The 43,143-nt window shown below is 59.9% G+C and carries 37 protein-coding genes, 2 tRNA genes and 4 pseudogenes (1 of these 43 only partly in view); 15 read left to right on the top strand and 28 right to left on the bottom strand.

The genetic code is table 11. From position 1 onward, the window contains the following. The 3 genes from IWX85_RS16080 to IWX85_RS16090 form a co-directional block, all read left to right on the top strand. Positions 1-1,158: the final stretch of a YgiQ family radical SAM protein gene (locus tag IWX85_RS16080; RefSeq protein ID WP_036811960.1), read on the top strand. 1,230 nt of this gene lie to the left of the window's left edge; 1,158 of the gene's 2,388 nt are visible here — the last part of the coding sequence; its start codon lies beyond the left edge, outside the window; its stop codon occupies positions 1,156-1,158. Between the two features lie 491 nt (positions 1,159-1,649). Further along, a complete protein-coding gene (locus tag IWX85_RS16085) occupies positions 1,650-3,935 on the top strand; it encodes an ATP-binding protein (RefSeq protein ID WP_196870393.1) in 2,286 nt (761 codons plus the stop codon). A gap of 23 nt (positions 3,936-3,958) precedes the next feature. After that, complete coding sequence (locus tag IWX85_RS16090; protein ID WP_196870394.1) at positions 3,959-6,190, top strand: ATP-binding protein; 2,232 nt, start codon at positions 3,959-3,961, stop codon at positions 6,188-6,190. Between the two features lie 81 nt (positions 6,191-6,271). On the opposite strand, the gene IWX85_RS16095 is transcribed toward IWX85_RS16090, so the two are convergent. Both IWX85_RS16095 and IWX85_RS16100 read right to left on the bottom strand, forming a co-directional pair. Then, positions 6,272-7,168: a CoA transferase gene (locus IWX85_RS16095; protein ID WP_196870395.1), complete on the bottom strand. Its 897-nt coding sequence runs from the start codon at positions 7,166-7,168 to the stop codon at positions 6,272-6,274. Positions 7,169-7,315: 147 nt separating this feature from the next. Further along, positions 7,316-8,231: pseudogene (locus tag IWX85_RS16100) on the bottom strand (4-hydroxybenzoate 3-monooxygenase); the annotation flags it as partial. A 6-nt stretch (positions 8,232-8,237) separates the two neighbouring features. Here IWX85_RS16100 and IWX85_RS16105 point away from each other — a divergent pair. Then, positions 8,238-8,825, top strand: a pseudogene (locus IWX85_RS16105) (IclR family transcriptional regulator C-terminal domain-containing protein); the annotation flags it as partial. A 90-nt stretch (positions 8,826-8,915) separates the two neighbouring features. Next, positions 8,916-11,102: an ATP-dependent DNA helicase DinG gene (gene dinG, locus IWX85_RS16110; RefSeq protein ID WP_196870397.1), complete on the top strand. Its 2,187-nt coding sequence runs from the start codon at positions 8,916-8,918 to the stop codon at positions 11,100-11,102. A gap of 263 nt (positions 11,103-11,365) precedes the next feature. Here the strand turns inward: dinG and IWX85_RS16115 are convergent, their stop codons facing one another. The 6 genes from IWX85_RS16115 to IWX85_RS16140 form a co-directional block, all read right to left on the bottom strand. Beyond that, the gene (locus IWX85_RS16115) at positions 11,366-12,100 is read right to left on the bottom strand and encodes an ABC transporter ATP-binding protein (protein WP_196870398.1); all 735 of its coding nucleotides are present in this window, start codon (positions 12,098-12,100) and stop codon (positions 11,366-11,368) included. Further along, positions 12,097-12,861 carry an ABC transporter ATP-binding protein gene (locus IWX85_RS16120; RefSeq protein ID WP_036804132.1) on the bottom strand — a complete coding sequence of 255 codons (765 nt, stop codon included), beginning with the start codon at positions 12,859-12,861 and terminating at the stop codon, positions 12,097-12,099. The genes IWX85_RS16115 and IWX85_RS16120 overlap by 4 nt, the downstream gene beginning before the upstream one ends. Next, on the bottom strand, positions 12,858-13,895 hold the full coding sequence (locus IWX85_RS16125) for a branched-chain amino acid ABC transporter permease (protein ID WP_196870399.1): 1,038 nt from the start codon (positions 13,893-13,895) through the stop codon (positions 12,858-12,860). The genes IWX85_RS16120 and IWX85_RS16125 overlap by 4 nt, the downstream gene beginning before the upstream one ends. Further along, on the bottom strand, positions 13,892-14,755 hold the full coding sequence (locus IWX85_RS16130; RefSeq protein WP_036804127.1) for a branched-chain amino acid ABC transporter permease: 864 nt from the start codon (positions 14,753-14,755) through the stop codon (positions 13,892-13,894). The genes IWX85_RS16125 and IWX85_RS16130 overlap by 4 nt, the downstream gene beginning before the upstream one ends. Positions 14,756-14,871: 116 nt before the next feature. Then, positions 14,872-16,059, bottom strand: coding sequence for an ABC transporter substrate-binding protein (locus IWX85_RS16135; protein ID WP_196870400.1), 1,188 nt, complete (start codon positions 16,057-16,059; stop codon positions 14,872-14,874). A gap of 297 nt (positions 16,060-16,356) precedes the next feature. Next, the gene (locus IWX85_RS16140) at positions 16,357-16,824 is read right to left on the bottom strand and encodes a flavodoxin domain-containing protein (protein ID WP_036804121.1); all 468 of its coding nucleotides are present in this window, start codon (positions 16,822-16,824) and stop codon (positions 16,357-16,359) included. A 188-nt stretch (positions 16,825-17,012) separates the two neighbouring features. Between IWX85_RS16140 and IWX85_RS16145 the strand changes: the two genes are divergently transcribed. Next, a tRNA-Pro gene (locus tag IWX85_RS16145) sits at positions 17,013-17,089 on the top strand. A gap of 41 nt (positions 17,090-17,130) precedes the next feature. Then, a tRNA-Arg gene (locus IWX85_RS16150) sits at positions 17,131-17,207 on the top strand. Between the two features lie 68 nt (positions 17,208-17,275). On the opposite strand, the gene IWX85_RS16155 is transcribed toward IWX85_RS16150, so the two are convergent. The 6 genes and pseudogenes from IWX85_RS16155 to IWX85_RS16180 form a co-directional block, all read right to left on the bottom strand. Then, positions 17,276-18,130 (bottom strand): fused MFS/spermidine synthase, encoded by an 855-nt coding sequence (locus tag IWX85_RS16155; RefSeq protein WP_196870401.1) that lies wholly within the window; start codon positions 18,128-18,130, stop codon positions 17,276-17,278. 40 nt (positions 18,131-18,170) lie between these two features. Beyond that, positions 18,171-18,731 (bottom strand): fused MFS/spermidine synthase, encoded by a 561-nt coding sequence (locus tag IWX85_RS16160; RefSeq protein ID WP_196870402.1) that lies wholly within the window; start codon positions 18,729-18,731, stop codon positions 18,171-18,173. A gap of 250 nt (positions 18,732-18,981) precedes the next feature. Continuing rightward, positions 18,982-19,641, bottom strand: a pseudogene (locus IWX85_RS16165) (glutathione S-transferase N-terminal domain-containing protein). 190 nt (positions 19,642-19,831) lie between these two features. After that, positions 19,832-21,091: an acyl-CoA dehydrogenase family protein gene (locus tag IWX85_RS16170; RefSeq protein WP_196870403.1), complete on the bottom strand. Its 1,260-nt coding sequence runs from the start codon at positions 21,089-21,091 to the stop codon at positions 19,832-19,834. 98 nt (positions 21,092-21,189) lie between these two features. Beyond that, positions 21,190-22,281, bottom strand: a complete 1,092-nt coding sequence (locus tag IWX85_RS16175) for a phosphotransferase family protein (RefSeq protein WP_196870404.1) — start codon at positions 22,279-22,281, stop codon at positions 21,190-21,192. Between the two features lie 28 nt (positions 22,282-22,309). Further along, positions 22,310-23,035 carry a Crp/Fnr family transcriptional regulator gene (locus IWX85_RS16180; RefSeq protein ID WP_036811875.1) on the bottom strand — a complete coding sequence of 242 codons (726 nt, stop codon included), beginning with the start codon at positions 23,033-23,035 and terminating at the stop codon, positions 22,310-22,312. Positions 23,036-23,110: 75 nt separating this feature from the next. Here IWX85_RS16180 and IWX85_RS16185 point away from each other — a divergent pair, with 75 nt between their 5' ends. Then, positions 23,111-23,347, top strand: a complete 237-nt coding sequence (locus tag IWX85_RS16185; RefSeq protein ID WP_036811873.1) for a hypothetical protein — start codon at positions 23,111-23,113, stop codon at positions 23,345-23,347. 2 nt (positions 23,348-23,349) lie between these two features. Here the strand turns inward: IWX85_RS16185 and IWX85_RS16190 are convergent, their stop codons facing one another. The 5 genes from IWX85_RS16190 to lexA form a co-directional block, all read right to left on the bottom strand. Next, positions 23,350-24,129 carry an oxepin-CoA hydrolase, alternative type gene (locus IWX85_RS16190; RefSeq protein ID WP_196870405.1) on the bottom strand — a complete coding sequence of 260 codons (780 nt, stop codon included), beginning with the start codon at positions 24,127-24,129 and terminating at the stop codon, positions 23,350-23,352. A gap of 1 nt (position 24,130) precedes the next feature. Beyond that, the gene (locus IWX85_RS16195) at positions 24,131-25,654 is read right to left on the bottom strand and encodes a 3-hydroxyacyl-CoA dehydrogenase (protein WP_196870406.1); all 1,524 of its coding nucleotides are present in this window, start codon (positions 25,652-25,654) and stop codon (positions 24,131-24,133) included. 53 nt (positions 25,655-25,707) lie between these two features. Continuing rightward, positions 25,708-26,715 carry a D-2-hydroxyacid dehydrogenase family protein gene (locus tag IWX85_RS16200; RefSeq protein WP_036811867.1) on the bottom strand — a complete coding sequence of 336 codons (1,008 nt, stop codon included), beginning with the start codon at positions 26,713-26,715 and terminating at the stop codon, positions 25,708-25,710. A gap of 169 nt (positions 26,716-26,884) precedes the next feature. Beyond that, entirely contained in the window at positions 26,885-27,409 is a 525-nt protein-coding gene (locus IWX85_RS16205; protein WP_196870407.1) for a hypothetical protein, read from the bottom strand. 27 nt (positions 27,410-27,436) lie between these two features. Next, on the bottom strand, positions 27,437-28,141 hold the full coding sequence (lexA, locus tag IWX85_RS16210) for a transcriptional repressor LexA (RefSeq protein ID WP_196870408.1): 705 nt from the start codon (positions 28,139-28,141) through the stop codon (positions 27,437-27,439). 127 nt (positions 28,142-28,268) lie between these two features. Here lexA and IWX85_RS16215 point away from each other — a divergent pair, with 127 nt between their 5' ends. Continuing rightward, positions 28,269-29,234, top strand: a complete 966-nt coding sequence (locus IWX85_RS16215; protein ID WP_196870418.1) for an asparaginase — start codon at positions 28,269-28,271, stop codon at positions 29,232-29,234. 44 nt (positions 29,235-29,278) lie between these two features. Here IWX85_RS16215 and adk read toward each other — a convergent pair whose 3' ends face one another. The 6 genes from adk to IWX85_RS16245 form a co-directional block, all read right to left on the bottom strand. After that, on the bottom strand, positions 29,279-29,935 hold the full coding sequence (adk, locus tag IWX85_RS16220) for an adenylate kinase (protein WP_036811863.1): 657 nt from the start codon (positions 29,933-29,935) through the stop codon (positions 29,279-29,281). Between the two features lie 155 nt (positions 29,936-30,090). After that, entirely contained in the window at positions 30,091-30,873 is a 783-nt protein-coding gene (kdsB, locus tag IWX85_RS16225; protein ID WP_036811860.1) for a 3-deoxy-manno-octulosonate cytidylyltransferase, read from the bottom strand. A 6-nt stretch (positions 30,874-30,879) separates the two neighbouring features. Continuing rightward, positions 30,880-31,062, bottom strand: coding sequence for a Trm112 family protein (locus IWX85_RS16230; RefSeq protein WP_036811858.1), 183 nt, complete (start codon positions 31,060-31,062; stop codon positions 30,880-30,882). Further along, positions 31,043-32,074, bottom strand: a complete 1,032-nt coding sequence (gene lpxK, locus IWX85_RS16235) for a tetraacyldisaccharide 4'-kinase (RefSeq protein WP_196870409.1) — start codon at positions 32,072-32,074, stop codon at positions 31,043-31,045. Before lpxK ends, IWX85_RS16230 begins: the two co-directional genes overlap by 20 nt. Before the next feature lie 40 nt (positions 32,075-32,114). Continuing rightward, the gene (locus IWX85_RS16240) at positions 32,115-32,543 is read right to left on the bottom strand and encodes a biopolymer transporter ExbD (protein WP_196870410.1); all 429 of its coding nucleotides are present in this window, start codon (positions 32,541-32,543) and stop codon (positions 32,115-32,117) included. Continuing rightward, positions 32,540-33,172 (bottom strand): MotA/TolQ/ExbB proton channel family protein, encoded by a 633-nt coding sequence (locus IWX85_RS16245; RefSeq protein WP_036811853.1) that lies wholly within the window; start codon positions 33,170-33,172, stop codon positions 32,540-32,542. The genes IWX85_RS16240 and IWX85_RS16245 overlap by 4 nt, the downstream gene beginning before the upstream one ends. Positions 33,173-33,509: 337 nt before the next feature. Here IWX85_RS16245 and xseA point away from each other — a divergent pair, with 337 nt between their 5' ends. Both xseA and IWX85_RS16255 read left to right on the top strand, forming a co-directional pair. Next, the gene (xseA, locus tag IWX85_RS16250) at positions 33,510-34,829 is read left to right on the top strand and encodes an exodeoxyribonuclease VII large subunit (RefSeq protein ID WP_196870411.1); all 1,320 of its coding nucleotides are present in this window, start codon (positions 33,510-33,512) and stop codon (positions 34,827-34,829) included. Positions 34,830-34,886: 57 nt separating this feature from the next. After that, the gene (locus IWX85_RS16255) at positions 34,887-35,468 is read left to right on the top strand and encodes a superoxide dismutase (RefSeq protein WP_036811852.1); all 582 of its coding nucleotides are present in this window, start codon (positions 34,887-34,889) and stop codon (positions 35,466-35,468) included. 84 nt (positions 35,469-35,552) lie between these two features. On the opposite strand, the gene IWX85_RS16260 is transcribed toward IWX85_RS16255, so the two are convergent. After that, positions 35,553-35,990, bottom strand: coding sequence for a DUF192 domain-containing protein (locus tag IWX85_RS16260; RefSeq protein WP_036814122.1), 438 nt, complete (start codon positions 35,988-35,990; stop codon positions 35,553-35,555). A gap of 164 nt (positions 35,991-36,154) precedes the next feature. After that, the gene (locus IWX85_RS16265) at positions 36,155-36,454 is read right to left on the bottom strand and encodes a hypothetical protein (protein ID WP_036811851.1); all 300 of its coding nucleotides are present in this window, start codon (positions 36,452-36,454) and stop codon (positions 36,155-36,157) included. Positions 36,455-36,676: 222 nt separating this feature from the next. Here IWX85_RS16265 and icd point away from each other — a divergent pair, with 222 nt between their 5' ends. The 4 genes from icd (at position 36,677) to sbcB (ending at position 42,493) form a co-directional block, all read left to right on the top strand. Beyond that, positions 36,677-37,930 carry an NADP-dependent isocitrate dehydrogenase gene (icd, locus tag IWX85_RS16270; protein WP_196870412.1) on the top strand — a complete coding sequence of 418 codons (1,254 nt, stop codon included), beginning with the start codon at positions 36,677-36,679 and terminating at the stop codon, positions 37,928-37,930. Between the two features lie 175 nt (positions 37,931-38,105). Continuing rightward, positions 38,106-38,477, top strand: coding sequence for an ATP-dependent Clp protease adapter ClpS (gene clpS, locus IWX85_RS16275; protein ID WP_036814119.1), 372 nt, complete (start codon positions 38,106-38,108; stop codon positions 38,475-38,477). A gap of 79 nt (positions 38,478-38,556) precedes the next feature. Further along, positions 38,557-40,893 carry an ATP-dependent Clp protease ATP-binding subunit ClpA gene (gene clpA / locus IWX85_RS16280; RefSeq protein WP_036811845.1) on the top strand — a complete coding sequence of 779 codons (2,337 nt, stop codon included), beginning with the start codon at positions 38,557-38,559 and terminating at the stop codon, positions 40,891-40,893. A 157-nt stretch (positions 40,894-41,050) separates the two neighbouring features. After that, the gene (gene sbcB / locus IWX85_RS16285) at positions 41,051-42,493 is read left to right on the top strand and encodes an exodeoxyribonuclease I (RefSeq protein WP_196870413.1); all 1,443 of its coding nucleotides are present in this window, start codon (positions 41,051-41,053) and stop codon (positions 42,491-42,493) included. Between the two features lie 159 nt (positions 42,494-42,652). Here the strand turns inward: sbcB and IWX85_RS16290 are convergent. After that, positions 42,653-42,940 (bottom strand): annotated as a pseudogene (locus IWX85_RS16290) (transposase); the annotation flags it as partial. Positions 42,941-43,143 lie beyond the last annotated feature (203 nt).

Consider the following 43,143-nt stretch of genomic DNA (forward strand, 5'->3'; position numbering starts at 1 on the left):
GGCCCGCACCCCAGCTATGCCGACGACAATGGCGGCCACGATGGCGTGACCAAGATCCCAGCCTGGGAAATGATCCGCTTTTCGATCAACATCATGCGCGGCTGCTTTGGCGGCTGCACTTTTTGCTCCATCACGGAGCACGAAGGCCGCATCATCCAGAGCCGTTCCGAGGAATCGGTGATTCGCGAGATCGAGGACATCCGCGACAAGGTTGAAGGATTCACCGGCACCATTTCCGACCTGGGCGGCCCCACCGCCAACATGTACCGGCTGGGCTGCAAGAGCCCCGAAATCGAAGCCGCCTGCCGCAAGCCGAGCTGCGTCTACCCCGGCATCTGCCAGAACCTGACCACCGACCACGGCCCGCTCATCAAGATCTACAAGCGCGGCCGCGCGCTCAGGGGCATCAAGAAAATCCTGATCGGCTCGGGCCTGCGCTACGACCTGGCCGTGAAAAGTCCTGAATACGTGAAGGAACTGGTCACGCACCATGTCGGCGGCTACCTGAAAATTGCGCCCGAGCACACCGAGCAGGGGCCGCTGACCAAGATGATGAAGCCCGGCATCGGCAGCTACGACAAGTTCAAGACGCTGTTCGAAAAGTTCAGCCTGGAAGCGGGCAAGAAGCAGTTCCTGATTCCCTACTTCATCGCCGCCCACCCCGGCACCAGTGACGAAGACATGATGAACCTGGCGATCTGGCTGAAGAAAAACGGTTTTCGCGCCGACCAGGTGCAGACCTTTTACCCCAGCCCGATGGCCACGGCCACGGCGATGTACCACAGCAACAAGAACCCGCTGCGCAAAATCACCCGCGACAGTGAAACCGTCGACATCGTTCGCGGCGACAAGCGCCGCCGCCTGCACAAGGCGTTCTTGCGCTACCACGATGCCAACAACTGGCCGGTGCTGCGCGAGGCGCTGAAAACCATGGGCCGCGCCGACCTGATCGGCAACGGCAAGCACCACCTGATTCCGACCTTCCAGCCAATGACCGACGGCACGTACACCAGTGCGCGGCGCAAGAACTCAACCGCCACCGTGACCAAGGCATCAGCAGTCGTCAAGGGCCGGATGCTGACGCAGCACACCGGGCTGCCGCCAAGGGACAACGGCTCGGGCAAGGTTGCGGGCAAGCTGGTCCGCAAGCCCCGTTAAAACCTGGGTAGATTTTTCCTAACCACTCAGGTCGATCACAGGCCGGAATCGGGTGATTCCCTGTCTGATTCCGTTTCTCAATCAACCAGAGATTAGGCGCGAAGCCGCAGACAGCGCCGAGGCACGCCAAGGCCAAGCAACGACATATCGGATTGGTTGGGAAATGGAATGACGCCCCGGACCGCAGCGCAGGCCCCATGAATTTCAAGCCTTCGTCAATGCTGCAAAAATCCCCATCCCAACTGCTCCACTAAAGGCGGGAAGAAGAAATTCAGACACGGGGCAAGGTGCCACCCGATGGCGTGAGTCGTCACGATTTTTAAGGTATTTAGGGTGCTAGCGCATGTTCCATATGCGTTGGAAGCTATTAAAATAATAGCGAAATAGCCCCAGCCTGAAACAACAGTCCCGCAGCGGCGCGCAATGGACGGTTACAGTGGCAGGGTAATAATCAGCCGTCCTGAAACCGGCCCGGCGCCGGCTATAAAAACATGATTCAAAACCTGTCTGATGATGTGTCCGCGCCGGCTATGCCAGGCTTTCTCGTGAACGGTGGCGAGATGGGCGCGCTCATCAGCGCCCATGACTGGAATGCAAGCCCCCTTGGTGCGCCCGAGGGCTGGCCGCCACTTTTGAAAGGCACGCTCGCGTCGATCCTGGCTTGTCCGCAGCCGATGTTACTGGCATGGGGGCCGGCGCTCCTTTCGTTTTTCAATGACGCCTATCGTGCGACGCTCGGGGAACGCCTGGGTGGTGCGGTGGGCCGGCCATTTGCCGAGTTGTGGTCCGATGCCTGGCCCGAACTCCAGCCCATCGTGCGCAGGGCACTCGGCGGAGAAGGTTCACTTCATGAAAACATGCCGCTCACCCTGACCCGCAACGGCTATGACGAAGCCACCTGGTGGTCGTTTTCCTATATGCCCCTGCGCGACGCCAGTGGCGCAGTCGCTGGCATGTATTGCATCACCACCGAGAAAACTGAACACATGCTGCTGGCACGGCAGGTGGCGGTCGAGCAAAAACGTCAGGCGTTGCGGATTGAACTCGGGGACGCCCTGCGCGATGCCAGTACGCCGGAGGCCTTGATGATGATCGCCGCCGAAAAGCTGGGCCGGCACTTGCACGTGGGTGGCGTCGGCTATGCAGAAGTTGATGCGTTGGGCGAGTCGGTAAAAATTCACCAGGACTGGATTGCCGAGGGTTCTCCCAGCCGGGTCGGAACCCTTTGGCTCGACGACTTCGGACCCGCAATGATTAAAGAGTTGCGGGAAGGGCGAACCGTGGTGGTGAACGACACAGCCACCGACCTGCTGACTGCCGGAGCGGCTTGTGGAGCCGCTTGCGAGTCAACCCATGTCAAGGCTTTCATTGATTTTCCGTTGATCAGAAATGGCCGACTTGCCGTGATCCTGTTCGTGATTAATTCGCGGCCACGCGTCTGGACGCTTGACGAAAAAGCGCTCGTCGAGGAAGTCGCCGAGCGGACCTGGGCGTCGCTGCAGCGGCTGCAGACAGAACTTGACCTGCGCGAGGTGAACCGGGCGCTCCAGCAACGCACGACTGAACTGATGCTTACCGAAACCGCGCTGCGGCAGTCGCAAAAACTCAAAGCGCTGGGTCAGCTCACCGGCGGCGTCGCGCATGATTTCAACAACCTGCTGGCTGTCATCAGCTCTTCGGTTGAACTGCTGCGCAGCGACAAACTTCCTGGCGAGCGGCGTGGCCGGTATCTAGACATGATTTTCGACACGGTGGGGCGCGCCGTCAAACTTACCAGCCAGTTGCTGGCGTTCGCCCGCCAGCAGCCGCTCAATCCCGAGGTGTTTGATGTGGACCTGCAGGTGCAAGGCGTGGTTGATCTGGTTCGTCCGCTGATGGGCTCGCAGGTGCTCGTCGATCTTCAACCCCGCAGTAAAACCGCCTGTTTTGCCAGGGCGGACATCAGCCAGTTTGAAACCGCGCTGGTGAACCTTGCCGTCAACGCACGCGACGCCATGAACGCAAAAGGCCTTCTCACCCTCAAAGTGCATGCGGTGAACAGCATCCCCGCTGGCCCAGGCCATGACCGCCGCATGGGCGATTTCATCGCCATTTCAATGACCGACACGGGCTGCGGCATTGCGCATGACAAACTGGAGGCGATCTTCGAGCCCTTCTACACCACCAAGGAAGTGGGCAAGGGCACAGGCCTGGGCTTGAGCCAGGTGTTTGGTTTTACCAAGCAATCGGGCGGTGAAGTCGAGGTCAGCAGCACGCTGGGCAGCGGCTCTGTGTTTACCCTGTACCTGGCACGCGCCATGCCATTGCCACCGCCACAAAGACCAACAGCGTTCTTCAAACCGGGCGTTCTGGGCCACGTCACCAGCGTGCTCGTCGTCGAGGACAACAAAACCCTGGCGCACATGACGTGCGAAATTCTGGACAGCCTGGATTACCGCACGACCTGGGCTGCCAGTGCGGAGGCCGCACTGGCCTTGTTGGCCAAGGATGAAGGCCGCTTTGACCTGGTGTTTTCCGACGTGATCATGCCTGGAATGGGCGGGATCGAGCTTGGGCTTGTGGTGCGCCAACGCTATCCCGGCCTGCCAGTCGTATTGACCAGCGGCTACAGCGCCGTCATGGCTGGAAAGGGACGGCACGGATTCGAGCTGATTCAAAAACCTTATGCGTCTGAAGCACTGGTGCGGGTTTTTTCCAAAGTGATCGCCGGGCAGGCGTCTGCTTCAGGCAGGGCGTCGCAGCACAGCAGCGCGCCTTTCGGAACCGAAAAACTTTGATTCGAGAGTTGGAGAATTCAGCCATGAAAATCCGCTCCCAACTGCTGCTGATGGCCGCGGCCATACTGATTCCAGTCATTGTGGCGTCCGGGCTGGCGCTTGAAAACATCAGGGAAGCCGGGCGACAGGCGGCATTGCGCGGATTACGCGAGTCAGCGCGTGCCACTGCCCTCATCGTTGACCGCGAGGTGCAAGGCTCTTTGTCCGCGCTGAAGGCATTGGGCGGCTCGCCACATCTTGAGAACCGCGACTTCAAGGCGTTCTACGAGCAGGCGGCGGCGTTTTATCAGAAGGGTGACTCGTGGACCGTGCTGTTCGACGACAAGGGCGCCCAGGTTGTCAATACCGCCGTTCCCTACGGCACCCTGTTGGCGTCGCCGCCTATAAGCCGAGTCGAGGTGGTCAGGAAAGTTCTTTCCAGCCAGAAACCCGTGACCACTGACCTGGGGGTCGGCTCCGTTACCGGCAAGATGATCACCACCGTCAATATTCCAGCAGTTGCGGCGGGCGGCAGGTCGTTTGTCGTTGCTCAGACGTTTGCGGTTGATTACTGGAAGAAAAAGGTCTTTCAGACAAATTTGCCTTCTGACTGGATTACGGGCGTGATCGACCGTAAGGGACTGTTTATTGCCCGCAGCTTCAGAGCTGACGAGCTGGTCGGTAAGCCGGCCCGACCCAGTCTGGTTGCCGCTGCCGCGGCTTCTCACGAGGGCATTCTCCGTTATACGACTCTGGAAGGCGTTGATTCCTATAACGCCTACACCCACTCTGACCTGACGGGGTGGACAATTGGCATTGCCGCGCCAGTCAGCTCTATCAGTGCGGCTGCGAATAGCGCTGTCTGGCTGGCCGTGCTCGGCATGTTGGCGGCTATTGCCGTGGCTGCTCTCGCCGTAGCGGCGTTTGGCCAGCGGTGTATCAAGGCGATAGAAAGCGCCAGCAGGTCAGCCATGGCCCTCGGGCGCGGCCAGCAGCCTGGCGTTGAACGCACTGGCATCGAGGAAGTCAATGCCTTGAATCACGAACTGGTCAGTGCGGGCGCTTTGCTGGACGCAGAGCGCAAGTCACGCCAGGCAGCAGAATGCGAGCGGGAGCGCCTGCTCCGCAATGAGGTGCTGGCGCGGGAGAATGCCCAGGCGCAGAACGAAGCCAAGGACGAGTTCCTGGCCATGCTGGGGCATGAGCTCCGAAATCCTTTGGCTGCCATCGCAGGCGCGACGGAATTGCTGCAGCGAACCGGTCTGGGCACGGCCGGCGCCGAGCGCTGCATCAGGATCATTAGCCGCCAGAATCATCACCTCAACCATATCGTCAGCGACTTGCTGGACGTCAGCCGGCTGATGGCCGGCAAGATTGAGCTGAAACAAGAGCCGCTGGACATGGCCGATTGCGTCAGCCAATGCGTCGAAGCACTTCGCGCAACCAAGCAGGCAAGGGGCCAAAAAATCACCGTGCATGCCAGCAGCGCATGGTTCAGTGGGGACGCCGTGCGAATGGACCAGATCCTGAACAACCTGCTAGCCAACGCGCTGAAGTTTTCCGATCCCGGCTGCGAAGTCAAGGTCACGGTTTGGGAGGGCACGGGAAAGGCCTTCGTGACGGTTCAGGATACGGGCGCCGGCATCGTGCCCGAATTGCTTGCCCATGTGTTTGAACCTTTCGTGCAGGGGCCGGCGCCCGCCAACCGCTTGCAGAGCGGGCTGGGCATTGGCCTGGCGCTGGTCAGGCAACTGGTGCGCCTGCATGACGGCGACGTTCAAGCCGCGAGCGCGGGAACCCGGCAGGGCAGCACTTTTTCATTATGGGTTCCCGCCATTGCCATTGCCGGGCAGCTTCCTGAAATCACTCGCCAGGCTGCTGGTGCTCCCCGGCAACGCAAGCTTGTTTATGTAGAAGACAACGCTGACGCCAGGACGATGATGGCCGAACTGCTGCGAATGCTCGGTTACGAGGTGATTGAAGTGGTGGATGGTACGAGTACGCTTCCTGCGGTCTTGGCCGCGCAGCCCGATGCAGTGATCATTGACATCGGGCTGCCTGACATCGATGGCTACGAAGTCGCCAGGCGACTGCGGGCGGATCCCTTGACGCGGTCCATTCCCCTGCTTGCCCTGACAGGCTACGGGCAGCTTTGCGACAGGCAGGCTGCGACACTGGCCGGCTTCAACGCCCACCTTGCCAAGCCGACCAACTCGACCGCGATCGTTAAAACCCTTGAAGAAGTGATCACTGCCGCCGAAGTTTTCGAAGGCTGAAGGCTTGGCTCTGGCCTGGGTTGACTACTGCCTCTTTTCTGCTGCCAGTCACGCCCTGCACAGCCTGGTCAATGGCTGGGTTCAGGCCATCGTGTGCAGTGGAATGTCTTTTTCCACTGCCAGCGTGTCCAGTTCCTGACGCGTTTTTGTCAGCAGAAAATCGGCGATGACCCGGCGCGTGGCGGGGGCGAGCAGGGTACCGATATCGCAAGCAGCCATGCCGGCCGCCGCGCACAGGGCGGCGGCAAAGTGCGGCTCCAGCGCAGCGAGTGCCACGCGGCCATCCTTGCATGCATAGACCCGATAACCGGCATGGGCGCCTCCAATCCATCCGTCCGGCTGCGTCAAACCCCATTGACGGGGCAGTGCAAGGTGGCCGGCAGCCACGGACAGCGCCACTTCGATGAACACGCCATGGGCAGCATTCGCCGCGTCTTCTGCACTGCGCCGCATCAGGCAAGCCTGCAGCACGGCTTCGGTGGCCATCAGGGAGCCGCCCATGTCGGCATACAGCGTGGCGGGTAATTCCAGGCCTGGCACCAAACCGTTTTCGGCCAGGTAGGTCAGGTCGTGGCCCGGCGCTTCGGCGCGTTCGCCGGGGCTGCCGACGATGGCAACTTGCGACAGGGCCGGGTAGCGCTGGTGCAGGGTGTCCCAGGCAATGCCCAGCTTCTTGAAGGCCGAGGGACGAAATGAGGTCAGCAGCACATCGGTTTGGGCCAGTTCACGGTGCAGAACTTCCTGCCCTTCAGCGGTTTTCAAATCGGCTTTCAGCACCGCGATGCCTTCGTGCAGCCGGGCATAGGCCGGCCGGCTGTAGTGGTCCATCGGGTCGCCGCCCGGCGGTTCAAGCTTGAGGCAGGCGGCCCCCATCTGGCGGCATCGCATCAGCGCGGCAGGGCCCGGCAGATTGAGCGCCAGGCTCAGGATACGGACGCCCCGAAGGGACTGGAGGGGCAGGGCGGGGTGGTTAGTCATCTGCTATTGAATTGCTAGCTGCTTGCGCAATATGCATAAGCGCCAGAGGTTGAAATGACCCCAATTTACCGCAAAAACAGGCTCGCCATTGAAAACCGGTGACAGCGTCGCCTGCAGGGAACTTGCCGCAAGCTGTCGTGTGCCGGTTCATGCGCCGAAGTTCAGCGGCAGTCCGACATAGTTCTCGGCCACAGATCGCGAACCGGCTTCGGAGTTGACGAGGTAGCCGAGTTCGGCTTCGTGGAACTTCTGGCCCATCTCGCCGTTCTCGGGGAAGCGGTGCATCAGGCTGGTGAACCACCACGAAAACCGCTCGGCGCGCCAGATGCGGCGCAGGCAGCGTTCGGAGTAGTTGTCGATGCCGGCTTCGCTCTTGTCTTGGTAGAACCCAGTCAGCGCGCTGGACAGGTGTTTCACGTCGGTCGCCGCCAAATTCAGCCCCTTGGCGCCGGTCTGCGGAACGATGTGGGCAGCATCGCCGGCCAGGAACATGCGCCCGAAGCGCATTGACTCGGTCACAAAACTGCGCAACGGTGCAATGCTTTTTTCGATCGACGGGCCGGTGACCAGCTTGGCGCGCGATTCCGGGTCCAGGCGCAATCGCAGTTCCTGCCAGAAGGCTTCGTCCGACCAGTCTTCGACCTTGTCGATCAGCGGCACCTGCAGGTAGTAGCGGCTTCGCGCGGCTTTGCGCTGCGAACACAGCGCAAAGCCGCGCGGGCTGTTGGCGTTGATCAGCTCATGGTGCACCGGCGGGGTGTCCGACAAAATGCCCAAGCCAGCCGGAAGGGTAAATTTTTTCGAACTCGCGGATCGCGCCGCGCGGCACGCGGGCCCGGCAGACGCCATGAAAACCGTCGCAGCCGGCGATGAAGTCGCAGTCGATTTCATGCGCCTGGCCGTCTTTTACATAGCGAACGCGGGGGCTGGCAGTGTCAAAGTCATGCACCGTCACATGGCCCGCTTCATATATCGTGCTCGGGCCGGCGTCCTTGCGCGCGTCCCTCAGGTCATGCGTCACTTCGGTCTGGCCGTAAACCATGACGTGCTTGCCGCCGGTCAGCCGGTTTCAGGCAGCTACCTGGCAACGGCCCGGTTGCCTCGTGCGGTCCAGCCGATGCTGAACTGGCTGGCGGTGCAAACACGCGAATCGTTCTCGGCGGTGGTACTCGACGGCAACGAAGTCGTCATCGTGGCCCGCAGCGGATTTGAGCGGAAGCGCACGCCGGATGACAGGACGCCGCCTGCCGGCATGCTGCTGGCCTATGGTCTGCATCTGGGTGCCCGCTTGCCGACGCATGCCACTTCGACCGGGCGCGTGCTGCTGGCTGCCAAGCCCGATGGCGAGGTCAGCGACTGGCTCAATACCAGGTCTGAAAACGGCGGTCTGGCCCGGCTGACGCTGCACACGGTGACCGACCCGGCACGACTCAGGCAGCTGATTGACCAAGTGCGGCTTGACGATTACAGCGTGGCCTGCGAGGAGCATGCACTGGACGTGCTGGCGCTGGCCGTGCCGCTGCGTGGCATGCAAGGGCGCACCGTGGCGGCGCTCAATGTCGTGAGTTCGCCGCAACGGATGACGGCCGAAACCCTGCGGCGCGAGCTGCTGCCGCTGCTGCGGGGCGCCGCACGCGAATTGCGGCCGCTGCTTTGAGCCAGGCCGGCGCCCTGGATGCGGGGCTGAAAAACAGGCGCGGTAAACTCATCGTTCAGGCAGTTTTCGCTGCTTTCAACCTCCTTTTCCATGCCCCCTGACGACATTGCCCGGCTGGCGCTTGACGCCTTTGACCACGCCGTGGACGCCTCCGGCTCCTTTCGCGACCGCCCCGGCCAGCGCCTGATGGCCGAAAAAGTCGCCCACACCTTCAGCGTCGCCACCCTGGGCAAGACCGGGGAGGACGGCGATGAACCCATTCGCGCCATTGCCGTGGTCCAGGCCGGCACTGGCGTGGGCAAGTCGCTGGCCTACTGCGCGCCGGCCATTGCCGCTGCCCTGGCGCGCAACACCCGGGTGATGATTTCAACCGCCACCGTGGCCTTGCAGGAGCAACTGGTCAACAAGGACTTGCCGGCGCTGGCAGCCATCTTGCCGCAGGACTTTCGCTTCGGTCTGGCCAAGGGACGCGGGCGCTACGTCTGCAAGCTCAAGTTGTCGCGCCATGCGGGCGATGCCGACGGTGCTGTAGAGGCCGATGACGACCTGTTTGCCGACGAACTGGCCGCCGCCGCACCGCTGCATGTGATGGAGGCGCGCGCGGTGTTCTATGCCGCGCTGGTGCGCGATTTGTCCAGCGGCGCCTGGGACGGCGATCGCGACAACCTGGTACAGCCGCCTGAATCCGACCTGTGGTCGCCGGTGGCGGCCGAGGCCAGTTCCTGCACCGGCAAGCATTGCCCGGTCTTCAACCAGTGCACCTATTACGAAAAGCGCAAGGAACTGGTTGGCGCCCAGGTGATCGTGGTGAACCACGACCTGCTGATGTCCTCGCTCGGTTCACGCATGCTGCCGGAGCTGGACAACTGCCTGCTGGTGCTCGATGAAGGGCATCACCTGCCGGCCGTGGCGCTGGACCACTTCGCCGCGTCCATGGACCTGAGCCGCACCCTGTGGCTTGAAACGCTGGCCAACCGCGCGCGCCGTATCGGCGGGCTGATGACGGTGTCTGAATCCGCCGACGTGCCGCGCCTGGCCGCGCAACTGCGCCAGGGCATGGTGGACCTGAGCCGCCTGCTGATGGACCTGCATGGCCAGGCTTTCAAGGAAGCGCGAACCCAGCAGGGGCCGGTGCGCTTTCGGCTGCCGCGCGGCGTGCTGCCTGAAGCGCTGGACGAGCCACTGCGGCTGCTCCACGTGCTGGCCGAAAGCTTTTTGGCCATCCTCAGCACGATTGCCAAGGCCTTGCGCACGGCGATGCGTGACCAGCCCGACGAAGCGCGGCGGCTGTCCATCCTGTATGCCCAACTGGGCATGCTCTCGCCCCGGCTGGAAAAAGTCCAGGCGACGACCGAGTTGCTGCTGAAAGCCGCCGCAAATGATCAAGACAGCGTGCCGGTGGCCAAATGGTTCACCTTTGAAACCGGCCAGGGCTCACTCGACAGCGGCCTCGTGGTCATCAAGGCGCATGCCAGCCCGATCCTGCCGGGCAGCACGCTGCGCCAGCATTTCTGGTCGCGGGTGCGTGCGGCGGTGGTCACCTCGGCCACGCTGACCAGTTGCGGGAAGTTCGACTTCTACCTGCGCGAATCCGGGCTGGACCAGGACCCGGCGGCCAGTGTGCTGGAAGTCGCCAGCCCATTCGACTACGCCAGCCAAGGACGCTTCGTGACGGTGGAAACCGTGGCCGATCCCCGGCATGCCGAAGCCTTCACCGCTGAAATGGTCCAGTCGCTGCTGGGTGATCTGGCGCTGGTCGCGCATGGCGCGCTGTGCCTGTTCACCTCGCGCGAGCAGATGCGCGTGGCGGTGGCCGCGCTGTCGGGCGTGCTGCAGGACACGGTGCTGGTGCAGGGGGAACTGCCGCGCGCGCTGCTGCTCAGCCGCCATCGCGCGCGGGTCGAGGCCGGCGCGACATCGGTCATCTTCGGCATGCAGTCTTTCGGCGAAGGCCTGGACCTGCCTGGGCCGTTGTGCGAGTCGGTGTTCATCGCCAAGCTGCCATTCGCGTCGCCGGACGATCCGGTCGGCGAGGCACGCGCCGAATGGCTGCGCTCCGTGGGCCGCGACCCGTTCACCGAATTAGTCGTGCCCGCCACGGCGATCCGGCTGGCGCAGTGGGCCGGGCGTGCCATTCGCCTGGAGACCGACCGGGCCTTCGTCTACTGCTACGACCGCCGGCTGGTGAACACGTCTTATGGCCGGCGTTTGCTGCAGGGACTGCCGGCATTCCTGCAGCAGCGCCGCAGCGCGGCGGGAATGGTGACGCCTGACTGAACGGCTTGGCCGCTGCCGCGAGAGCAACCGTTTCAAGCATCAAAAAGGCCCGTTGCGCACGTCCATCTTGCATAAGGAGCTATAAATTAAATAGCAATAGCCTGTCCTGTGCTATCGTCATTTCCGCAAAGGCGGGAATCCAGGCGCCAAAAGCCATAGCTACTCTTGAATCTCTGGACTCCCGCCTTCGCGGGAATGACGAGCGGGGCAACCTGCCCTTTGTGGGCTGGGCACCTGTTTTTGCAACGCAGGACGAATCCGCGTTAAACGCCCAGGTACTGCTGCAGCAACTCCGGCCGGTCATGCAGTTCCTGCGAGCGGCCCTGAAACACCACTTCGCCCTTGACCAGGATCACATTGCGGTCGGTGATCTGGCTGACGTGCTTCCAGTTCTTGTCGACGATGACGCTGCTGATGCCGGTGTCCCGCACCAGCTGGCAGAGGCGCCAGATTTCGCGGGCGATCAGCGGCGCCAGGCCTTCGGTGGCTTCGTCCAGGATCAGCACCTCCGGGTTGGTCATGAGCGCCCGGCCGATGGTCAGCATCTGCTGCTCGCCGCCGCTGAGCTGCTGGCCGCCGTGGCTCAGCCGTTCCTTGAGCCGGGGAAAGGTGTCCAGCACCCGTTCATAGGTCCAGTCCCGCTGGCCCCGGGTGCCGGCGCGCGCCGCCATTTTGAGGTTTTCCACCACGCTCAGGTTGCCAAAGATGCCCCGGCCTTCGGGCACATAGGCGATGCCGAGGCGGGCGATTTCATACGGCGAACGCCCGGTCATGTCGTGGCCGGCAATCTCGACCGAGCCGGAGCGCGGCTTGACCAGCCCCATGATGCTTTTGAGCAGCGTGCTCTTGCCCATCCCGTTGCGTCCCATCAGGCCGATGGTCTCGCCGCGCGCCACGCTGAAGCTGAGGTCGCGCAGGATGTGGCTGGCGCCGTAATAGGTGTTGATATTTTGGGCATTGACCAGCAGTTCCGGCGAGTCGGTGCGATGCGTCGTCATGCGCTTTCTTCCCCGATGTCTTCGCCCAGATAAGCAGCCTGTACGCCGGGGTCCAGCCGTATCTGCGCCGGCGTGCCGCTGGCGATGACCAGGCCATTGACCATCACCGTCAGCTGGTCGGCCAGGCTGAACACCGCGTCCATGTCGTGCTCCACCAGCAGCATGGCGTGGTCTTTTTTCAGGCGGTGCAGCAGGCTGATCATGCGTTCGGCTTCCTGTGCACCCATGCCGGCCAGCGGCTCGTCGAGCAGCAGCACCTGCGGCTGGGTTGCCAGCGTCATGGCGATTTCAAGCTGACGCTGCTCGCCGTGGCTGATCGTGCCGGCAATGCTGTGGATACGGTATTTCAAGCCGGAAAGCTCGATGGCGCTTTCTGCGCGGGCATTGACAGCTGCAAAATCAGCAGCACGTTGCAGCCATCTGAAGGCATGCGGCTGGCGCGATTGTGAGGCCAGCCGCACGTTTTCCCAGACCGTGAAGGGCAAGAAAATATTGGTTTTCTGGTAGCTGCGCCCGAGTCCCTGCGCCGAAATCTTTTCCGCGCTCCAGCCGGTGACATCCTGCCCGCCGAGATGTACTGAACCCGATGTCGGCGGCAGGTCTCCGGAGAGCAGGTTGGTCAGCGTGGACTTGCCGGCACCGTTGGGGCCGATGACCGCATGGATACGGCTGCGCCACAGGTCGAGGGACACGTCGTTGACCGCCGCGAGCCCGCCAAATCGCTTGGTCAGGCCTTTGGCGCTGAGAAGCACTTCGCTCATGCCACTTCTTCCTTTCGGTCGTCGGGAGTGGCTGGCTTGCGCTTTCCTGCATTGCCCAGGCGCTCGACAAGCCCCAGCACGCCTCGCGGCGCAAAGGTGATCAGCAGCACGATGAACAAGCCCATCCACAGCTGCCAGTGCTTGCCCAGGTTGACGTTGCCGACCTGTGGCAAGTCCTTGAACACATGCAGCAGGTATTCAAAGGCGAAGGCGCCGACGATGGCGCCGGCAATGTTGCCCATGCCACCCAGCACCACCATCATGATGGTGTGCGCGCTCATCTGAAAGCCCATGAGTTCGGGGTTGATGTAGCCGGTCTGCGTACCCCAAAGGTAGCCCGCCAGCCCGGCCAGGCTGCCGGCCAGCGTGAAGGCCGCGAGCTTGTAGCCGAAGGTGTGAAACCCCATGGCCCGCATCCGGTGCTCGTTGACGCGGATGCCCGCCAGCGCCCGGCCGAACGGGCTCCAGAGCAGGCGCCGCAAGAACACATAGACTCCCAGCATGGCAGCCAGCGTGAAATAGTAGAGCGTGCGCTTGCTGTCCAGTTCAAACGGCACCCAGCCGAACAGCGACGCGTTGGGCCTGAAATTGATGTAGAGCCCGTCCGAGCCGCCCAGCGCCTTGTTGTCGAAGAACAGGAAAAATACCATCTGCGCGAACGCCATGGTGACCATGATGAAGTAGATGCCGCGCGTGCGCACGACAAAAAAGCCGATGACCAGCGCTGCCAGCCCCGAGGCCAGCACGGCCAGCGGCAGGGTCCACCACAGGCTGACCGGCTCGCCGGGGGGCGTCAGGAAGGCCAGTGCATAACCGGCCAGTCCGAAATAGGCGGCATGGCCCAGCGACACCAGGCCGGTCACGCCCTGCAGCAGGTCCAGGCTCATGGCAAAGATCGCCATGATCATCATGCGCGTGAGCATTTCGGTGTAGTAGTCGGTGCTGGTAAAAGGAAACGCCAGCAGCGCCACCAGGCCAAGTGCCAGTGCGACCTGCACGCCGCGCGGCAGGATTTCAAGGTTGGACCGGATCATTGCTTGAACAGGCCTTCAGGTTTGTACAGCAGCACGACCGCCATCAGGATGTACACCAGCATGCCGGCCACCTGCGGCAAGAGCACCTTGCCAAAGGTATCGACCAGGCCGACCAGCAGCGCGGCGATCAGGGCGCCACGCACCGAACCGATGCCGCCGATGACGACCACCACGAAGCACATGATCAGCACCTGCGAGCCCATGTTCGGGTAGACGCTGGCGACCGGCGCGGCAATCATTCCGGCCACCGCCGCCAGTCCGACGCCCAAGGAAAACACCACCGCATGGATTAGCTTGATGTTCACGCCCAATGCTTCGGCCATGTCACGGTTGAAGGCGCCGGCGCGTATCTTCATGCCAAGGCGGGTCTTGGAAATCAGGAAATAAAGGCCAGCCGCCAAGGCCAGGCAGATGCCCGACATGAACAGGCGGTAGACCGGGTAGGACAGGGTATCGGTCAGCGCAATCGAGGCGCCCAGCAGTTCGGGAATCGGCACCCCGTGCACGTCGTCGCCCCACAGGATGGAGCGCAGTTCTTCAAAGATATAGATCAGCCCAAAGGTCAGCAGCACCTGGTCCAGGTGGTCGCGGTTGTAGAAATGGCGAAACAGCAGCCATTCAAGCGCCAGGCCGAACAGCACCGACAGTGCCGCGCCGCCCACGATGGCCAGGGCCAGGCTGCCAAACTGCGCACTGAGCGACCAGGCCAGGTAGGCGCCCAGCATGTAAAAACTCCCGTGCGCCAGGTTGACCACGCCCATGATGCCGAAGATCAGCGTCAGGCCGGCGGCCAGCATGAACAGCAGCAGTCCGTACTGCACGCTGTTGAGCAGCTGGATAAAAAAATTGGCAATGTCCATCAGTCCTGTTTTCCGCTGGGGCTGGGCCATCTAAAAGGCCCGCTTGAAAAGGTAAGGCGGCAAGCAGCAAAAAAAGGGAGGTTTGAAAACCTCCCGCTGGTGCCCACGCGCAAGCATCAGGCCATTTTGCAGCCAACGCCCGAGTCGGCCAAAGCCTTCGCGGCAATGCCGATTACCTTGTTTTCCTTGTTTTCAACCACGCGCAGGTAGATGTCCTGTACCGGGTTGTGCGCCTTGCTCATGGTCCATTTGCCGCGCGGGCTGTCGATGGTGGCGCCTTCCATGGCCTTGTACAGTGCGGGTTTCGCACCCAGGTCGCCCTTGACGGCGTTGGCGCCCTGGATGAGCAGCAGGCCGGTGTCGTAGCCCTGCACCGCGTACACGTCGGGCTGGCTGCGAAAAGCCTTCACATAGTCCAGCCGGAACTGCTTGTTGCGCGGCGTATCCAGCGAGTCGCTGTAATGCATGGTGGTGACAATGCCTTCGGCCGCCGGGCCGGCGGCGTCGAGCACGCCTTCGGTCAGGAACCCCGAGCCGTACAGCGGAATTTTTCCCTTCAGGCCTGCGGCGGCATAGTCGCGGATGAATTTGGCCGCACCGCCCCCGGCAAAGAAGCAGGCCACGGCGTCGGGCTTGAGCGCCGCGATTTCGGTCAGCAGTGCCTGAAATTCGACATTGGGAAAAGGCAGACCGAGTTCCTTGACGATGGTGCCGCCGGCCGCCGTATAGCTTTCCTTGAAGCCTTCAAAAGCCTCGTCGCCGGCGGCGTATTTCCAGGTGATCCAGACAGCTTTTTTATGGCCTCGGTCCATCATGACCTTGCCCAGAGCCCGGGTCGGCTGGGAATTGCTGAAGGAAGTGCGGAACACGTTGGGCGCGCACAGGGCGCGGGTGGCAGCATGCACGCCGGCATTCGGAATCAGGCACAGCACGCCGCTGTCCCGGGCAACCTTCTGAATCCCCATCTGCACGCCCGAGTGCACGGTGCCGACCAGCACATCGACCTTGTCGCGCTGCACCAGCTTGCTGGCGTTTTCAATGCCTTTGGACGGCTCTGATTCGTCATCGACCTTGAAGTATTCGATCTCGCGCCCGCCCAGCTTGCCACCCTGTTCATTGATCGCCATGCGAAAGCCGTTTTCAATCGCCACGCCGAGCTGGCTGAAGGTTCCCGTGTAAGGCAGCATGAAGCCCACGCGTATCTTGCTTGACTGACCCCGAACGATACCGGGCAGCAGCAGGCCGGTTGAGGCTGCGCCAATGATGGCAGCGCTACGGGAGAGGACCAGACGACGAGTGGACATGGGATTCCTTGGTGGGTGGCAGGTATGAATCGAATATAAAGCGGTCCGTGGTCGTCTGCCCTAGTGTAAAACCCGAGCTTCAGGAGTGAATTGTTTAGTTGTGAAGTATTTTGAAGATGTCTTCCTTGTGGGGATGGTTAGCTTTTCAGGTCTGGATGTACATGAAGGCATTGCTTCCCTGTGGGGCTTGCGTGAACACCGTTCGACGCGATCAATTTTTATTCAATCACTGGCGATCCACCAGTGCAGCCGCCTGTATTTTGAGCAACCAGAGCCTGCGGCGCCACGTGCGATGGCTTACGGCAGGGCGGCTTTAAGCCAGGCGCGGCACCATTGGGCACCCTTTGCATCGGGCAACGTTCCGTCGCTTGAATCCAGACAACAAATGTCGCCAATGCGCTGGGCACCGAGGTCCTGCAGGCGCTCGTCAAAGCGCTTTCCTCCAAAGCCGAAAGTTTCCGCATGCCCCATGCTGTCGCCAAGTGCTATCACGCCGTAACGGACATGGCCCAGATAACGGGCTTGCGCGTCCAGCGATTGGTAGAGCATTTGCGCATTGTCTGGAACATCACCCGCGCCATAGGTGGAAATGCACATCAAAAAAATCGCATCCGTGGCTTTTTCGGCATCGAAGACATGGATGTCCAGACCATCCATCCATTGAACCTCGATAGGACTGGCCAAGTCAGCGCATTCCATTTGAATGGCCTGCGCTACATGGTCTGCCGTGTGGGTCATGCTGCCGACCAGGATTTTTAGTTTCATGTGGACGTGTTCGAGGAGTTGTGAAAACAGGGCGTTGATGGAGGAAGCAGGACGGGAAGTATATTTCCGCTGCTCAAGCACTTTGATTAGGATGGCAGCCCTGCCAATGTGAAAAAGCCTTGAAGCAATTTAAAAAATTCGGCTTAGCTTAAGGCTTCGCCTTTTACGGACTATAATAATCTTCTTGTCGGAGTGTGGCGCAGTCTGGTAGCGCACCTGGTTTGGGACCAGGGGGTCCAAGGTTCGAATCCTTGTACTCCGACCAAAAATCAATAAAAAAGCTCACTGTGTGGGCTTTTTTTATATCTGTCCGTAGCTCAGTTGGATAGAGCATCAGCCTTCTAAGCTGAGGGTCGGGGGTTCGATCCCCTCCGGACAGACCAAATCAGCATGTATGCATTTCCCAGGCCACTGGAAAACTCCTTAAGCTGTGTTGAAGCGTAGGACCTGTTTACCAAAATTGCCACCACGGCTTTTGATTTTCACTTCCGTTCAGCAAGTTGCCCGGTGAATATTGGTCGGTCAGGATTCTGGTGCCCTCGGGCCAGTCTACTTTTGTTGAAAAAAGCGGCAAGAGCCAGTTCTTGCCAGTTCCAAAATGATTGAGCTTTTGCTCCAGCTGGCCAGCGTTGGACTGGATTTTCTCCATGGGCGGCAATTCGCTGTTTTGGGCCAGGATCACACGATTTTCTGTCTTCAGGTTGTAGAACCGGCCAAACACCCCTGCATAGGTGGCGGACTCGGCATCGTAAAGCCTGGAGGATGAAAAGGTGTTGGCTGCCAGCACGCCATCCTTTTCCAGCAATGACCTGACCTCCAGCAGGTACTCCCGGGTCAGCATGTGTTCGGGTACGTAGACATGGTCAAACGCATCAAGAACGACAAGGTCGTACTTTTTCCCCTGCTTTTGCGCACGCTTGACAAAGACCCGTCCGTCCTCAATGGCGACGGTGTTGTCATAGGCCGGCGTGAAGCCAAAAAAACGTTCTGCAACCTTCGCCACGGACGCGTCAAGCTCGACCGTTTCGATACGTGCTTGAGGAACGATTTTTTTCAGTGCGGAGGGCAGGCTGCCCCCGCCCAAGCCGATGATCAGGATGTTCTGCGGTTTGGGCTTCAGGTAAAGCGCGCCCAGCAGCATCCTGGTGTAGCTCAGTACCAGCGCGTCAGGGTGCTGAAGGGAAATGCAGGATTGCCGCCCCGTGCCCTGGCGACCGAATTTCATGCAGCGAAGTCCTTGCTCCTCGTACACCACAATGTTCCGGTACAGCGATTTCTCATGATAGATTTCCTGCGCCCCCGCCACACCGGCCGTCAGTGCAAGGGCCAAGCACATCATCAGCCATTCAGGCGGTCGCCGCATGCTTGATCCTTTCCCGGTGAAACACAAGCCCTGCCATCCCGATCAAAAAAGAGATGGCCATCATTCCCCACAAAATCTGGTCCAGTTCGAAAAGCAGCACCAGATAGAACGACGTCAGCAGTGTGCCAAGCATGCTGCCGAAGGTCGAAACAAAAAAGACTTTGCCCGCTACCTGTCCGCTGGTTCCCAGGCCGTCCACGAGCAGACGGACGGCGTAAGGTGACACCGCCCCTGACACCGTGATCGGCAGAAAGAACAGCGCAACGGAGGCGCACAGCGCGCCATACCGGGGGTCGGGCACCCGGTCAAAAATGAACTCCAGAATGGGATTGGATGCCAGCACGCAGGGAAGGGCCGCCAAGACAGCCAGCAGCAAGATGACGCTCAACTTTTCCAGGCTCGGCCGGCTGGCAGACAACGATCCGCCGATCAGGTAGCCGACCGACAGCGACAGCATGAACAGCGTGATGATGGCGCCCCATACATAGATGCCCGTCCCGAAGAACGGCCCCAGCGCCCGGCCCCCGAGCAGTTCGAGCGCCATGACGAAAAATCCTGACCAGCCAGCCAGAAGGTAGACAAAAAATTTATACGCTGTCATGGGACGAAATTTTCCAATCGATTTGGTTGGTGGCGCCATGCAGGCAACGCGCTAACTATTGCCTTTCCCATCAAACGTCCTGGTGACAGTATTGACTGGGGCTCGTGTTGAACGCCGGCAATGCAGGAGGAAATGCAGATGTTGAACCTCGGCGCCTTTGGTATTGCGTGCTGTCAAAGAGGATTTCGCGGTGTTAGTGATCACGGAGCGGCTTGCGCAATTTTGCATGCACCTCGACGCCGCGCGTGTCGGCCGGGCTGGCGCCAACCAAGTCGCACCAGGGTTTCATGGTGCGGATAATCGTTCCAGTCGATTCCCTGGTCTTGCCAGCCGCGCAGCCTCGCAAAGATGGCCATGTCGGCGACCGTGTACTGGTTGCAGGCCACGAAGCTGTTTTTGGCCAGTGGCTTGTCCACGACGCCGTACAGGCGCCTGGTTTCGCTGGGGTAGCAATTGACGGCGTAATCGATATTTTCAGGCGGCTATTCGCGAAAATGATGGGTTTGACCGGGCATGGGCCGACCTTGCCCATCTGTAAGGGCAAGCATTGCAGCACCAGAAAATTGATCCGGTCGCTTTTGGTCAGGAGCTTGCCGGTTTTCGACGCCAGGTAGAGCAGGATGGCTTCAGATTCGAACAGAGCCATCGGCTTGCCGTTGGGGCCGTCCGGATCGACCAGCGCCGGTATTTTGTTGCTCGGGCTGATGGCGAGGCGCTCGGGCTTGAACTGGTCGCCGGCCCCGATGTTGACCGGAAAAACCTGCCAGTCGCCCACCAGGCCAAAGCCGCATTCCTCCAGGAGGATGTGAAACTTGTGTCCATTGGGCGTCGGCCAGGAATAGACATTGATCACAGCGGCTTCCTTGTGTTGATGCCACACCACTTTACGTCGAATGAAAAAAGCCGGGTGGCGACGGCCGGTCGGGCCGCCTGGCTGCCGAAAATAAAAAAATCGTGTTATTTATGCCCTATGCGCATGTATGACGGGCATATTTTGCTACTTATTAGATAGCGCCATATACCCGTCAAATCGTCCGGGACAATCAGCAACCGCGCGTTACTGGCATCTCGACCTCGCCTGGAATGGGCAGGTGCTTGGCCAGTTCCAGCTTGGCCAGCGACGCACGATGCACTTCATCCGGTCCATCGGCCAGGCGCAAGGTGCGCTGGTGGGCGTAAGCATAGGCCAGCGGGAAATCATCCGACACGCCGCCACCGCCGTGGGCCTGGATGGCCCAGTCGATGATCTGGCAGGCCATGTTGGGCGCAACCACCTTGATCATGGCGATCTGTGCCTTGGCCACCTTGTTGCCGACAGTGTCCATCATGTAGGCCGCATTCAGGGTCAGCAGCCGGGCCTGCTCGATCATGCAGCGCGCCTCGGCAATGCGTTCGCTCCAGACCGACTGGCGGGCAATCGGCTTGCCGAACGCCACGCGGCTGTTGAGCCGCTTGCACATCAGTTCCAGTGCACGCTCGGCAATGCCGATGCTGCGCATGCAGTGGTGGATGCGTCCGGGGCCCAGGCGGCCCTGGGCAATCTCAAAGCCGCGCCCTTCCCCGAGAAGCAGGTTGTCCGCAGGCACGCGGACGTTGCTCAGGCGCACTTCCATATGGCCGTGTGGCGCGTCGTCGTAGCCGAAAACACTCAAGGGCCGGATCACGGTGACGCCGGGTGAATTGGCAGGCACCAGGATCATCGACTGCTGCTCGTGGCGGCCAGCCTCGGGATTGGTTTTGCCCATCACGATGTACACCGCGCAGCGTGGGTCACCGGCGCCGGACGACCACCATTTCAGGCCGTTGATCACATAGTCGTCGCCGTCGCGCTCGATGCTGCACTGCACGTTGGTGGCGTCGGAGGAGGCGACTTCAGGCTCGGTCATCAGGAAGGCTGAGCGGATCTCGCCCTTGAGCAGCGGGTCAAGCCATTCGTCCTTGTTGGCTTCCGAGCCATAACGGGCGATGGTTTCCATGTTGCCGGTGTCGGGCGCCGAGCAGTTGAAGACTTCAGCGGCAAACGGCACCCGCCCCATGATTTCGCACAGCGGCGCGTATTCAAGGTTGGACAGGCCTTCGGGCGCGCGCGGCGAATGCGGCAGGAACAGGTTCCACAATCCGGCAGCGCGTGCCTTGGGCTTGAGTTCCTCGATCAGCGTGGTGGGAATCCAGGCATTGCCTTTGGCCCGGTTTTCAGCGATCTCGCGGAAAAACCGTGCTTCGTTGGGATAAATATGCGCATCCATGAACTTCAACAGGCGCGCCTGAAGCTCTTTTACTTTGGGGGTGTAGTCGAAATCCATGAATATCTCCTGAAGGGACGGGTGGTTATCGGAAAAGGCTTGCTGGAAAAATCGGTGAATGGGCCAGCGGGGCGCGGGATGTGTTGAGTCCCGCGCATTCAGGTTTGCGCCTTCAACGCAAAATCCCAGGCCATCCTGGCCAGCACTGGTGCGCCGGCGGCAGAACTGACCGCCTGCGCACTGGACGCGGTACCGGCTTCAACGCGCTTGGCGATGCCTTGCAGGATGGCGGCGAGACGAAACAGGTTGTAGGCCAGGTAAAAGTTCCAGTCTGCCTGGAGCGCCTCGGGCGTCGTCAGGCCGGTGCGCTCGCAATACCGGGCGATGTACTGGGCCTCGGTCGGGATGCCCAGGCTGGCAACATCCAGCCCGCCAATGCCGCGAAAAGTGCCGGGCGGAATGTGCCAGGCCATGCAGTGGTAGCTGAAGTCGGCCAGCGGATGACCGAGGGTGGACAGTTCCCAGTCCAGCACCGCCAGCACCCGGGGCTGGGTAGGGTGAAACAGCAAGTTGTCGAGCCGGAAGTCGCCATGCACGATGGACACCATGCCTTCATCGCGGGCGCTGGCGGGAATGTTTGCCGGCAGCCATTGCATCAGGCTGTCCATCTCGGCAATAGGCTGGGTAACGGACGCCTGGTACTGCCTGCTCCAGCGTCCGATCTGGCGCTCGAAATAGTTGCCGGGCTTGCCGTAGCCGGCCAGGCCGCATTCGGCAAAATTCACCTTGTGCAGGCCCGCCATGACGCGGTTCATCTCGTCGTAGATTTCGCCGCGCTGCAGGGGCGTCATGCCGGGAAGGGACTGGTCCCACAGCACCCGCCCTTCGACAAACTGCATGACGTAGAAAGCACGGCCAATGACGGATTCGTCCTCGCACAGGCAGAACATTCTTGGCACGGGAACGGCCGTGTCCTGCAAGCCCTGCATCACTCTGAATTCGCGCTCGACCGCGTGCGCCGATGGCAGCAGTTTGGCGACGGGGCCGGGTTTGGCGCGCATCACGTAACTGGCATGGGGCGTGATCAGCTTGTAGGTTGGATTGGACTGGCCACCCTTGAATATTTCGACGTTCAGCGGGCCACTGAAGCCGTCCAGATGCGTACTCAGGTAAGCACCGAGCGCTTCGGTGTCAAAGGCCTGGCCGGCGGTGACGGCCCGGGTGCCGACAAAATGGTCGAAATTGCTCATGGGGCTGGGTTCCTTGGGACAGGTCTTGTTATTTGTCGGCATCCGCTTCTGAAATGCGCAACAGGGTCTGGCGGTTGCGCACCACCAGGCCGCCCGGCTCGATGCGGATGGCTTCCTCGCGCTCCATGGCCTTGAGTTCCTGGTTGACTCGCTGGCGTGAGGCGCCCAGCAGTTGCGCGAGTTCTTCCTGCGCCAGTTGCAGACTGATGCGGGTATCGCTTCCGTTGGCCAGGCTGGGAACGCCGTAGCTGCGCACCAGGTGCAGCAACTGCTTGGCCAGCCGCGCCCGCAAGGGCAGGGTGTTCAGGTCCTCGACCAGGCCAAAAAGTTGGCGGATGCGCCGCGCATGCAAGCGCAGCAACGCTTCGTAAAGTTCGACGTGCTGCGTCAGGATTTTGCGCAGGTCGGCCCGCGCCACGCACAGGATGGTGGTGCTGCCATGCGCATAGGCATCGTGGGTGCGGCGTTCGCCGTCGAAGATCGCCACATCGCCAAACCAGATGCCCGGCTCGACATACGTCAGGGTCACCTGCTTGCCGGAAATCGAGGTCGAACTGACACGTACCGCGCCCAAGGCACAGGCGATCCATTCCTCGGGCGGGTCGCCGCGCGCCGCAATGAGGTCGCCGTCTTTGAAGCGTTTGACGTAAGCACATCGGAGAATGTCGTGCCTCAGGGAAGGTGAGAGGGATGAGAACCAGCGGCCGCTGTTGATGGCCGCTCTTTCATCTATCGTAAGAATAGGATCGTCCATGGTCTGTCTTTTGGGTGACTAAACAAGTTTTGCATTGTCGCTTTAGCGACCTGTGGCGAAGCTGCATGCTGTCGCATGGGTGTCGCATTGCCAGAAGGCGATGGCCCGTTTCAAGTCGGAATCCTGCAGGCGAGCGTCGGAAGATTTTTTGCCGATGACAATCGCCTGTCAACCGTGCAAACCTGCATGGACAGATGGCTGCTGGTCACGCCGTTGGCGCGCAGCCAAAATGGCGGACAAAAAATATTTTTTAATAAAATAAGCCGTTTGCGCATACTGCTCATGCGTGAACAGCTATCAAATCAGGAGTAATGCTAGCGGTAATGTGGCAAGCGTTTTTGCAAGAACGACTCGATGCCTTCGCCACCATTGGCATGGTGCAGGTTGCGAACGAAGTGGTTGCGTTCGCTGTCCAGTTGCTGGCTCAGGGTGTTGACCGGCGCGTCGTTGATCAGGTCCTTGATGCTGGCCAGCACGTTGGGCGCGCGCGCATTGAGCCGCGCGCCCAATGCCAGCGCTTCACCGATCGCGCCGCCGGCAGCGGTGACGCAGTTGACCAGTCCCAACTCGTGCAGTCGCTTGGCGCTGATGCGCTCAGCCCCCATGAGCAGTTCGCTGGCAAGAGCGCGAGGCAGCGCGCGCGCCAAACTCCAGCTGCCGCCGCCATCGGGCGACAGTGCCACGGTGCTATAGGACATTACAAACACCGCGTTGTCAGCGGCGACGATGAAGTCGCAGGCCAGCGCCAGCGAGAAGCCCGCACCGGCGGCCGCCCCTTCGACAGCCGCAATCACCGGCTTGGGATAGGTGCGAATGGCCTCGATCCAGTTGTGCAGCGCCTCAATGCTCTGCGCCTGCACTTCGGGTGACAGGCGCCGGTTGGCCTGCAGCCGTTGCAGGTTGCCGCCGGCACAAAACATGTCGCCTTCGCCGGTGATCACCACGCTGCGGATTTCCGGGTTGTTCTCGGCAGCGTTCAGCGCCTCAATGCCTGCGGCGTACATGTCGGGGCTAAGCGCATTCTTGTGTTCCGGGTTGCTCAGCGTCAGGATGAGCGTGCCGCTTTCGCTGGTGCTTTTCAATGCGCCGGACATGTCAGTGTTCCTCGTGCATCAGGCTCAGGCCGATAGCGCCCCGGCGACGCAGCCATGGCGAGGGCCGGTAGCGCTGGTCGCCATAGACGGTCTGCAGGTTGAACAGCACTTCCAGCACATTCGTCGGTCCGTAGCGGTCGCCCATGGCCAGCGGCCCCATGGGGTAGCCCAGCCCCAGCGTGACGGCGGTCTCCAGGTCTTTCGGGCTGCAGATGCCTTGCTGGCAGATGTCGCTGGCAATGTTGACAATGGTGGCCACCACGCGCTGCGTCACAAAGCCGCCGCTGTCACGGATCACGCTGACCGCCTTGCCGTCGCGTGCGAACAGCGCATGGGCCGCATCCCGCATGTCGCTGCGCGTGGCCGGGTTGGTGGCCAGTACGCGGCGCTTGGTGGCGGCGTCATCGATCAGCATGTCGATGCCGACGGTGCGCGCCGGATCCAGGCGCTCGACCACGGCGACCGTGGTGATGTCGAAACCGAGCGGTGCCACCAGCGTCAGCGCCTGCGGGGAAGGCGAGGGGCCGGTCTCGATGTGGGCTCCGAGGTTTTTCAGCAATTGCAACAGCTCCGAGCGCCGCGCTGCCCGGGGTGACACCCAGACCGGCGGCATTTCAGCCACGTCGGGCACGGGAGCTTCGGCCGGTATTTGGGCCATGCCGCCGTCGTAGCGGTAAAAACCCTCTCCGGTCTTGCGTCCCAACAGCCCGCCCGCCAGGCGCTGCGCGGTAATGACGCTGGGGCGGTAACGGTCTTCCTCGTAATACTGGTGGTAAATGGATTCCATCACGGGATGCGACACGTCGAGTGCGGTCAGGTCCATCAACTCGAACGGGCCGAGCTTGAAGCCCGCCTGGTCGCGCAGGATGCGGTCGATGGTGGCGAAATCGGCAATGCCTTCGCTGACGATGCGCAGCGCCTCGGTGCCGTAACCGCGACCGGCATGGTTGACGATGAAGCCCGGCGTGTCCTGCGCATGCACCGGCGTATGGCCCGTCTGGCAGGCATATTCGCTGAGACCCTGGCAGGTGTCGGTGCTGGTCTTCAGGCCGGCAATGACTTCCACGACCTTCATCAGCGGCACTGGATTGAAAAAATGGTAACCGGCAAAGCGGCCGGGATGCGTGAGACCGGCCGCAATCGCCGTGATCGACAGCGAGGAGGTGTTGCTTGCCAGCACAGTACGCTCCGGCACGATGGCCTCCAACTGGGCGAAGAGCGCTTTCTTAGCGTCCAGCCGTTCGACGATGGCTTCGATCACCAGGTCGCAACTGGAGAGGTCGTCAAGGGTGTCTGCGACCTGGACCCTGGCTTTGTGGGCATCAGCGATGTCGGCGCCGATGCGTCCTTTTTCGCGCATCCGGTCCCATTGGCTGCACAGCGCCTCGCGCGCCTTCGCAGCAGCGCCCGCCTGTGCATCCATCAGTTTGACCGTGCTGCCAGCCTGCGCAGCAATCTGGGCAATGCCCCGTCCCATGGCACCTGTGCCGACGATGCCGACCGTTTGATAAAAAGTTGCTTGCATGGTTGATTCGCCGGCTAGGTAGAAAGATTGAACGAAGGTCGGGCTGCCAAGGGCTAGCGCCTGACTTGCAGCGCGCCTGGGTTGACGATATTCGTCGGTGTGCCCTTGATGAAATTGATGACATTGTCAAAGGCTGCGCCAAAATACATTTCGTAGCTGTCCTGCTCGACGTAACCGATATGCGGCGTACAAATGCAGTTCTCCAGCCGCAAAAGGGCATGCCCCTGAAGGATGGGTTCCGATTCAAACACGTCGATCGCTGCCATGCCCGGCCGCCCACGGTTGAGCGCCGCAATCAGCGCTTCGGATTCAATCAGTTCGGCGCGTGACGTGTTGACCAGCAGCGAGGTGGGTTTCATGCGCGACATGTCTTCCAGTGTGACGATGCCGGTCGTTTCTTCTCCGAGTCGCAGGTGAAGGCTGAGAACGTCGCATTGCTTGAACAGCTCGATCTTGCTGGGTGCTAGTTCAAAGCCGTCGGCCTGGGCGCGTTCGCGCGAGGCCGGGCTGCCCCAGATGATTACCCGCATGCCGAATGCCCGGCCGTAGCCGGCCACCAGCTGGCCTGTCTTGCCGTAGCTCCAAATCCCCAGCGTCTTGCCCCTAAGCACGCATCCAAGGCCAAAATTAGGCGGCATCGACGCCGATTTCAGACCCGATTGCTGCCATGCGCCATGCTTGAGATGCGACACATACTGGGGAATGCGGCGCGTGGCCGCCATGACCAGCGCCCAGGTCAGTTCCGCTGGCGCAATCGGTGAGCCCGAGCCTTCGGCCACCGCAATGCCGCGTTCTGTGCAGGCGGCCACATCCACATGGCTGCCGATCCGCCCCGTCTGGACGACCAGCTTGAGCTTGGGAAGCTTTTCAATCACCTGGCGGGTCAGGTGGGTGCGCTCGCGGATCAGTACGATCACGTCAGCGTCCCTCAGCCGGACCGACAGTTGGCCAGCGCCCTTGACGGTGTTGGTATAGACCTTGGCAGGGTAGGCTTCAAGCTTTGCCGCGCAGGCCAGTTTTCGCACTGCGTCCTGGTAATCATCAAGAATCACAATATTCATGCAGATATTGTGCCTTCAAGATTCCTGTTTTTCGAAGATCAGTAGTTCACAACCTGAATAGGCTATTTCTTGGTTTGCGATTCACACCAAGGTTCGAATTGCGGGGAATGGCAATCAGGTTCTGAGTCGTTGTAGGGTCGCCAGACGCTTTTTCCTGACGCAGGAAAAATCAGCAACCGGCGATAGTGGATTCCGCTAGCAGGGTCATGCGGTCAAGTTCTGCGCAAACATCGGCCATTCGCCCTGAAATGACCATGCGTCCCGCGCAATCGGGCTGAATGGCCGCGTCGGATTCACGTACGACCCGCAGCACGCTGCGTGTCGGTTCCTGTGGCATCGGGATGCATGGTGGGCGGGCAATTTCAGGAGGAATGTCAAAAATGGCGTGGTTGCTGGCCGTTGCGGTGCACGGTAGAAAAGAAAATTGTGCTGTCCCTGCCAAGCGCTGTGCAATGGAATGAACTGCACCGTGTCCAAACGAATGCCTGATCCGGGTGATCCAGGGCGCCATCGCCTGAACCGGGACCGTCCAGAAGGCTTGCATGGGGGCATGTGAAAAGCTGATGATTCGCATGAAGAACTCCGGTTGATAAAGTTTGGATACAGGCGTGGCAGGGTCTGCCAAAAGGAAAGGCGGATCGTTTTCAAACAGTGGCGATTTAGCTGCCGCTACCCCGAGAGAAGGCAACGCCATCGGGTAGCGCAAGAAAGGCTGGAAGAACTACATCGACAGTCTGCCGCGGATCAACCCGACGGCCAGGCCTTCAAGCTCGAAAGGTTCGCCGGGCTGGACCACGATGGGCTTGAAGTCGGGATTTTCGGACAGCAGTTCGATCAGGTGCTCGTTGCGGTGAAAGCGTTTGACGGTGACTTCGTCGCCCAGCCGGGCGACCACAATCTGGCCATTTTGGGCTTCCCTGGCCTGCTTCACGGCCAGCAAGTCGCCGTCCATGATCCCCACATCACGCATGCTCATGCCGCGCACTTTGAGGAGGTAGTCAGGCTTCTGATCGAACAATGAACTTTCAAAAAAATACGTTTGTTCGATATGTTCCTGCGCCAGGATCGGGCTGCCCGCAGCCACCCTACCCACGAGGGGCAGGGCCCACTGGTTAATCCGGTCAGAAGGCATTAAAAACGGCTCCATCCGCGAGTGGTTTAAGGCTTGCAGGGCCTCGGTTCGAAGTCGAATGCCTCGCGAGGTGCCACTGACAAGTTCGATGACGCCCTTTTTTGCCAGCGCCTTCAGATGCTCTTCGGCTGCATTGGGTGAACGAAAACCGAGCTGGGCAGCAATTTCTGCCCTGGTCGGAGGCGCGCCTGCCTGGGCGATTGCTTTCTGGATCAATTCCAGGATTTGTGCCTGTCTTGCAGTAAGTTTGGGTCGGCCAGCAGGCAGAGCTGAAAAATCATTGGAAGTGCGCATAAGCTTTGGGCCTTGGGTTAAAACGGGACTTGCCTGAAATCTATGCTCTGGCTAAATTTAGTATACCTGTATGAATAGCCAGCAACTGTATTTTCATACAGCTTTTATAAAAAAGCAATTACATCCTATGAAGCATCGCAAACTGGTCATTTTGGGAACCGGCGGAACCATTGCCGGGAAGGCTGCCCATGCCTCTGACAACATCGGTTACACCGCTGCAGAGGTGGGCATTGAGCAACTGATCGCTGCCATCCCTGCGCTGCACGGAAGCGGTTCGATCATCAGCGAACAGGTGAGCCAGATCGACAGCAAGGACATGAGCTTTGAAGTCTGGGCGCAACTCGCGAATCGCGTGCGCCATTTTCTTGCAGATGATGATGTCCAGGGCATCGTCATCACGCATGGCACGGACACGCTGGAGGAGACTGCTTATTTTTTGCAGATGACATGCCAGCCGGCCAAGCCGGTGGTGCTCACCTGCGCCATGCGCCCGGCCACCGCTCTGGCGCCTGATGGCCCGCAAAATGTAATGGATGCCGTGGTGGTCGCCAGCCATCCGGAGGCCTGCGGCGTGGTGGTCGTCTGCGCCGGAACGGTACACAGCGCAATGGATGTGCAAAAAGTGCATCCTTACAAACTCGACGCCTTCGGTTCCGGTGATGCCGGCCCTGTCGGCTATGTTGAGGAAGGCAAGCTAAGATTGCTAAGGAATTGGCCAGTTCCGCAGGCTGATATTGCTCTTTTAGCTATTGAAAAAATAGCAATCTGGCCCCGCGTCGAGATTGTTATGAATTACGCAGGCGCGAGCTCGCTCATGGTCCGGGCACTGGTCGATCAGGGCGTGCGGGGGCTGGTGGTGGCTGGCACAGGCAACGGAACGATTCATGAGGACCTGCAAGCCGGTTTGCTCAGTTCGCAAGCTGCCGGGGTGCGTATTGTGCGTTCGACGCGCTGCGTTGATGGCAAGGTTTTGTCGCTATCGGGCTGCGCGATTGCAGATTCGCAGGGGCTCAGTCCGGTCAAGGCCAGGATCGCGCTGATACTGGATCTGGCGGCTGAAGACGCGAGGTCTTCAGCGGTCGGGCAGGCATAAAAAAGCCATCCTTGGGGATGGCTTGAGTCGGCGTCTGAACCTGTTCAGTCCGACAGCGCCTTGAAGGCTCTTTCGGTGATCACTTCAACGCTGCCTGTGCCGCTGATGGCGCGGTATCTTGGTGCTTCGTCAGGTGCGGCTTCTGCCCAGCTGGAGTAGTAAGCCACCAGCGGGCGTGTCTGGGCGCTGTAGACCTGTAACCGCTTGGCGACGGTTTCTTCCTTGTCGTCTGCGCGCTGGATCAGCGGCTCGCCGGTCACGTCGTCACAGCCTTCGATGTTGGGCGGGTTGAATTTGACGTGGTAGGTTCGGCCCGACGCGCTGTGCGAACGGCGTCCACCCATGCGCTCGATGATGGCTTCAAACGGCACGTCGATTTCCAGCACGTAATCAATTTTTACACCGGCGGCCTTCATTGCATCGGCCTGGGGAATGGTGCGAGGGAAACCATCGAAAAGGAAACCCTGCGCGCAGTCTGGCTGGGCAATACGTTCTTTGACCAGGTTGATGATCAAGTCATCGCTGACCAGACCGCCGGCATCCATGACTTTCTTGGCCTCAATGCCCAGCGGGGTGCCGGCTTTGACTGCAGCGCGAAGCATGTCGCCGGTGGAAATTTGCGGAATACCATATTTTTGGCAAATGAACGTGGCTTGTGTGCCTTTGCCCGCGCCAGGTGCGCCCAACAAAATAAGTCTCATGAATGTCCTCGGATTATTGTGAATTCTGCATGCCAAACCGGAGGTTTGACCGGCCAATTGGCCCATTGTCGGTTTGCGTCCCAGCGGGTTGTTCGTGATTTTTGCCGCCGGAGGATTTTCCGGTCTAGGATAGCATGCACATCCCTGACGGCAGCTTACACAGACGCCGCCAGATTCGGCTTTTCAGCCGTCAGGCGCCTGACACGCTCCAGATCTTCAGGCGTGTCCACCCCGGCGCCCGGTGCCTGCTCGGTGATGTGAACGGCTATCCGGTAGCCGTGCCACAAGGCGCGTAACTGTTCGAGCGACTCAAGCTGTTCCATGGGAGCTTGTGGCAACTGCGGAAACCGGCGCAAAAAACCGACCCGGTAGGCATAGATCCCAACATGGCGCAGCGGCCGGGGAAACCTGTCTTGCTGCCACCATGCCTGGCAAGACAGGTCGCGTGCTGAAGGAATCGGCGCACGGCTGAAATACAGGGCTGTCTGCTGCGCATCCAGCACCACTTTGACAACGTTGGGGTTAAGAAAATCAGTTAATTCATCAATGGCGTGCGCGGCGGTTGCCATGGCACAGTCTGGGCGGTTTTGCAGCACCTGGGCCACCGCATCGACCAGGGCCGGGTCGATCAGCGGCTCGTCCCCCTGCACGTTGACCACGATAGCGTCATCGGCCAGTCCCAGCAAATCGCAGGCTTCGGCAAGCCGGTCACTGCCGCTGGGGTGATCGATGCGGGTGAGTACCGCAGGTATGCCGAAAGCTTTGCATTGCGCAATGATTTCTTCACTGTCAGCGGCAACGAAGGTGTGCAGCGCACTGCTTTGCAGGGCGCGCTGAGCCACGCGGACCACCATGGGCAAGCCATTAATGTCTGCCAGCGGCTTGTTGGGCAGACGCGTGGATGCCAGGCGCGCCGGGATCAGGACAGTAAAGCTCATGCCTGCTTACAGGCCAAGCTCTTCGTCGTTCAGCGGCCGTGCCTCGCTTTCCAGCATGACCGGGACGCCATCTCGAACAGGATAGGCCAGGCGGGCGCTGCGCGAAACGAGTTCGAACTTTTGCCGGTCGTATTCAAGATGACCCTTGGTCACGGGGCAGACCAGCAATTCAATGAGTTTGGTGTCCATGGCTTGATGGTAATTGAGAAAGCAGAGGCGCCAGCAGCGCATCCAGGGCGGCGAAGAACGCAGGCTCTGGCGAAAATTCGAGGGGGACTGCGAACAGTTGCAGCCCCGGCGGGGCTGGCAGGGAGAACAGCTTGACCGCATCCTTTTCCGTGCACAGAACGGTCCGGCCCGACAGGGCCTTGAGGTCTTCCTTTTTGAAGTCATGGTGGTCAGGGAGCGCAAGGGTTTTGTCCAGCGTCAGCCCGCGATCCCTGAGCATGCCGAAGAACGCTTCAGGATTGGCGATGCCCGCAAGCGCCACCAAGGGTTGATGCGTCAAGGACGTCAATGCCAGCCGATTGCCGTTGGCATCAACTGCATGGTCGGCCAGTTGGCGCCGTGAGGTGTAACCGTCAAACGCAGCCTGCTGCCCGGTGTGCAGGACCAGGTCAATGCCCTCGTCCAAGCGCCCGGGCCACGGTTCGCGCAGCGGGCCGGCAGGCAGCAGCCAGCCGTTTCCTGCGCCTTGGTCATCGAACACGGCAATTTCGATGTCGCGCTGCAAGGCATAGTGCTGAAGGCCGTCGTCGCAGACGACAACGTCGGTTGCAGGGTAGGCCGCAAGCAAATCGCGCAATGCGTCAGTTCGCCGGTCAGCTACAAAGACAGGAGCGTCTGTTGCCCGCTGGATAAGCGCGGGTTCGTCGCCAGACGCATCAACCGGTGTGTTTGCCCTGACTTCCAGGCTGTGCCGGCCGGCGCGTCCGTAGCCTCGAGACACCACGCCCACGCGCAAACCCTGTGACTGAAGTTGCCTGACCAGCGCCACCACCAGCGGTGTCTTTCCCGCGCCGCCTACCACGACATTGCCCACCACGATGACCGGTACGTCAAAGCGTCTGGATCGCAGAATGCCGCGCCGGTACAGGGACCGGCGCACTCTGACCACCAGGCCGTGAACCTGCGCCACCGGCCAGAGCAGGCAGGCCAGCCAGCCACGCGTGCGCCAGGCGACTAAAAGAATATTTTTCACGCAGCTGACATGTTCTACCAAAGGGTCAATATTCGCAGTTTTACCTGGCGCCTGAGCGAGCGGTGCCTTGGGTCGCAAACGTGATCTGCGTCATCCCGTGGCGCCGGGCGGCTTCCATCACAATGATCACCGCCTGGTGCGTGGCACTGGCATCCGCGCTGATGATGATGACGCTGTCTTTCCCGGCCTTGGCCGCTTGCGTGAGGGCAGCGCCCAGCGGCTCGATTCCACGGCCATCGACCAGGGTTTGATTGACCATGTAGCGGCCGTCGCTGCTGACGGCCACGATGACCTCTTTCGGATAGTCACGCAGTTGCTCGGCGTCGGCGGCGGGCAGTTTGACCTGGAGTTCGGTAAATTTGCTGTAGCTGGTGGAAAGCATCAAAAAGATGAGTACCACCAGCAGCACATCAATGAACGGAATCAGGTTGATTTCAGGCTCGGGGCGCTCGCGAGGTCGAAAGTTCATTGGCGCAATCGGTTCAGATGGCGCACGAACTGTTCAGCTGCAAGTTCCATCGACAACAGATAGCCATCCACAAGGGCACGGAAATAACGCCAAAATATCAGGGCCGGAATGGCTACCATCAGGCCAAAGGCGGTGTTGTACAGGGCAATGGATATCCCTTGCGCGAGTTGCGCCGGGTTGCCGCCGCCAGCGTTGCTGGCGTTGACGGACTGAGCGCCAAAAATCTCGATCATGCCAATCACCGTGCCCAGCAGTCCCAGCAAGGGCGCTGCCGAAGCAATAGTCGCCAGTGCCGCAAGGTAACGCTCGAGTTTGTGCGCCGCTTGCCGGCCAGCGCCTTCCAGCGTGGAACGAAGATCGGCTTCACTGATGCGGGGATTGGCGCCAAGGGCACGAAAACCACTGGCCAGCACCTCGCCAAGCAGCGAATTCTGTTCCAGTTTGAGCACCACGTCCGGCGATGGAACGGTGGTTCGTGAAACGACCATGGCTTCGCCAAGTAGCTTGGGCGGCGCAATCTTCATGGGTTTTAGGCTGGAAAACCGTTCAATGACCAAGGCCAGCGCAACGATGGAGCACGCCAGCAGGGGCCAGATGGGCCAGCCAGCTGCTTGTATGATCGAAAACAATGCGCATCTCCAGACAGATAGGGGTGCTGGATTATGGCGCAGCTCCCGTGCCGACAAGCCTTTTGCGGCGGCTTGAAAGTGAGTGTTGCGCATGCGCGAATCGAATCATGCAATGCACAAAATCTGTGGATAACTTTGTGGGCAAGTCTGTGCTGAGCTTGCCCAAAGCCGCTCCAGTCCGTCATTTTGATAGAACGATGAAAATTTAGGCAGTCATTTTTCGTTTTAAATCAAAGGGTTGCGCCATTTTTCGGGCTATCCCAAGGATGCCGCAAGCCCTGCTGCCCCGCTTCATGGCCTGTGGACTAATGATTTTTTAAACATTCTGGAGATTGCTGTGGTTGATGCTTACCCTTCGCATGAAAGACTGCTGGCCCCTTCGTCTGAAGGTGGTTCCCGAATCTGGCCAGTCGGCTCATTGCTGCGCGCCATCGCGCAGAGTCTGGAATCCCGGTTCAACCCTGTTGCGGTGCAGGGCGAACTGTCCGGCTTTTCACGCGCTTCCAGCGGGCACTGCTACTTTTCACTCAAGGACGAGCAGGGACAGGTCCGCTGCGCCATGTTTCGTCGAGCGGCGGGTCTGCTGGATTTTTCACCGCGCGATGGCCAACTGGTCGAATTGCGCGGCCGGCTGGGCGTGTACGAGCCGCGGGGTGAACTGCAACTGGTTGTCGAATCCATGCAGCAGGCCGGCCAGGGCAGCTTGTTTGAGCAGTTCTTGCAACTGAAGGCCCGGCTTGAAGCCGAAGGGCTTTTCGCCAGTGCCAGAAAGCGCTTGCTTCCTGTCATGCCGCGTGCCATCGGTGTAGTGACTTCGCTGGGTGCCGCCGCGCTGCATGACGTGGTGACGGCCCTGCAGCGCCGGGCGCCGCACATTCCCGTGGTGATCTATCCGGCCAGTGTGCAGGGCATACAAGCCGCCGGCGAACTGCGCGCTGCATTGCTCAAGGCTGCCGAGCGGCAAGCGACAGATCAGGTCGATGTTCTGCTGCTGGTTCGTGGCGGCGGCGCGATGGAGGATCTGTGGGCTTTCAACGATGAGTTGCTGGCTCGGACCATCATTGCCTCGCCAATGCCAGTAGTTTGCGGTGTCGGACACGAAACGGATTTCACCATTGCCGACTTCTGCGCGGATGTACGCGCGCCAACACCTACGGCGGCAGCGGAGTTGTGTGCGCAACCGCAAACCTCGTGGCTGGCTGCACTAGAGCAGGCTTTTTCACGTCTGCAAAACGGCGTGGACCGGCAGATGCAGGCTGCCAGCCAGCGGCTGGACCGGGCGACGGCACGCGCCCGCCAGCCTTCGCATCTGCTCATACGCCAGCATGGCAGGCTGGGCGTTATTGCCCAAAGTCTTGGCCATGCCATGCAACTGGCGTTGGGTCAAGAAATGCGTCGATTGGAAGCGCTGAGCAGTGATTTGCCAAAAGTGCTGGCCGCCCGTTTGATGCACAGCCGTCATCGACTGGAACGCGCCCAGCTGCGGCTTGACATGCTGGACCCGCATCTGGTGCTTCAGCGCGGCTATGCCTGGCTTGCCAACCTGGAAGGGCATGCCATCACCAGCGTGAAAACTACCCATCCCGGCCAGCCGGTGCGCGCTACCCTTGCCGATGGACAGGTCGATTTGACGGTGGTTGCACGCCGATTGATTTAGTTTTTACAATGTCCATTGCATGTCAATGGACATCTCATCAACCCCACTAGGAAATATATGGAACACACGCTCCCCCCGCTGCCGTATGCCATGGACGCACTGGCTCCGCAATATAGCCAGGAAACTCTTGAGTACCATTATGGAAAACACCATAACGCCTACGTCACGAACCTCAACAACTTGCAAAAAGGCACCGAGTTCGAATCGATGACGCTCGAAGAGATCGTCAAAAAATCGAGTGGCGGCGTCTACAACAATGCTGCCCAGATATGGAACCACACCTTCTTTTGGAGTTGCATGAAGCCCGCCGGTGGTGGCGAGCCTGTCGGTGCGCTGGCCGAAGCCATCAATGCAAAATTTGGCTCCTACGCAGCGTTCAAGGAAGCATTTGTCAAGTCCGCAGTCGGCAATTTCGGCTCGGGCTGGACCTGGTTGGTGAAGAAAGCTGACGGTACCGTTGACATCGTCAACACTGGCGCCGCCGGCACCCCATTGACCACAGGTGACAAAGCCTTGATGACGGTCGACGTATGGGAACATGCCTATTACATTGATTACCGCAATCAACGCCCCAAGTTTGTCGAAACTTACCTGTCCAGCCTGGTGAACTGGGAATTTGCTGAAAGCAATTTTTCCTGATGTCAGATGCTTGACGACTGACCTCGATCAGCCAAAAAAAGCCGACGCGACGTCGGCTTTTTACTGTGCTTGCTGCAACGCTGATCAGCGCGGTCCCTCAAACATCGGGCCGGACAGCTTGCTGCCGGGCTTAATGCCTTTTTTTGAAAACCACCCCTTATTCATTTCCAAAACATAGCGAACCGGTTTGGCTGAACAGTGCGAATCGGTGGTTTCAGGTTTCATGTCCGTCGTGTTCACAATCGTGCCGTCATCGGCCACGAAGGCGGCAGTCAGGGGCAGCAACGTGTTTTTCATCCAGAAGCATTGTTCAGCGGCCTGTTCGAAAACAAAAAGCATTCCCTCATGCTGCGGCATGTCCTTGCGTAGCATCAAGCCAATCTGGCGCTCCTGGGGAGTCAGGGCTAACTGTGCATCAATCACATGCATGCCAGCGCTTAGTTTGGTCCGCTGGAGGTTGAGTTGTGGCGCTTGTTGTGCAGCCGTCAATACTGGCAACAACAGTATTGTTGTCGATGCCATGGCACCGATGAGGTGGTACACCTTGGCTCGCCCGTTAAAAAAGCAGTTCTTGAATTCCATGCGCACGTACCCCGGAAGTTTGTTCATCAGCATAAGCACGGCAATAAAAAAAGCCCGCATTAGGCGGGCATTTTGACTGAAGAGGGAAACTGTTTTGCCAGTTTTCAGCTTTTCTTGGCAGCAGCTTCTTTTTTGGCCATGGCGGCATCTGCCTTTGCCTTCTTGGCAGCAGCGGCTTTTTCCTTTTTAGCAGCCTTGGCAGCGGCTTTTTCTTCCGTGGTCATTGTTGCTGGCTTGGCTTTTGCAACGGGAGCAGAGGCGGTTGGCATAGCCGGAGTAGCGGTCACTGCCGGTGTTGCTGCAACGGCTGGCATTGCGGGCTTTGCCGGTGCGGCGGCAGGCGCCTGTGCATAGGCACCTGCAGCGAAAAGGGCGGCAATCAGAGTAGCGAGGATTTTGTTCATTTGGATTTCCTTGTGGAATTGGTAACGTCAGATATCGTTTGAAAGCACCCCGAACCTTTCGGAGTCCTTTCCATAACGACACAGTTTTCAATGCGTTGACAGCGTTGCGCAAATATCTTTGCAAAGATTTTTGGGACTAAAATTTAATTGGTTCTTACCTCAATTTCCTGAAGCGGCGCGTCAATCAGGTGCGCCATCCAGGCTTACCGGAGACTTCAGTACATGTACCAGCACATCAAGGTGCCCGCCCAAGGCGAGAAAATCACCGTCAACGCAGACAACTCTCTGAATGTGCCTGACGAGCCCATCATTCCGTTCATCGAGGGCGACGGCACGGGTGTCGATATTTCTCCGGTGATGCTGAAAGTAGTCGATGCCGCGGTTGCCAAGGCCTATGGCGGCAAGAAAAAAATCCACTGGATGGAAGTGTTTGCCGGCGAAAAGGCCACGAAGGTCTACGGACCCGACGTGTGGCTGCCTGAAGAAACGCTGCACGCCGTGAAGGACTATGTGGTGTCGATCAAGGGACCACTGACAACGCCCGTGGGCGGCGGTATCCGCAGCCTGAACGTGGCGCTGCGCCAGGAATTGGACCTGTATGTCTGCCTGCGCCCCATACAGTACTTTGCCGGTGTGCCGTCGCCGGTGAAGGAGCCGCAAAAGACCAACATGGTGATTTTTCGTGAAAATTCCGAAGATATTTATGCCGGTATTGAATTTGAATCAGGCAGCGACAAGGCTAAAAAGCTGATCAAGTTTCTCCAGGACGAACTGGGTGTCAAAAAAATCCGCTTTCCTGAAACCTCGGGCATCGGCATCAAGCCGGTGTCCAGCGAAGGCACCGAGCGCCTGATGCGCAAGGCGATCCAGTACGCCATTGACAACGACAAGTCGAGCGTGACCATCGTGCACAAAGGCAACATCATGAAGTTCACCGAAGGCGGCTTTCGCGACTGGGCGTATGCCCTGGCGCAAAAGGAGTTCGGCGCTGAACTGATCGACGGCGGCCCATGGTGCCAGTTCAAGAGTCCGAAAACCGGCAGGGACATCGTCATCAAGGACGTGATCGCCGATGCTTTCTTGCAACAAATCCTGCTGCGCCCGGCCGAGTACAGTGTGATTGCCACGCTCAACCTGAACGGCGACTATATTTCCGACGCCTTGGCGGCTCAGGTTGGCGGCATTGGTATTGCGCCGGGGGCCAACCTCAGCGACACCATTGCCATGTTCGAGGCCACCCACGGCACCGCGCCAAAATACGCCGGAAAGGATTACGTCAACCCAGGTTCACTGGTCCTGTCGGCCGAAATGATGCTGCGCCACATGGGCTGGATGGAAGCAGCTGACCTGATCATCAGCTCGATGGAGCACTCGATCGCCTCCAAGAAGGTCACCTACGACTTTGCCCGCCTGATGGATGGCGCCACCCAAGTGAGTTGTTCGGGCTTTGGCCAGGTCATGATCGACCACATGTGAGCGGATTTTTCGGGAAACAGCAATGCAGACCGCCGCGGAGTAATCCCGCGGCGGTTTTTTCATGCCGGGAAAGCGCGCATAAGTGAACCTGGCGCAGCAGGCTTGAAGTTTGTCTGTACAACACCAACTGATTTGTCTGATGCAACGAACGATACCGATGGCTAGAATGATTTCCATGGCAACAACCCCTCCCAAATCGCCGGCCAAGCCGCCAAGTCCTGCTGTCGTCAAGCCTGCCGATGTCAACGGCGGAGACTCGGTGGTACTGGAGCGCCGCCCGCAAAAAACCAAACCACCGCAGATGTACCAGGTGGTGTTGCTGAACGACGACTACACGCCCATGGAGTTCGTGGTGGTGGTCATTCAGGAATTTTTCAACAAGGACCGCGAGACGGCTACGCAGATCATGCTAAAGATTCATCTCGATGGAAAAGGAATCTGCGGGGTTTTCTCCAGGGATGTCGCCGCCACCAAGGTGGACCAGGTGACCGAAGCCGCCCGTAAAAACGGTCATCCGCTGCAATGTGTCAGCGAGCCCATTGAATAACGGCAAAATCGGCCAATATCCTTTTAAGCGTCGAACAGACAAGTTAAGTAGTTACCCAAGCAAGCCGAAAGGAAAATCTATGATTGCCCAGGAATTAGAAGTCAGCTTGCACATGGCCTTTGTCGAGGCCCGCCAGCAACGTCACGAGTTCATCACCGTCGAACACCTGCTGCTGGCCTTGCTGGACAACCCAAGTGCCGCTGAAGTGCTGCGCGCCTGCTCAGCCAATGTGGACGATTTGCGCAAGTCGCTTGCCAATTTCATCAAGGACAACACGCCGCAGGTGGCCGGCAGCGACGATGTCGATACGCAGCCCACGCTGGGTTTCCAGCGCGTGATTCAGCGCGCCATCATGCATGTGCAGTCTACCGGCAGCGGCAAGAAGGAAGTCACCGGCGCCAACGTGCTGGTTGCCATTTTTGGCGAGAAAGACTCGCATGCGGTGTACTACCTGCACCAGCAGGGCGTGACGCGCCTGGATGTGGTCAATTTCATTGCCCACGGCATCAAGAAAAGCGACCCGCCCGAGCCGACCAAAACCGGCGAAAGCGCTGCCGAAAATGAAGAAGGTGGCGAGAAGAATGAAAAGGCGTCGCCGCTGGAGCAGTACACCGTCAACCTCAACCAGCTGGCCAAGGAAGGCAAGATCGATCCGCTGATCGGCCGCCATTACGAAGTCGAGCGCGTGATCCAGATCCTGTGCCGCCGCCGCAAGAACAACCCGCTTCTGGTGGGCGAAGCCGGGGTGGGCAAGACGGCGATTGCCGAGGGTCTGGCCTGGCGCATCACGCAAAAGGACGTGCCGGAAATCCTGGCCGAAGCGCAGGTCTATTCGCTCGACATGGGTGCGTTGCTGGCCGGCACCAAATACCGGGGCGACTTTGAACAACGCCTCAAGGGCGTGCTCAAGTCGCTGAAGGACAAGCCCAACGGTATTTTGTTCATTGATGAAATCCACACGCTGATCGGTGCTGGGGCTGCTTCGGGCGGCACGCTGGATGCGTCCAACCTGCTCAAGCCGGCGCTCAGTTCGGGTCAGCTCAAGTGCATTGGTGCGACCACCTTCACCGAATACCGCGGTATTTTCGAAAAAGATGCCGCACTGTCGCGGCGCTTCCAGAAGGTTGATGTGGTTGAGCCGACGGTGCAGGAGACCGTCGACATCCTCAAGGGGCTGAAGTCGCGCTTTGAAGAACACCACGGCGTCAAATATGCTTTGGCGGCCCTGCAAGCTGCGGCCGAACTCAGTGCCAAGTACATCAATGATCGTCATTTGCCTGACAAGGCGATTGACGTGATCGACGAGGCAGGCGCGGCCCAGCGGATCTTGCCGGCCAACAAGCGCAAGAAAACCATCACCAAGACCGAGGTGGAGGAAATCGTGGCCAAGATTGCCCGTATCCCGCCCGCCAACGTTTCGAACGATGACCGCGGCAAGCTCAAAACGCTGGAACGCGACCTCAAAAGCGTGGTGTTTGGTCAGGACAAGGCGCTTGATGTGCTCGCGTCGGCTGTCAAAATGGCGCGTTCAGGCCTGGGCAAGGACGACAAGCCGATTGGTTCCTTCCTGTTCTCCGGTCCCACGGGTGTCGGCAAGACCGAAGCGGCCAAGCAGCTGGCCTACATCATGGGCATCGAGCTGATCCGCTTTGACATGTCGGAATACATGGAGCGCCATGCCGTGAGCCGCCTGATTGGCGCCCCGCCGGGCTACGTGGGCTTTGACCAAGGCGGGCTGCTGACCGAAGCCGTCACCAAGAAGCCACACTGCGTGCTGCTGCTTGACGAAATCGAAAAGGCGCACCCGGACATCTTCAACGTGCTGCTGCAGGTCATGGACCATGGCACGCTGACTGACAACAACGGGCGCAAGGCCGATTTCCGCAATGTCATCATTGTCATGACGACCAATGCGGGCGCTGAGACGATGAACAAGGCGACCATCGGTTTCACGAATCCGCGAGAAGCCGGCGATGAAATGGCGGACATCAAACGCCTGTTCACGCCCGAGTTCCGCAACCGGCTCGATGCGGTGGTGAGCTTCAAGGCGCTCGACGAAGTGGTCATTTTGCGCGTGGTGGACAAGTTCCTGCTGCAGCTTGAAACCCAATTGGCCGAGAAGAAGGTCGAGGTGACGTTCACCGACACGCTGCGCAAGTACCTGGGCAAGAAGGGTTTCGATCCGCTCATGGGCGCGCGTCCGATGCAGCGGCTGATCCAGGATACGATCCGCCGTGCGCTGGCCGACGAGTTGCTGTTTGGCCGTTTGACCGAGGGCGGTCGCCTGACCGTGGACATGAAGGTCACGACTGACGAAAAGGGCGTGGAAAACGGCGAAGTCGAGCTTGACATCCAGCCGCTCGCCAAGCGCGAAGGCCGTGCCAAGCCGGAATCGGAAGCCGCCGAGGCGAGTTGACCGCCTGAACCCAGCCTGAACCGGCTGGCAGGCTCATAAAGGCCGGTAGCATCATGCTACCGGCCTTTTTTATGGTGCTAAAAAAAAATAGCAAAAATCGACCGTACTACCTGCGCAAGAGACCAGTTTGATTAAAAATCTTGGAAAAAACCAGCCCATGGATTCCCACACCTTTCTCTGGCACGACTACGAAACCTTTGGCCTCAATACGCGCCGCGATCGGCCGGCGCAGTTTGCCGGGATTCGCACCGATGCCGAACTCCACGAGCTCGGCGAGCCGTTGATGATTTACTGCCAGCCGGCCAATGATTACCTGCCAGACCCGGCGTCTTGCGTGCTGACCGGCATCACGCCCCAGCATTGCCTGGCGCAGGGCTTGCCCGAACATGCGTTCGCCACGCAGATCGAACAGGTGCTGGCGCAGCCTGGCACGATCGGCGTGGGCTACAACACCATCCGCTTTGACGACGAAGTGACGCGTCACCTGTTCTGGCGCAGCCTGATCGACCCGTATGGCCGCGAATGGCAAAACGAATGTGGTCGCTGGGACTTGCTGGATGTGGTGCGGATGGCTTATGCGCTTCGTCCTGACGGGATCAACTGGCCGCTGAAGGAAGACGGCAAGCCCAGCTTCAGGCTCGAAGATCTGGCCCGGGCCAATGGCCTGATGCATGAGGCCGCGCACAATGCGCTGTCGGATGTGCGCGCCACGATTGCGCTGGCCCGGCTGATCCGCGCGGCGCAGCCCAAGCTGTTCGACTTTTGCCTGGGGCTGCACAAGAAGGCTAGGGTCCTCTGCGAACTCGGACTGCCGGCGACGGCGCAATTGTCCAGGCCTTTCTTGCATGTCTCGGGCATGTTTCCCCCCGAGCGTGGTTGTCTGGCCATCATGTTTCCGCTGGCCTCCCATCCGGCGAACAAGAACGAAGTGCTCGCCTGGGATCTGGCGCACGACCCGAGCGAGTTGCCGCAGCTAGACGTGGCCACGCTGCGCCTGCGGCTGTTCAGCAAGTCGGCTGACCTGCCCGAAGGCATGCTGCGCCTGCCGGTCAAGTCGGTTCACCTGAACAAGTCACCCATGGTCGTACGTAATCTACAAACTTTAACGCCCAACATGGCTACGCGCTGGGGAGTGGACAAGGACAAGGCGCTGCGCCATGCCGAAATTGCCGCCAGCTTGCCCGACATGAGCGAAATCTGGTCCGAAGTGTTCCGGCGCCCCGCACAAGACTTGTCCGACGTGGATGAAAACCTGTATGGCGGCTTTATTGGTAACGATGACCGCCGCAGGCTGAACCAGCTGCGCGCGATGTCGGCCGACGAACTGGCGCACAGCCGCATGGGGTTTGATGACCCGCGCTTGCCCGAACTGGTGTTTCGCTACCGCGCCAGAAATTTTCCGCAAACTCTGGGGCCGGAAGATTCCGAGCGCTGGGAAGCGCACCGGACCGCACGGCTGCTCGAAGGCGGCGGGGGCGCACGCAATGTGGATGCGTTGTTCGAAGAAATTGACGCCTTGGCCGAAACTGCCGACGATCATGCCGAGGCGATTCTGGGCGCCTTGTATGACTACGCAGAGTCGATTGCGCCGGAACGCTAGAGTGGAATCATCCTGAGTGGCAATAGCCGCAATGGCGAATATAACGTTCGCACTCATCAGGCGCGAACCTGTCCAGCAGTGAGCCGACGTGCGGGCCTGGGTGCTGCGCAGCAAGGCCTTCAGCTTGGCAAACACCTGCTCAATCGGGTTGAAATCCGGGCTGCAGGGCGGCAAGTAGCGCAACGCCGCGCCTGCGCCTTCAATGGCCGCGCTGACACCGGCAACTTTATGGACGCTCAAGTTGTCCATCACCACGATACCTCCTGCGCGCAACTCGGGCGCCAAAAACTGCTCGACCCAGGCGACAAAGGCCTGGCCGTTGATCGGCCCGTCCAGCACCAAGGGCGCCAGAAGTCCTTGGGCACTCAACGCGCAGACAAACGTCGTGGTATGCCAGTGCCCGCACGGCGCATAGCCCGGGCAACGCTCGCCCCCGGTGAATGTCAAGCTAGTTGTCGCCTGTGAGTCTTGAATTTAAGCGGCTTTGTTGAACTCCTTGCTGCTCTCCTTTTGGTCATGCTTTTGATCGGGATTGAGGTACACCTCACGCACGGGCCGGTGGCTGTCAAGGAAGTTGTCGCCTGAAGTGAAGTGAGTCAGGCTACTTTTTGCGTGTTTCGAAGCTCCTTGATTTGTGGGGTTTCTGGGTT

The sequence above is a fragment of the Polaromonas sp. CG_9.11 genome (assembly GCF_015752225.1).
GTDB lineage: Bacteria > Pseudomonadota > Gammaproteobacteria > Burkholderiales > Burkholderiaceae_C > Polaromonas.

Excerpts from the sequence above, each read along its gene's own strand:
- clpS (WP_036814119.1), top strand. The coding sequence starts at position 38,106 with ATGGCAACAACCCCTCCCAAATCGCCGGCCAAGCCGCCAAGTCCTGCT.
- IWX85_RS16140 (WP_036804121.1), bottom strand. The coding sequence starts at position 16,824 with ATGAAACTAAAAATCCTGGTCGGCAGCATGACCCACACGGCAGACCAT.
- IWX85_RS16090 (WP_196870394.1), top strand. The coding sequence starts at position 3,959 with ATGAAAATCCGCTCCCAACTGCTGCTGATGGCCGCGGCCATACTGATT.
- IWX85_RS16130 (WP_036804127.1), bottom strand. The coding sequence starts at position 14,755 with ATGGACATTGCCAATTTTTTTATCCAGCTGCTCAACAGCGTGCAGTAC.
- IWX85_RS16230 (WP_036811858.1), bottom strand. The coding sequence starts at position 31,062 with ATGGACACCAAACTCATTGAATTGCTGGTCTGCCCCGTGACCAAGGGT.
- IWX85_RS16115 (WP_196870398.1), bottom strand. The coding sequence starts at position 12,100 with ATGACGACGCATCGCACCGACTCGCCGGAACTGCTGGTCAATGCCCAA.
- IWX85_RS16195 (WP_196870406.1), bottom strand. The coding sequence starts at position 25,654 with ATGCAAGCAACTTTTTATCAAACGGTCGGCATCGTCGGCACAGGTGCC.
- IWX85_RS16160 (WP_196870402.1), bottom strand. The coding sequence starts at position 18,731 with ATGGCGCTCGAACTGCTCGGGGGCCGGGCGCTGGGGCCGTTCTTCGGG.
- IWX85_RS16190 (WP_196870405.1), bottom strand. The coding sequence starts at position 24,129 with ATGTCCGGCGCATTGAAAAGCACCAGCGAAAGCGGCACGCTCATCCTG.
- IWX85_RS16215 (WP_196870418.1), top strand. The coding sequence starts at position 28,269 with ATGAAGCATCGCAAACTGGTCATTTTGGGAACCGGCGGAACCATTGCC.
- IWX85_RS16175 (WP_196870404.1), bottom strand. The coding sequence starts at position 22,281 with ATGAGCAATTTCGACCATTTTGTCGGCACCCGGGCCGTCACCGCCGGC.
- IWX85_RS16125 (WP_196870399.1), bottom strand. The coding sequence starts at position 13,895 with ATGATCCGGTCCAACCTTGAAATCCTGCCGCGCGGCGTGCAGGTCGCA.
- IWX85_RS16085 (WP_196870393.1), top strand. The coding sequence starts at position 1,650 with ATGATTCAAAACCTGTCTGATGATGTGTCCGCGCCGGCTATGCCAGGC.
- clpA (WP_036811845.1), top strand. The coding sequence starts at position 38,557 with ATGATTGCCCAGGAATTAGAAGTCAGCTTGCACATGGCCTTTGTCGAG.
- IWX85_RS16170 (WP_196870403.1), bottom strand. The coding sequence starts at position 21,091 with ATGGATTTCGACTACACCCCCAAAGTAAAAGAGCTTCAGGCGCGCCTG.
- IWX85_RS16095 (WP_196870395.1), bottom strand. The coding sequence starts at position 7,168 with ATGACTAACCACCCCGCCCTGCCCCTCCAGTCCCTTCGGGGCGTCCGT.
- IWX85_RS16135 (WP_196870400.1), bottom strand. The coding sequence starts at position 16,059 with ATGTCCACTCGTCGTCTGGTCCTCTCCCGTAGCGCTGCCATCATTGGC.
- sbcB (WP_196870413.1), top strand. The coding sequence starts at position 41,051 with ATGGATTCCCACACCTTTCTCTGGCACGACTACGAAACCTTTGGCCTC.
- IWX85_RS16185 (WP_036811873.1), top strand. The coding sequence starts at position 23,111 with ATGGGTGTCGCATTGCCAGAAGGCGATGGCCCGTTTCAAGTCGGAATC.
- IWX85_RS16255 (WP_036811852.1), top strand. The coding sequence starts at position 34,887 with ATGGAACACACGCTCCCCCCGCTGCCGTATGCCATGGACGCACTGGCT.
- icd (WP_196870412.1), top strand. The coding sequence starts at position 36,677 with ATGTACCAGCACATCAAGGTGCCCGCCCAAGGCGAGAAAATCACCGTC.
- IWX85_RS16180 (WP_036811875.1), bottom strand. The coding sequence starts at position 23,035 with ATGGACGATCCTATTCTTACGATAGATGAAAGAGCGGCCATCAACAGC.
- IWX85_RS16240 (WP_196870410.1), bottom strand. The coding sequence starts at position 32,543 with ATGAACTTTCGACCTCGCGAGCGCCCCGAGCCTGAAATCAACCTGATT.
- IWX85_RS16265 (WP_036811851.1), bottom strand. The coding sequence starts at position 36,454 with ATGAACAAAATCCTCGCTACTCTGATTGCCGCCCTTTTCGCTGCAGGT.
- IWX85_RS16260 (WP_036814122.1), bottom strand. The coding sequence starts at position 35,990 with ATGGCATCGACAACAATACTGTTGTTGCCAGTATTGACGGCTGCACAA.
- lexA (WP_196870408.1), bottom strand. The coding sequence starts at position 28,141 with ATGCGCACTTCCAATGATTTTTCAGCTCTGCCTGCTGGCCGACCCAAA.
- IWX85_RS16205 (WP_196870407.1), bottom strand. The coding sequence starts at position 27,409 with ATGGCGTTGCCTTCTCTCGGGGTAGCGGCAGCTAAATCGCCACTGTTT.
- adk (WP_036811863.1), bottom strand. The coding sequence starts at position 29,935 with ATGAGACTTATTTTGTTGGGCGCACCTGGCGCGGGCAAAGGCACACAA.
- IWX85_RS16200 (WP_036811867.1), bottom strand. The coding sequence starts at position 26,715 with ATGAATATTGTGATTCTTGATGATTACCAGGACGCAGTGCGAAAACTG.
- IWX85_RS16120 (WP_036804132.1), bottom strand. The coding sequence starts at position 12,861 with ATGAGCGAAGTGCTTCTCAGCGCCAAAGGCCTGACCAAGCGATTTGGC.
- dinG (WP_196870397.1), top strand. The coding sequence starts at position 8,916 with ATGCCCCCTGACGACATTGCCCGGCTGGCGCTTGACGCCTTTGACCAC.
- kdsB (WP_036811860.1), bottom strand. The coding sequence starts at position 30,873 with ATGAGCTTTACTGTCCTGATCCCGGCGCGCCTGGCATCCACGCGTCTG.